46 protein-coding genes and 1 tRNA gene (2 of these 47 only partly in view) are annotated in these 57,369 nt (G+C 65.5%); 18 read left to right on the forward strand and 29 right to left on the reverse strand.

The features are described from left to right. Both GA645_RS06245 and GA645_RS06250 read right to left on the reverse strand, forming a co-directional pair. Positions 1–359: the 5' portion of a DUF1109 domain-containing protein gene (locus GA645_RS06245; protein WP_152220948.1), read on the reverse strand. The gene continues 283 nt to the left of window position 1, outside the view; the window shows 359 of its 642 coding nt (coding positions 1–359); the start codon lies at positions 357–359; its stop codon lies beyond the left edge, outside the window. Then, a complete protein-coding gene (locus GA645_RS06250) occupies positions 346–933 on the reverse strand; it encodes a sigma-70 family RNA polymerase sigma factor (RefSeq protein WP_152220950.1) in 588 nt (195 codons plus the stop codon). Before GA645_RS06250 ends, GA645_RS06245 begins: the two co-directional genes overlap by 14 nt. A gap of 232 nt (positions 934–1,165) precedes the next feature. On the opposite strand from GA645_RS06250, the gene GA645_RS06255 reads away from it, so the two are divergent. From GA645_RS06255 to GA645_RS06270, 4 genes are read left to right on the forward strand one after another with little or no spacing between them, the layout of a single operon-like run. Then, positions 1,166–1,450: a DUF2282 domain-containing protein gene (locus GA645_RS06255; protein WP_152220951.1), complete on the forward strand. Its 285-nt coding sequence runs from the start codon at positions 1,166–1,168 to the stop codon at positions 1,448–1,450. A 34-nt stretch (positions 1,451–1,484) separates the two neighbouring features. Continuing rightward, on the forward strand, positions 1,485–2,300 hold the full coding sequence (locus tag GA645_RS06260; protein ID WP_152227945.1) for a DUF692 domain-containing protein: 816 nt from the start codon (positions 1,485–1,487) through the stop codon (positions 2,298–2,300). Then, positions 2,297–3,052 (forward strand): DNA-binding domain-containing protein, encoded by a 756-nt coding sequence (locus tag GA645_RS06265; RefSeq protein WP_152220953.1) that lies wholly within the window; start codon positions 2,297–2,299, stop codon positions 3,050–3,052. Before GA645_RS06260 ends, GA645_RS06265 begins: the two co-directional genes overlap by 4 nt. An 11-nt stretch (positions 3,053–3,063) precedes the next feature. Continuing rightward, on the forward strand, positions 3,064–3,525 hold the full coding sequence (locus GA645_RS06270) for a DoxX family protein (protein WP_152220955.1): 462 nt from the start codon (positions 3,064–3,066) through the stop codon (positions 3,523–3,525). An 8-nt stretch (positions 3,526–3,533) separates the two neighbouring features. Here the strand turns inward: GA645_RS06270 and GA645_RS06275 are convergent, their stop codons facing one another. Beyond that, positions 3,534–4,178, reverse strand: coding sequence for a DUF5074 domain-containing protein (locus tag GA645_RS06275; protein ID WP_152220957.1), 645 nt, complete (start codon positions 4,176–4,178; stop codon positions 3,534–3,536). Between the two features lie 36 nt (positions 4,179–4,214). After that, on the reverse strand, positions 4,215–5,435 hold the full coding sequence (locus GA645_RS06280) for a helix-turn-helix domain-containing protein (RefSeq protein ID WP_152220959.1): 1,221 nt from the start codon (positions 5,433–5,435) through the stop codon (positions 4,215–4,217). Positions 5,436–5,540: 105 nt separating this feature from the next. On the opposite strand from GA645_RS06280, the gene GA645_RS06285 reads away from it, so the two are divergent. Next, positions 5,541–6,296, forward strand: a complete 756-nt coding sequence (locus GA645_RS06285; protein ID WP_152220960.1) for a DUF899 domain-containing protein — start codon at positions 5,541–5,543, stop codon at positions 6,294–6,296. 256 nt (positions 6,297–6,552) lie between these two features. On the opposite strand, the gene GA645_RS06290 is transcribed toward GA645_RS06285, so the two are convergent. The 4 genes from GA645_RS06290 to GA645_RS06305 form a co-directional block, all read right to left on the reverse strand. After that, positions 6,553–6,960, reverse strand: a complete 408-nt coding sequence (locus GA645_RS06290; RefSeq protein WP_152220962.1) for a hypothetical protein — start codon at positions 6,958–6,960, stop codon at positions 6,553–6,555. 57 nt (positions 6,961–7,017) lie between these two features. Then, positions 7,018–7,545 (reverse strand): hypothetical protein, encoded by a 528-nt coding sequence (locus GA645_RS06295; RefSeq protein WP_152220964.1) that lies wholly within the window; start codon positions 7,543–7,545, stop codon positions 7,018–7,020. A 55-nt stretch (positions 7,546–7,600) separates the two neighbouring features. Further along, positions 7,601–7,990 carry a hypothetical protein gene (locus tag GA645_RS06300; protein ID WP_152220966.1) on the reverse strand — a complete coding sequence of 130 codons (390 nt, stop codon included), beginning with the start codon at positions 7,988–7,990 and terminating at the stop codon, positions 7,601–7,603. Between the two features lie 159 nt (positions 7,991–8,149). Then, positions 8,150–8,620 (reverse strand): nuclear transport factor 2 family protein, encoded by a 471-nt coding sequence (locus GA645_RS06305; RefSeq protein ID WP_152220967.1) that lies wholly within the window; start codon positions 8,618–8,620, stop codon positions 8,150–8,152. 218 nt (positions 8,621–8,838) lie between these two features. Between GA645_RS06305 and GA645_RS06310 the strand changes: the two genes are divergently transcribed. Together GA645_RS06310 and GA645_RS06315 are read left to right on the forward strand one after the other, a co-directional pair. Then, the gene (locus GA645_RS06310; RefSeq protein ID WP_152220969.1) at positions 8,839–9,600 is read left to right on the forward strand and encodes a class II aldolase and adducin N-terminal domain-containing protein; all 762 of its coding nucleotides are present in this window, start codon (positions 8,839–8,841) and stop codon (positions 9,598–9,600) included. A 67-nt stretch (positions 9,601–9,667) separates the two neighbouring features. Beyond that, positions 9,668–10,615: a choline ABC transporter substrate-binding protein gene (locus tag GA645_RS06315; protein WP_152220971.1), complete on the forward strand. Its 948-nt coding sequence runs from the start codon at positions 9,668–9,670 to the stop codon at positions 10,613–10,615. On the opposite strand, the gene GA645_RS06320 is transcribed toward GA645_RS06315, so the two are convergent. The 4 genes from GA645_RS06320 to GA645_RS06335 all read right to left on the reverse strand — a co-directional run bounded on the left by GA645_RS06320 (position 10,612) and on the right by GA645_RS06335 (position 15,779). After that, positions 10,612–11,661, reverse strand: coding sequence for a GlxA family transcriptional regulator (locus GA645_RS06320; protein WP_256676082.1), 1,050 nt, complete (start codon positions 11,659–11,661; stop codon positions 10,612–10,614). The genes GA645_RS06315 and GA645_RS06320 overlap by 4 nt on opposite strands. A gap of 112 nt (positions 11,662–11,773) precedes the next feature. Then, positions 11,774–13,435: a choline dehydrogenase gene (locus GA645_RS06325; RefSeq protein ID WP_152220975.1), complete on the reverse strand. Its 1,662-nt coding sequence runs from the start codon at positions 13,433–13,435 to the stop codon at positions 11,774–11,776. A gap of 30 nt (positions 13,436–13,465) precedes the next feature. Then, entirely contained in the window at positions 13,466–14,626 is a 1,161-nt protein-coding gene (locus GA645_RS06330; RefSeq protein ID WP_152220977.1) for an aromatic ring-hydroxylating dioxygenase subunit alpha, read from the reverse strand. 235 nt (positions 14,627–14,861) lie between these two features. Beyond that, positions 14,862–15,779, reverse strand: a complete 918-nt coding sequence (locus GA645_RS06335; RefSeq protein WP_152220979.1) for a LysR family transcriptional regulator — start codon at positions 15,777–15,779, stop codon at positions 14,862–14,864. Between the two features lie 111 nt (positions 15,780–15,890). On the opposite strand from GA645_RS06335, the gene GA645_RS06340 reads away from it, so the two are divergent. Further along, a complete protein-coding gene (locus tag GA645_RS06340; RefSeq protein ID WP_152220981.1) occupies positions 15,891–16,490 on the forward strand; it encodes an FMN-dependent NADH-azoreductase in 600 nt (199 codons plus the stop codon). An 88-nt stretch (positions 16,491–16,578) separates the two neighbouring features. Here the strand turns inward: GA645_RS06340 and GA645_RS06345 are convergent. Further along, positions 16,579–16,652 (reverse strand) — tRNA-Gly (locus GA645_RS06345). A 151-nt stretch (positions 16,653–16,803) separates the two neighbouring features. Then, positions 16,804–17,697 carry an alpha/beta fold hydrolase gene (locus GA645_RS06350; RefSeq protein WP_152220983.1) on the reverse strand — a complete coding sequence of 298 codons (894 nt, stop codon included), beginning with the start codon at positions 17,695–17,697 and terminating at the stop codon, positions 16,804–16,806. A gap of 502 nt (positions 17,698–18,199) precedes the next feature. Between GA645_RS06350 and GA645_RS06355 the strand changes: the two genes are divergently transcribed. Beyond that, positions 18,200–19,033, forward strand: a complete 834-nt coding sequence (locus GA645_RS06355) for an ABC transporter substrate-binding protein (protein WP_152220985.1) — start codon at positions 18,200–18,202, stop codon at positions 19,031–19,033. Positions 19,034–19,035: 2 nt separating this feature from the next. Further along, complete coding sequence (locus tag GA645_RS06360; RefSeq protein WP_152227947.1) at positions 19,036–21,909, forward strand: HD domain-containing phosphohydrolase; 2,874 nt, start codon at positions 19,036–19,038, stop codon at positions 21,907–21,909. Positions 21,910–22,131: 222 nt separating this feature from the next. Here the strand turns inward: GA645_RS06360 and GA645_RS06365 are convergent, their stop codons facing one another. From GA645_RS06365 to GA645_RS06395, 7 genes are all read right to left on the reverse strand, one after another. Then, entirely contained in the window at positions 22,132–22,881 is a 750-nt protein-coding gene (locus GA645_RS06365) for a murein L,D-transpeptidase catalytic domain family protein (RefSeq protein WP_152220987.1), read from the reverse strand. Positions 22,882–22,978: 97 nt separating this feature from the next. Next, on the reverse strand, positions 22,979–24,001 hold the full coding sequence (locus GA645_RS06370; RefSeq protein ID WP_152220989.1) for a L,D-transpeptidase: 1,023 nt from the start codon (positions 23,999–24,001) through the stop codon (positions 22,979–22,981). Between the two features lie 137 nt (positions 24,002–24,138). Next, a complete protein-coding gene (locus tag GA645_RS06375; protein WP_152220991.1) occupies positions 24,139–25,191 on the reverse strand; it encodes a L,D-transpeptidase in 1,053 nt (350 codons plus the stop codon). Positions 25,192–25,556: 365 nt separating this feature from the next. Continuing rightward, positions 25,557–26,252, reverse strand: coding sequence for a pseudouridine synthase (locus GA645_RS06380; RefSeq protein WP_152220993.1), 696 nt, complete (start codon positions 26,250–26,252; stop codon positions 25,557–25,559). Then, entirely contained in the window at positions 26,252–26,470 is a 219-nt protein-coding gene (locus tag GA645_RS06385) for a cysteine-rich CWC family protein (protein WP_152220995.1), read from the reverse strand. The genes GA645_RS06380 and GA645_RS06385 overlap by 1 nt, the downstream gene beginning before the upstream one ends. Positions 26,471–26,569: 99 nt before the next feature. After that, positions 26,570–27,415, reverse strand: coding sequence for a DUF4824 family protein (locus GA645_RS06390; RefSeq protein ID WP_152220997.1), 846 nt, complete (start codon positions 27,413–27,415; stop codon positions 26,570–26,572). Then, a complete protein-coding gene (locus GA645_RS06395) occupies positions 27,412–28,488 on the reverse strand; it encodes a DUF2157 domain-containing protein (RefSeq protein ID WP_152220999.1) in 1,077 nt (358 codons plus the stop codon). Before GA645_RS06395 ends, GA645_RS06390 begins: the two co-directional genes overlap by 4 nt. 240 nt (positions 28,489–28,728) lie before the next feature. Between GA645_RS06395 and GA645_RS06400 the strand changes: the two genes are divergently transcribed. Next, on the forward strand, positions 28,729–28,986 hold the full coding sequence (locus GA645_RS06400; protein WP_152221001.1) for a DUF1145 domain-containing protein: 258 nt from the start codon (positions 28,729–28,731) through the stop codon (positions 28,984–28,986). A gap of 122 nt (positions 28,987–29,108) precedes the next feature. Next, a complete protein-coding gene (locus GA645_RS06405) occupies positions 29,109–29,300 on the forward strand; it encodes a hypothetical protein (protein WP_152221003.1) in 192 nt (63 codons plus the stop codon). Positions 29,301–29,511: 211 nt separating this feature from the next. Here the strand turns inward: GA645_RS06405 and GA645_RS06410 are convergent, their stop codons facing one another. Then, on the reverse strand, positions 29,512–30,423 hold the full coding sequence (locus GA645_RS06410; RefSeq protein WP_152221004.1) for a LysR family transcriptional regulator: 912 nt from the start codon (positions 30,421–30,423) through the stop codon (positions 29,512–29,514). Between the two features lie 97 nt (positions 30,424–30,520). On the opposite strand from GA645_RS06410, the gene GA645_RS06415 reads away from it, so the two are divergent. The 3 genes from GA645_RS06415 (at position 30,521) to lapD (ending at position 35,294) form a co-directional block, all read left to right on the forward strand. After that, on the forward strand, positions 30,521–32,494 hold the full coding sequence (locus GA645_RS06415) for an alkyl/aryl-sulfatase (RefSeq protein ID WP_152221006.1): 1,974 nt from the start codon (positions 30,521–30,523) through the stop codon (positions 32,492–32,494). 190 nt (positions 32,495–32,684) lie between these two features. Then, the gene (lapG, locus tag GA645_RS06420) at positions 32,685–33,335 is read left to right on the forward strand and encodes a cysteine protease LapG (protein WP_372239800.1); all 651 of its coding nucleotides are present in this window, start codon (positions 32,685–32,687) and stop codon (positions 33,333–33,335) included. Positions 33,336–33,350: 15 nt separating this feature from the next. Then, entirely contained in the window at positions 33,351–35,294 is a 1,944-nt protein-coding gene (lapD, locus tag GA645_RS06425) for a cyclic di-GMP receptor LapD (protein ID WP_152221010.1), read from the forward strand. A gap of 646 nt (positions 35,295–35,940) precedes the next feature. Here lapD and GA645_RS06435 read toward each other — a convergent pair. Next, the gene (locus tag GA645_RS06435) at positions 35,941–36,273 is read right to left on the reverse strand and encodes a tryptophan synthase subunit beta (RefSeq protein ID WP_152221012.1); all 333 of its coding nucleotides are present in this window, start codon (positions 36,271–36,273) and stop codon (positions 35,941–35,943) included. A 114-nt stretch (positions 36,274–36,387) separates the two neighbouring features. Then, positions 36,388–47,322: a retention module-containing protein gene (locus GA645_RS06440; RefSeq protein ID WP_178119496.1), complete on the reverse strand. Its 10,935-nt coding sequence runs from the start codon at positions 47,320–47,322 to the stop codon at positions 36,388–36,390. Positions 47,323–47,650: 328 nt separating this feature from the next. Between GA645_RS06440 and GA645_RS06445 the strand changes: the two genes are divergently transcribed. From GA645_RS06445 to GA645_RS06455, 3 genes are read left to right on the forward strand one after another with little or no spacing between them, the layout of a single operon-like run. Continuing rightward, complete coding sequence (locus GA645_RS06445; RefSeq protein WP_152221016.1) at positions 47,651–49,003, forward strand: TolC family outer membrane protein; 1,353 nt, start codon at positions 47,651–47,653, stop codon at positions 49,001–49,003. A 49-nt stretch (positions 49,004–49,052) separates the two neighbouring features. Continuing rightward, on the forward strand, positions 49,053–51,209 hold the full coding sequence (locus tag GA645_RS06450; protein WP_152221018.1) for a type I secretion system permease/ATPase: 2,157 nt from the start codon (positions 49,053–49,055) through the stop codon (positions 51,207–51,209). Beyond that, on the forward strand, positions 51,199–52,569 hold the full coding sequence (locus GA645_RS06455) for an HlyD family type I secretion periplasmic adaptor subunit (RefSeq protein WP_152221020.1): 1,371 nt from the start codon (positions 51,199–51,201) through the stop codon (positions 52,567–52,569). Before GA645_RS06450 ends, GA645_RS06455 begins: the two co-directional genes overlap by 11 nt. Before the next feature lie 523 nt (positions 52,570–53,092). Here the strand turns inward: GA645_RS06455 and GA645_RS06460 are convergent. The 5 genes from GA645_RS06460 to GA645_RS06480 form a co-directional block, all read right to left on the reverse strand. Next, positions 53,093–53,734: an NAD(P)-dependent oxidoreductase gene (locus GA645_RS06460; RefSeq protein WP_152221023.1), complete on the reverse strand. Its 642-nt coding sequence runs from the start codon at positions 53,732–53,734 to the stop codon at positions 53,093–53,095. Between the two features lie 116 nt (positions 53,735–53,850). Next, positions 53,851–54,483: a potassium channel family protein gene (locus tag GA645_RS06465; RefSeq protein WP_178119497.1), complete on the reverse strand. Its 633-nt coding sequence runs from the start codon at positions 54,481–54,483 to the stop codon at positions 53,851–53,853. A 72-nt stretch (positions 54,484–54,555) separates the two neighbouring features. Then, positions 54,556–55,440 (reverse strand): 3-hydroxyisobutyrate dehydrogenase, encoded by an 885-nt coding sequence (mmsB, locus tag GA645_RS06470; protein ID WP_152221025.1) that lies wholly within the window; start codon positions 55,438–55,440, stop codon positions 54,556–54,558. Positions 55,441–55,577: 137 nt separating this feature from the next. Continuing rightward, positions 55,578–56,681, reverse strand: a complete 1,104-nt coding sequence (locus GA645_RS06475; RefSeq protein WP_152221026.1) for an enoyl-CoA hydratase/isomerase family protein — start codon at positions 56,679–56,681, stop codon at positions 55,578–55,580. Positions 56,682–56,691: 10 nt separating this feature from the next. Beyond that, positions 56,692–57,369 carry the 3' portion of an enoyl-CoA hydratase gene (locus GA645_RS06480; protein WP_152221028.1) on the reverse strand. It continues 141 nt past the right edge of the window, so the window shows 678 of its 819 coding nt (coding positions 142–819); its start codon lies beyond the right edge, outside the window; the stop codon is at positions 56,692–56,694.

A 57,369-nucleotide genomic window follows, 5' to 3' on the forward strand; every position in this document is an offset into this window, starting at 1 on the left:
TCGGCACGAGCTTCCTGCGGGGCGCCGGCGAGGGTGACGGCCGCGCCCAGCCAGACCAGCAGCAGCGGCAGGATGAGCAGCGTCCAGGCGGCGCCACCGCGCACGCCCGGCCGGGCCAGGCGTGCGTTGAGCCAGAGGGCGAGCAGGGCCAGGCTGCCAGGTAGCGCGACCTTGGCCCAGAAGATCGGGGTGACCGCCACCTCGGCGAGGTCGGCGCGCACGCCGTACAGCGTCGTCGTCAGCAGCAGCGCGCCGAGGGCTCCGCCGAGCAGCGCCACGCCCAGGCGGCGCGCCAGGGCGTGGCGCTCGACGGGGCCTTCGCCGCTGGCGAGCAGGTCGATCAGTTCATGGGTGTTCATCGTTACCCTTACCTCGAATCATGCTGGCCAGCGCCTTCAGGCCTCGGTGGATGCCAACCTTGACCGCCGAACTGGACAGCCCGGTGAGGTGCGCGGTTTCTTCCACCGACAGCCCCTCCAGCTTCACGTGGACGATCGGCAGGCGCTGGCGTTCGGGCAGGTGCTGGAGCAGCTTGCCCAGGTCGCGGCTGGCCTGCGCGGGTTCCTCATCACCCTCGGCGAACAGGTCGCCGTCTTCGTCCAGCGGGTCATGCAGCGCATCGCGACGGGCGAATGCGCGGAAGTGGTCGGCCAGCTTGTAGCGGGCGATCGCCTGTACCCAGGCGGTCAGCGGCTGGTCGGCGTGGTAGGTGTGACGGGCGTTGTGCACCGCCAGCAGGACCTCCTGCAGCAGGTCCTCGATTTCACTGGGCCGGCGTTCCAGCCGGCGCCGCAGGAAGCCACGCACATGGAGCGCCAACGCCGCGAGGAATTCGCGATAGGCCGCCGCGTCACCCGCCATGCCGCGCAGCAGCAGGGCCTGCAACTGCGCTTCGCGTGCGCTCAACTCGTCCTCTCGGGTAGTTCGTTGCATCGGCCGCCTGGGTTACATCCGTGAGGAAATTTTCTATGGCAGATCGCCCCGTGGTCAGTCACGGAGCGCCGCGTGGGCGTGAAAAGCGACAGCACTTCATTACGTTAGCGGGGGCGATGGAAAAATCTCAAAAAAATTTTCGGGTGCCTGTAACCGCCTGCCCGCAGCACACGAATTACTCCACGAGCCCGGCAGATCGCCGCGGCCTTCCAACCCTTGTGGAGACGACACCATGAAAAGCCTCACTCTCGCCACCGCCGCCCTTGCTCTCGCCTCCCTGGCCGGCGTAGCCCTGGCGGATGACACGAAAGCTCCGGCCGGCGGCGCGGCCATGGAGAAGTGCTACGGCGTGGCCATGGCCGGCAAGAACGACTGCAAGGCCGGCGCCGGCACCACCTGTGCGGGCAGCGCCAAGATGGACTACGACGGCCTGCACTGGAAGAACGTCCCGGCCGGTACCTGCACCACGATCAAGACCCCTCACGGCATGGGTTCGCTGACCCCGATGAAGTCCTGACAAGGAGGCGCCGATCATGACTCTGTGCAACCGAATGGGCGCCGGGCTGGGGCTGAAGGCCGAGCATTATGGCGAGGCCTGGGCGTGCGACGCCGACGGCCTGTGGTTCGAGGTCCATCCGGAGAACTACATGGTCGGCGGTCCTCGCCGCGCCTGGCTGGAGCGGATGGCCGAGCGCCACCCGCTCTCGCTGCATGGCGTGTCGCTGTCGCTGGCGGCGGACGCCCCGCCGGATGCGGACCACCTGCAACGCCTGCGTGCGCTGGTGGACCTCGTCGATCCGGCGCTGGTCTCCGAGCACCTGGCCTGGTCCGCCTGGCGCGGCCAGTACCACCCGGACTTGCTGCCGTTCCCGCGCACGGACGAAGCGCTGAAACGCATCGCCGACAATATCCAGCGCACCCAGGATGCGCTCGGCCGGCGTATCGCCGTCGAGAACCCGAGCCACTACCTGCGCCTGGAAGGCCATGACTGGGACGAGATCGACTTCCTCGCCGAGCTGGTGCGACGCACCGGCTGCGCGCTGCTGATGGACGTCAACAACGTCCACGTCAGCGGCCACAACCTTGGCTACAGCGCCGACGCCTACCTCGAGCGGGTGCCCGCCGAGGCCATCGCCGAGATTCACCTCGCCGGTTACAGCCACGATGCCGGCGGCGAACTGCTCATCGACTCCCATGACGCCGCCATTGCCGAACCGGTCTGGGCGCTCTACCAGCGCCTGGTCCAGCGCATCGGGCCACGGCCGACGCTGATCGAGCGGGACGACCATATCCCGGCGTTCGGCGAACTGCTGGCCGAGCGCGAGATCGCCCAGGCCACGCTGAATCTCGCAGGAGGTTGCCCATGAAACGCTCCCTCGGCCAGTTCCAGGACGCCTTCATCGACGCCCTCTACCAGCGCCCGGCCCCCGAGCTGGACGCGCTGACGTCACAGGCGGCCTTCGCCGTCTACCGCAATACCGTGCTCAAGGGCTGCGTCGATGCCCTCTGCGACAACTACCCCAGCGTCGAGCGCCTGGTGGGTACGCCGTGGATGCGCGCCGCCGCAGCCGAATACGCCTGGCGTTCGCCACCGACCGATGCGCGGATGGTGCGTTACGGCGCGGCGTTCCCGGCCTTTCTCGCGGACCTGGAAAGCGTCCGCGAGCTGCCGTACCTGGCTGACGTGGCGCGGCTGGATCGCGACTGGCTGGAGGTGTTCTGCGCCGCCGCCGAGCCGAGCCTGGAGCTGACCTCGCTGATGGGCATGACCGCCAGCGACCTCGGCGCACTGAACCTGCGACCCTGCCGTGCGGTGCGCTGGCGCTGGTTCGAGACGCAACCGGTGTACAGCCTCTGGCATTGCAGCCGCGAAGGCCTGGACTGGCCGGAGGAGCTGCCGTGGATCGGCGAAGGCGCGCTGCTGGTCGCCGGCCCCGAGGGTGTCGTCGGATTGCCGCTGGAGAAGGGCGGTTGCGCTTTTCTCGATGCCTGCGCCGCCGGCCACAGCCTGGACCACGCCTCGGCTCTGGCGCTGCAGGAACAGCCCGACCTCGATTTCACCGACCTGCTCGGCCGCCTGTTGCGGGCCCGCGTCTTCCGTCCCCTGTGCCTCGCTTGAAGGAGCCCGCCATGGATATTGCCCATCCCACTTCCCTGTCACCGCGCCGGCTCTGGAACCAGCTGGCCGACGGCCTGCAGCGCTGCCTTAGCGAATCCTTCCTGTGCCTGGTGGCGCGGCTGGGGATCGCCGCGGTGTTCTTCATGTCCGGGCGGACCAAGGTCGAGGGCCTCCTGACCATCACCCCGAGCACCTACGACCTGTTCCAGACCGAGTACGCGCTGCCGTTGATCTCGCCCTACCTCGCGGCGCACCTGGCGACCTACGCCGAACACCTGTTCCCGATCCTGCTGGTGCTCGGCCTGTTCACCCGTCTCTCGGCGCTGGCGCTGCTGGGCATGACCACGGTGATCGAGGTCTTCGTCTACCCGGACGCCTGGCCCACGCACCTGTCATGGGCCGGCCTCCTGCTGTTGCTGATCGCTCGCGGGGCGGGGGGCTGGTCGCTGGACCGACTGCTGCGCCTGCATTGATCCTGCTGTCAGGCTGTGCGCCGGGTGGGCCTGCGCACGGCACGCAGCTTGCCGCTGCCGCCACCGCCGCAGAAAAAGCGCTCGCCACCGTCGGATTCCAGCCCGGAGACGCCAATGCCGGCGGGCATCTCCACGCTCTCCAGCACTTCGCCGGTGCCGGGGTCGATGCGCCGGATGTCGCTGTGCTCGTTCTCCCAGGTGCCATGCCAGAGCTCGCCGTCGACCCAGGACACCCCGGTGACGAAGCTGTTGGACTCCAGCGTGCGCAGCACCTTCCCGCTGTCCGGGTCGATCTGGTGGATCTTCCGCTCGCGGTACTGCCCGACCCAGAGCGTGCCTTCGGCCCAGGCCAGCCCCGAGTCCGCGCCGTTGCCGGGGGCCGGGATGCTGGCCAGCACTTCGCCGGTCGCCAGATCGATCTTCTGGATGCGCGCGTCGGCGATCTGGTAAAGGTGCCGGCCATCGAAGGCCGTGCCGGCGTCTCCGGGGACGTTCAGGGTGCGCACGGTTTCGCCGCTGTCCGGGTCGAGGGCGAGCAGCCGCTCACCGACGGCAAGCCACACGCGCTCGCCGTCGAAGGTGACGCCGTGTACCGCGTCGACCCCGGGGAAGGGGCCGAATTCGCCGAGGATTTCGGCATTGGTGCGTTTCATGGGGCAGTCCTCGTCTGAAGTGATCGAGACTCCAGCCTAGTTTCCCGACCAGGGTGTGGGGAGTAACAAGGTCGTCGCGAAACCCGGCACCGTGGGCGCGGTCCAGCGCCGTGCGCGGCCCTGGCCGAAGGACTGCACCTTGCCGTTCTCGGCCAGCGTATCGAGTGCGCGCTGCACGGTGCGCTGGCTGGCACCCAGCGCCAGGGCCAGCGCCGAACTCGACCAGGCCTCGCCATCGGCCAGGCACGCCAGCACCCCTGCGTGGCGCTCATCCAGCGGCCGGGCCAGCACCCGTACTTCCCGCGTGGCCAGCGGCGCCAGGGTGAAGCCACGGGGCGTGGCCTTGACCTCGGCCAGCGCGACGAGCGCCTTGCGCAACCGGCCGATCTCCACCCGCAGGCGGGCGCGGTGGGTTTCGTCCGGCGAGTGGGTGCGGAAGGCGCGGGCGATCAGCGTATTGCGCGGCACATCGGCGGGCCAGCTTTCGGCGAGCACCTGGGCCAGGCAGAACAGTACCGGCCGGCGCGCCAGCGAAATCGCCGCCTCGCCCCGGCATACCGCGTAGCGGCAGGCATCCACCAGCAGTGCATCGGAGCCGCGCAAGCGCTCGACCTCATCGAGCCGTAGCGGTCGCGCGTCGCTGCCGTCGATCAGTCGGGCGGCGGGGGCGTCGAGCATCGCCGTGGCCCGCTCGACCTCCGCCAGCAGCGCGGGAATACCGGCCCGCTGTGCATGGAGCAGGGCATGGGACAGGGCGTCACGAGCTGTCGCACTCTGCACGCGGCGCAGCGCGATGCCGGCGGTGATCAGCGCGTGGGTCGTGCCCAGGGCGGGGGGCAGGGTAGCGGGATCGAGTTCCGCCAGTTGCCGCTCGGCATCGTCGACACGGCCGATCAGCAGCAGGCGGCGGATTTCCAGGTAACTGGCGTGGGCGGCGTTCACCCGGTCGCCGTGGGTCTCCAGCGTCATTCGTGCGGCGGCCAGCGCGCGGGGCTGCCAGCCAAGATCACGGCTGGCGAGCGCCACTTCCGCTTCGGCGACGATGCAGCGGGCGCGCGACATCGCCTCCCGTGGCCCGAAGGCGCGGGCCGCCCGGCGCAGCAAAAGGCGGGCGCGGGAGAGGTCGCCGAGCTGCGCCATGGCGATGCCGCGCAAGGCCAGCGCCGACGGATCGTCGCGCAGGGCGATGCGGTTCAGCGCCGCCAGCGGATCACCCGCCGCCAGCGCCCGCGCGGCAGCCGTTACCAGTGAGTCCATCGCAATCCCGCCACATTTGTCACTCCCGCCATGCCTGGCCCCGAGCCTAGCCTATCCCTCGCCCACTGACCGATTTGTCGCCACCGGCGACCGGAGGATTTCCCCATGGCCACGCACCCCCTCGCCACCCGTGAACAATGGCTGGCGGCACGCCTGGAACTGCTCGACGCGGAAAAGGCCCTGACCCGCCAAAGCGACGAACTCGCCCGCCGGCGCCAGGCGCTGCCCTGGGTCAAGGTCGACAAGGCCTACCGCTTCGACACGGCGGACGGCCCTTCCACCCTGGCCGACCTGTTCCAGGGGCGTTCGCAACTGCTGGTCTACCACTTCATGTTCGGCCCCGACTACAGCGCCGGCTGCCCCTCCTGCTCGGCCATCGTCGACGGCTTCGACGGCAGCGTCGTGCACCTGGCCCATCATGACGTGACCCTTTGCGCGGTTTCCCGCGCACCGCTGGAGAAGCTGCAGGTCTACCAGCGACGCATGGGCTGGCGCTTCCCCTGGGTCTCCTCGAAGGGCAGCGACTTCAACTTCGACTTCAACGTCGCCTTCACCCAGGAACAGCAGCGCGCCGGCACCATCGACTACAACTACGGCCGCCGCGAGCCGGCCCTCGACGTCTCACGCATCCCTGAAACCATGACCCGCTTCGCCGCCCGCTGCGGCACCGACGCTCCGACCTTCGCCCGCGAGCGGCCGGGCCTGAGCACCTTCATCCGCGAGGACGGTGTCATCTACCACTGCTACTCCACCTATGCGCGCGGGCTGGATGCGCTGTGGAGCATGTACACCTGGCTGGACCGGGCGCCGCTTGGGCGCAACGAGCACGGCCTCTGGTGGCGGCGGCATGATGAATATTGAATGTGGTGGGGGATAAAAGCACAAAACCCCGAGAGCGCGGTGCTTTCGGGGACTTTGGGGGCTGGAGTGTGTGGAGGAAATTCATTGCCTGCGGCACACGCTTCAGGTCGAGCCCACAAGTATGGTTAAGAGCTTGAGAGCTTTGGGGTAATGGGACAGTGTCTGATGTCGGTCAGAAGGTGCAAGGAAAATAAGTCCGTCCCCTTTCTCCTCGGTAGATTTTCTCCCTTTGTCTATCCAGGCATCCTGTTGATCTTTAGGGATTGTGTTTCTTAGGGGATATTTTTATCCACATAATGTCCCCTGTTATCGGTTCGGCTCCTAGCTCCTCGCGCAGGTCATCACGTAATAGAGTCAGTATTTTGTTTAGGTCCGAGTCCTCTTTGTTGATAGCTAGGTCGGTAACAATTTTTTGAACTTCGTTAATCTGTTCTTTTGTGCCGAATAGTTGTATGTCTGAAATGGCGTTTTCTATTTCTAAAGAAATTTCGTGGATTGCTGGGTGGTTGCTCATCCTTGAGAATACTCTGAAAGTATTTATTAAGTAGCCTGCTCTTTGCTCTCTTCTTTTGTTTTTTTGATCTCTGGTTGATGTCAGATGATGAGTAGATAAAGCTACTAGTAGAGCTACTATTGCGGAGATTGATACAGCTAGTGTGGTCATTAGGTAAGCCTTTTGTAAAAGGGGGATAGATATATTTTTCCTGCCCTTATTTGGGCCTTAATCCCGATCGCGATAGTGAAGGCCGACCGAGGACTTACAGTTTCGCTTCGCGATACTCCCCTCGCGCAAGGGCCAACATGCGGCCTCTTTCATATCGCGGGTCTCACCAACGACCGTGACGCGGACTTGTCTGGGCTGTTCCGGCTGGACATCCACAGCGTCCGTTCCCATTGGCACCACGTTATCCGCCCCGCGAGCGACGTAATTGCTGTCGTTGTAGTCGGTCTGCTTCGGCTGGATTTGCTGACGGTTGCTTGTGTTGACGTTTTCCCAGAACAGTTGCTCGGAGGTTTTTTCCGGCGCCCTGGCGGGTTCGTCGAAATCGTAGACGGGCGTATAGCGTTCGGCGGGAGCGGTTTGAGCTAGGGGAGGCTCGGGAGAGAAGGAAAGTTTATGGCCGGCCATGTACAACGCCAGGGCCGTGATACCTGCTCCGAGGGCAATCGCGACCAGCCAGATGCCGAGTTCATGGCCGCGTTTCCTGCTTTTCAGGTAGTGCGGGGCGTCGTCCCAGTCCGCATTCATAATTGCTCTCCCGTCCGTTGGGAATACTGTCTACTCGAGGCTGTTCTGCCTGATCTCAGGGGCGATTGCGCTGCGGATCAGCCAAAGCCGCTCGGCGCTTTCGCTTTGCGTACAGACTGACCGCGCAGCAGACGACGAAGATTATCCCGGCGGCTGCGCCAAGGTGCGGAGCTATCACCACGATCAGAGGTACGCTGACCAGGCCGATCTTGGCGCCAATGGCCGCGAGGCCAGTCGGCGCTGCCGCATTGGCGGCGGCGACCCCCGCGAAGGCCAGGACTCGAGAGGTTTTGCCAACCTCGTCCGCCGCTTCGTTCAGTTCGGTGGGATCGAGACGCAAGGGTTTGCCATTGCGGCGGAACGCCCAGCGAAACAGTCGGCGCAACAGACCGAAGGCGAAATAGAGAAAGAGTGCGGCGAAGCCGAGGCTGATGACGGTACCCATCGAAATTCCTTTTCCCTGGAGGAAGGCATGGCGAGAGTGTCATCAATACGCCATCAGTCTGTCCAGAGGACCGAAGCAGCCATGTGCAGGGCGTAATGCGACGGCGCCCGACTTCATCCACCTCTACCGCAGCAGATGAGTTCGAGCGCAGTGAGCTTTTCAGCGTACCGAAGCGCTAACCACAGCAGCTGGCCCTTCCGAGAGGAAGCACTTGTAGACCCTGGCCTTCACCCGCCAGCCCGCCGCGGTTTTTTCCAGCCGGTCTTCGTATTGCCCCCACATCGAATAGAGCGCGCCCGCGCAGTCATTGATGCCGCGATGGACGGCGTAGTAATGGACTTTGGTGCTGGCGGAGTTGCCGTCGATGTCGATGTCGATGGTGAAGTTGCCTACGTTGTGGTGCGTCGCGCCGCAGTTGGAGCCTTCCCCCAGGTTGAGGTGCATGGACGCGACCAGGCTCTTGAGATTCGGGCTGATCACGCCTGGGCCCAGGGCCTGGGTGTAGTCCCCGGTGGCTTCCTCCATGAAGACATCGCCCAGTTCATCGAAGCGCTTGCTGTCGACGAGGTCGCAATAGCGGACATAGAGGCCTTCGATTTCGAAACGGTCGATCCAATAGGTTTCAGGCATGACTCGGGCTCCGATCACAGTGAGGTGAATTCAGGATCGATGGCTGGCGGATGGGTATGGCGCCCAACTGATCCGGACTCGCTGCCACTCTAGGGGCGTGCAATTGGCGGCGCCTCGTCCATTTGCGGCAGACCAGGTCGCATCGCATCAAGTCGCCGGCGACGCCGTCCTTAGACTCGGAGACGACCCAGACGTACCCGTATCTCCGAGGAGCTGTCATGCCCACCGAATCCGTTGCCGCTTTCGACGCTCACGCACAGGACCATGCACAAGCCCGCGCCGAGCTTGCCTGCGCCTTTCGCTGGACCGCCCGACTGGGGATGCACGAGGCGATCGCCAACCACTTCAGCCTGGCCCTGTCCGAGGATGGCCGGCGCTTTCTGATCAACCCCTACGGCCGGCACTTCTCGCGGGTCCGCGCCAGCGACCTGCTGTTGCTCGACGCCGACGACCCTTCCGCGCTGGACCGCCCGGACGCGCCCGACATCACCGCCTGGGCCCTGCACGGCGCCTTGCACCGTCGCCACCGCCATGCGCGCTGCATCCTCCATGTGCATTCGAAGTACGCCACCGCGCTGGCCTGCCTGGCCGATTCGCGCCTGCCGCCCATCGAGCAGAACTCCATGCGCTTCTTCGAGCGCGTGGCCATCGACGAGGGCTTCGACGGCATGGGCCTGGGCGACGAGGCCGAGCGGGTCAGCCGGCAGATTGGCGACAAGCCGATCCTGCTGATGGGCAATCACGGCGTGCTGGTGGCTGCGCCCAGCGTGGCCCAGGCCTTCGACGACCTCTACTACTTCGAGCGCGCCTGCGAGGTCTACCTCACCGCGCTGGCCACCGGCCGCCCGCTGCGCGTCGCCAGCGACGAGGTGGCGCGCAAGACCTGTCGCCAGTGGCTGGACTACCCGGACTTCGCCGTCCGCCATTTCAACGCGCTGCAGGAGATCCTCGACCAGGAAGAACCCGACTACCGCACCTGAAGGGCCGCCAGAAGCCCGCCCCACTGCACGTGAAACTCCCCCTCGAACCCGCTCCGGAGTCGTTCGCATGTCGAAGAAACGCGCTGTGCCTGTGCTCGCCGTATCGCTGCTGTTCGCTTCCATCGCCACCGCCCAGGCGGCCGAACCCTCGGCCTGCCAGACGGTGAACTTCGCCGAGGTCGGCTGGGCCGACATCGCCGCCACCACCGGCCTTGCTACTACTCTGTTGCAGGGCCTGGGCTACCAGACCAAAACGCAGATGCTGTCGATCCCGATGGCCTACCAGGCCATGGAGATGAAGGGCATCGATGTCTATCTCGGCGCCTGGATGCCGTCGATGGCGGTGATTTCCAAGCCGTTCCTGGACAAGGGCAGCGTCGAGCGGGTGCGCACCAACCTGGTCGGCGCCAAGTACACCCTGGCCGTGCCGGACTTCGCCTACGAGGCCGGGCTCAAGGACTTCAAGGACATCGCCCGGTTCAAGGACCAGTTGCAGGGGCGCATCTACGGCATCGAGGCCGGCAACGACGGCAACCAGATCATCCAGGGGCTGATCGACAAGGACAGCTACGGGCTCAAGGGCTTCCGCCTGGTGGAGTCGAGCGAGGCGGGGATGCTGGTGGAGGTGCGGCGGGCGGTGCGCGCGCACAAGCCGATCGTGTTCCTCGGCTGGGAGCCACACCCGATGAATACCCAGCTGCAGATGCGCTACCTGAGCGGCGGCGATGCCGCCTTCGGGCCGGACTATGGCGCCGCCGTGGTCGACACCCACACGCGCCGGGGTTACCGCCAGGAGTGTCCGAACGTCGGGGCGCTGCTGACCCAGCTGGAGTTCCAGCTGGGCATGGAGAACCAGATCATGGGCGCCATCCTCAACGACAAGCAGAAGCCGGCGCTGGCCTCGCGCGATTGGCTCAAGCGCAATCCGCAGGTGCTGGACGCCTGGCTGGCCGGGGTGACCACGGTCGACGGTCAGCCGGGCGCGCCGGCGGTGCGTCGCTACCTGGGGCTCTAGAGCGGCAGCTGCGACGGGTCATGCGCCAGTGGCTGGCGCATGACCGGCGCGCTCAGGCTCTGCGAGCGATCGTTGCTCGGCGGGCAGCCGAACCTGGCGCGATAGGCGCGGGAAAAGTGCTCCAGCGAGCCGAAGCCCGAGCTGGCGGCGACCTGGGCAACGCTCATGCGGGTTTGCTGCAGCAGGTTGTGGGCGCGCGCCAGACGCAGACTGAGGTAGTACTTCAGCGGAGTCAGGCCGGTGTGCTGCATGAATTGCCGTTCCAGTTGCCGGCGTGACAGCGAGACCCGCTCGGCAATGGCCTCGCAACTCAGCGGTTCCTCCAGATGCTGCTCCATCAGCTCGATGGCGCGGCTCATCTTGCCGGCCTGGGCGTGTAGGCTGCGGCGATAGCCTTCGGCCTGCTGCACTTGCGGCTCGCGCACCTGCTCGATGAGCATGTGCATCGCCACCTCGCGCGCGAGGTTCCCGCCCACCAGGCTGTCCAGCCAGGCGAGCAGCATGTCCAGCACCGCCGTTGCGCCCGCGCAGGTCAGGCGCGTGCGACCCAGGTAGTAGAGCTGCGCGCAGGCCTGTACCTTCGGGTAGCTCTCCTGAAAGCCTTGCAGGTTGTCCCAGTGCACCGCGGCGGGGTGACCGTCGAGCACGCCGGCAGCGGCGAGCAGTTCGGTGCCGGTCTCGATGCCCACCAGCACCGCGCCGAAGGCGGCCTGGCGCTTGATCCAGGCCTTGAGCGCGGGACTGCGCGCGTGGCGGTGCACATCGAAGCTGGCGATCACCACGCAGGCATCGAACTCCTCAGGCTCGCTGACGCTCGCCTGGGGGCTGGCGAGCAGGCCGTTGCTGGCCGGCACAGGCTGGCCGTCTACCGACAGCAGGGTCCACTGGAACAGGCTGCGCTGGGCCAGCCAGTTGGCGATGGACAGTGGCTCGATCAGCGCCGCCAGGCCGAAGTTGGAGAACGATGGCAGCAGCAGGATGCCGATGCGCAGGGGCGGCCGGGTAGGGTCCTGCCAATCCAGGCTGAGGGGTTCGGTTCGTTTCATGGTGACACCTGGCACGGAAATGGGCGCCGGCTGCATCGGCCGGCGCCTCGCTCGAATGGATAGGCCCGCTGCGCCTATGCAAGCGGAGCGGGCCGGGTTTGGCAAGTGCGCTTCAGCGCTGGCATTCGCGCCAGCGCGGGTGAATCCACACCGGCGCATCGCTGGCCGGCAGGGCGTTGTGACCACGGATCAGGTCGCTGGCCTTCTCGGCGATCATCACGGTGGGCGCGTTGGTATTGCCGCTGACGATCTCCGGCATGATCGACGCATCGACCACGCGCAAACCACGCAGACCATGCACGCGCAACTGCGCATCGACCACCGCCGCGGGGTCGCCGGCCGGGCCCATCTTGCAGGTGCCGCTGGCGTGATAGCCGGTCTCGGTGACGCGCCGGGCCCAGGCGTCGAGCTGGGCGTCAGTGGTCTGGTCGGCGCCGGGCACCAGTTCGTCGCCGGCATAGGCGCGCATGGCCGGCTGGGCGAGGATCTCGCGCACCAGGCGGGCGCCGGCGCGCATGTCGGCGCGGTCGCGTTCGGTGGTCAGGTAGTTGAAGAGGATGCGCGGTGCCTGGTGCGGGTCGGCGCTGGTCAGGCTGACGCTGCCCAGGCTGGTCGGGCGCATCAGGTCGATGTGCACCTGGAAGGCGTGCTCCGGCACCAGGTCGACGCTGCCCGGCTGCACCGCCAGTGGCATGAAGGTCAGTTGCAGGTCGGGGAACTCGACTCCGGCACGCGAGCGGATGAACGCCCCGGCCTCGAAATGATTGCTCGCCGCAAGGCCATCGTGGCTGGCGAACCAGCGGGCGCCGATCATCCATTTGCCTGGCGCGCGCGTCCAGGGGTAGATGGACACCGGCTGCTTGCAGCGGTACTGCACGACGGTGTCCGGGTGGTCGTTGAGGCGCTGGCCGACGCCGGGCAAGTCATGCACCACGGGGATGCCCAGGCGCTCCAGGTCCTGCGCCGGACCGACGCCGGAGAGCATCAGCAGTTGCGGTGAGTTGATGGCGCCGGCGCTGAGCAGCACTTCATGGCGCGCGCGCACCTGATGCCGCTCGCCGTCCATTTCGAACTCGACGCCATAGGCCTGGTTGCCATCGAAGAGAATGCGCCGGCTCAGCGCCGAAGTCGCCACGCTGACGTTGCTGCCCTTCAGGGCCTCGGCCAGGTAGCCGCGCGCGGTGCTCCAGCGCTTGCCGTCGCGGGTGGTGCGGTCGACCGGGCCGAAGCCTTCCTGGCGATAGCCGTTGAGGTCGCGGCTGAAGTCGTAGCCGGCCTGCTGGCCGGCCTCGATGAAGGCCCGGCACAACGGCGGCGAAGTATCGCCGGGGGTGACGTGGAGCAACCCGTCGCCGCCCCGGTAGGCGTCGGCGCCGTCCCGGTGGTTCTGCGCGCGCATGAAGTACGGCAGCACCTCGCGATAGCTCCAGCCCTCGCAGCCGCGCTCGGCCCAGCCATCGTAGTCGCGGGCATGGCCACGGATGTAGACCATGCCGTTGATCGAGGACGAGCCGCCGAGGGCGCGCCCGCGCGGGGTGCCGATGCGGCGGTTGTCCAGGCCCGGCTCCGGCTCGCTGGTGTAGCTCCAGTTGAAGCGCGTGCCGCCCACCACGATGCCCACGGCGGAGGGCATGTCGATGGTCCAGCTGCTGTCCACCGGGCCGGATTCCAGCACCAGGATGCGCAATGCCGGGTTCTCGCCCAGGCGCTTGGCCAGCACGCAGCCGGCCGAGCCTGCGCCGATGATCACGTAGTCGTATTCATGCGCGAGCATAAGGTTCTCCCGTGACAGGTAAGCGCGAGGTCAGCGACCGCTGATGCCGTCGAACACCAGCTTGTGGAAGTGGTGCACCAGGTGCTCGCTCTCGTTGCTGCGCTCCGCGTCGATCATGTAGCGGCCCTGGTCGTAGCCGAGGGAGCGCAGGCCCTTCTGCACGCTGATGTTGAGCTCGATGTCTTCCGGGCCGAGCTCATCGTTCATCCACTTCATGCAGGCGTGGGAGACCTCCGGGACTTCTTCGTGTGGGCTGTAGTAACCGAAGCGCAGCAGCGAGCGCTCGGCATCCAGCGGAATCATGATGAAGGTGCCGAGGAACTCGGAGTACGGGAAGGTGTAGAAGGTGTTGTTCGGCCACAGGCCGATGTTGAAGAAGCGCTCGTCGGGATTGCGCGGCCCGGTGAGTCTCACCCCGTAGGCATCCTCGGCCTGCAGGTTGGCCGGGGCTATGTAGGTCCACCAGTTGTCGCGCTTGGTCAGGCGGTAGCCCTTGAAGTCGATCAGCTTGGCCAGGTCGATGTGGCAGGGGCCGGAGAGCTTGAAGTGATAGCCCTCGATGGAGTTGTCCATGATCACTTTCCAGTTGGCCGGAACGATCACGTCCTGCTCCTCGATCAGGCGCATCTTGCCCAGGTCAGGGAAGACCGCGCGCATTTCCGCGTCGGCCTCGGGGAAGAGTTCGGCCAGCGCGGGGGCTTCGGCGTCGAAGTTGAAGTAGACGAAGCCGCCGAGCTCCTCGACGCGGATTTTTGGGATGTTGAACTCCTGCTTGTCGAAGGCGATCAGCCGCTCGCTGCGTGGCGCACTGCGCAGGCTGCCGTCCATTTCGTAGCACCAGGAGTGGTAGGCGCAGCGCAGGACGCGGGTGTTGTTGCCACGGCGGACATCGAGCAGGCGATTGCCACGATGCTGGCAGACGTTGTGGAAGGCGTTGATCTTGCCGTCATTGCCGCAGGCCACCACCACGCTCTGGTCGAAAATGTCGCAAACCACGAACTGCCCCGGTTCGGCGAATTCGTTGCGGTGCCCGGCCAGATGCCAGGCGCTCATGAAGATACGGTCGCGTTCGGCGGCGAAGATCTGCTCGTCGAAGAAGTAGCGCGAGGGCAGGGTGAAGGCCTCTTCCGGGCGCTGCTCGGCCCAATCTGCAATGGAAGTGCCGCGTTTGATCTGCTCGACGGATTGCATGGCTGGTCTCCTCCAGACTCTGCCCCCTGGGTTCGATCAGGGGCTTGCTCGGGGCCTAATCTAGGGGAGCGCGGGAGGCGACTCTTGATGAAAAGCGACAACTTCGCGGGCTGGATTGATCAACCGCTGCTCTTGCTTGAACCGCGCATTCGGCCGCGAGGGAGCGCGTGCGATCGCCTCCGTCCCCAGGGCCAGCATGTGCAACAGCGAAACACGGCTCGCCAACCTGTCCCGATCAGGCGCGGGTATCGACCTCGGCCAAGCGGACGGGAAGCTTCTGCAGAAATGCATCCACCGTTACCCGGACTTTCACCGGAAGGTGCTGCGTGTAGGGCCACACGGCGTGTATGGCGTAGGTCACGCCGGGCATCTCGGGCAGCAGCTCCCGCAGCGAGCCGTCGCGCAGCGCGTCACGCACCAGCCAGTAGGGTAGCCAGACCACGCCCAGATCCTTGAGGGCTGCATCCAGCAAGGCTTGCAGGTCGTCGGAGAGCAGGCGGGTCTCAGGCTGAAGCTCCACCGCTTGCCCCTCGATCAGGACTCGCCACCGGTGCACCTGGCCAAAGCGCGCATAGGCCAGGGCCTTGTGCTGCGACAGCGCCTCGACGGTCCGGGGCTCCCCGAAGCGCTGCAGGTAGGCGGGCGAGGCGCAGAACGCCATGCTGTGCTCACCCAGCGGGCGCGCCACCAGGGCGCTGCTGTTGGGGAGCGTGCCGACACGAATCGCCAGGTCGAAACCTTCCTCCACCAGATCGACGGCCCGGTCGCTGAACGACAACTCCAGATTCAGCTCGGGGTTCTCCTGGGCCAGCTCCATCAGGATCGGCGCCAGGCACAAGTGGCCGAACAGCGAAGGCATCGACACCCGCAGACGCCCCTTCATCTGCCACTTGCCGCTCTCCAGCAGCGTCTCTCCCGCGCGGATTTCTTCCACGGCGCGCAGGCAGTATTCGTAGAACAGCGTGCCCTCATCCGTCAGGCTCTGGCTGCGGGTCGTGCGCTGGAACAACACGACGCCCAGCCGCTCCTCGAGGCGAGCGATGCTCTTGCCCACCGCGGAGCGCGTGATGTGAAGCTTCTCGGCGGCCTGGGCGAAATTCTTCGCCTCCACCGCAGCCACGAAGACATCAATGCCTTTCAGGTTATTGCGCATGTCAGTGGATACAGAAAGTCTACTTGGTGCGTAGATTTTATCCGTTATGGCTCGAAATGGTGAATGTTAGGATTCTTTCCATTCCTCAATTCAGCAACGGAGAGACCTCAAATGGCCCGGATTCTCGCGCTCAAATCCAGCATCAACGGCAGCCAGTCGCAGACCAATACCCTGATCGACGACTTCCTGGCGGAGCGCAAGGCCAACGGCCATCAGGACGAAGTGATCGTGCGCGACCTCGCGAACCTCGACCTGCCGGTGCTCGACAGCGAACTGTTCCACGCACTGCGGGGCGCCGTGCAATCCAGCGAACAGATCCGGCAGGCGGTGGCCCTGTCCGACGCACTCATCGCCGAGCTCAAGGGCAGCAACCTGCTGCTGATCGGCGCGCCCATGTACAACCTCAACGTGCCGACCCAACTGAAAAACTGGTTCGACCTGGTGGCGCGGGCACAGGTGACCTTCCGCTACACCGAGACTTACCCAATGGGCCTGGTCGAAGGCGTGAAAGCCATTGCCTTCAGCTCGCGCGGCGGCGTGCACGTCGGTCAGGAGACCGATGCTGTCACGCCCTACCTGCGGGCAGTGCTGGGCCTGATGGGGATCACCGACGTGAAGTTCGTCTACGCCGAAGGGCTCGATATCCGGCCCCACGGCGTTGTTGCGGGGCTGGCGAATGCGCGCAAGCAGATGGACGCGCTTCACGCTTGAGGGGCATTGCCCGCGCTGCGGCAGGAGCACCTTGGAAAAACAAAAGCCCCCGGCAACGAACGCTGCCGGGGGCATTTGCATGGGAATCTGGAGCGGGCGAAGGGAATCGAACCCTCGTCATGAGCTTGGGAAGCTCAGGTAATGCCATTATACGACGCCCGCTTGGGGGTGCCTTTTTACCAGAAGGCGGGGGCTTAGTGAAGCCTTGGGCGGCGAGCTGCGCCGAGGATGCTGCTTTTGTGCGGTGCTGCGTGCAAAAAATAACCGGAGGCGGTGGGTGGTGTCCGGCCCCCGGTGTTGTGCGCTGGCTGCATCAGCTCACCATGGCGGCAATCGGTACGCCCTGGCTGTTGGGCTGGTACGCGGGAGCCAGCATGACCTTGCGCTGGGGTTGGAGGAAGGCGAGCAGGTGCTCCTGGGTTTCCTGCCAGGCCTGCTTGTGCTCCACGTCGATGAAGTGACCGGCGTTGCGGATGGTGCGGAATTCGCAGTCGCGGATCAGTTGCTGGAACAGGCGCGCTTCGGCCGGGGTGGTGTAGATGTCCAGTTCGCCATTGAGGAACAGCAGCGGGATGTCGATGGAGGAGAAGTTCTCCATGTAGCTTTCCGCGCTGAGCTGGAGCACCTGGCAGATATGGAAGTGCATCTGCTGATATTCGTGCTCGTCGAGGCTGCTGACGTGTCGGTAGTTGAAGCGCTTGAACAGATGCGGCAGGTAGCGGCCGATGGTTTCGTTCACCAGGTTGCCGACGTTGGGACGGTCGCAGGCCGCGAGGTAGTCCAGGCCGCGGTGCAGGTAGTCGAGCATCGACGCGTTGAGCAGCGGCGAGAACGAGTTGATGACCGCCTTCTGGATGCGCGCCGGGCGCTGGGCCAGGGCCAGCAGCGTGGCGACGCCGCCCCAGGAGAAGGACATCACGATGTCCGCCTGGTAGTGCTCGATCAGCTCCAGCAGCAGCGCTGCCTCGTACTCCTTGGTGATCGGCTCGCGGCAGTCGTTGTGCGGCTTGGACTGGCCGGAGTACGGCTGGTCGTAGCAAACCACGTTGAAGTGGGGCTGCAGGTATTTCACCGTTTGCGTGAAGGAGGCAGTGGTTGCCAGCGAGCCGTTGACCAGGATGATGGTCTGACGCGCTTCCCTGTTGGCGTGGAACTCCGTGTGTACCCGATGTTGCTGAATCTCGACGACGGCGGTTTCCGGCCTCATGTCGTTTTCCTCCAGACGCAGGTCATAGGAACGCACCCACGATCGGATGCGAAGAAAAGTACCCAGGCAGAGGAAAGCGCCTTGACGTGACAGCTTCGTGTCACACGGCGAAACTTAATATTTTCTTAATTTTCAATCAGTTACGACGCCAAGAAGTATCGTTCCGGCACTGTTTCCAGCGCGGAATGAGGCTCTTGACCAGGCAGGGAAGGGGCGGCTTGGGGAACGGCTGCCGCGATGAAGCATTCTTGGACGTTGTGCGTGACTCACCGGTCACGCTTGGGCCAGAGTTAAGCAGGCGGGGTCGTCCGACGCAACCGTCCGTGAACGATTGTTCGCGCTTGCCGGTCGGGAATCCGACGAAGTGACATTTATCTTTGTGACTCGACGGCGATTTGGAGAAGGCCGATTACACTCTTTGTGTCAGTCATTTCTTCCCGCCCGCAGATGAGCGTCGTTGACGTGCTCCTCTCAAGGCCGATACCGCGGACGGAGCGGGTCAATGGCACTGCACCCCTTGCTGCGCACTCTGCAGGTCTTGCCGGCTGCCTGGCTGTTTGCGGTAGCCATGGGCGCCGACCGTTATGGCTGCGAGGCGCCGATCCGCGTCGCCTATACCCGCAACCTGGTGTTCTTCCACGATGACGGTGGCGGCATCGACACCGACCTGATTGCCGAACTGGCGCGGCGCAGCGGCTGCAAGTTCGTGGCCTCGGTACGGCCGCGTGACGAGATCTGGCGGATGCTGGAAAGCGGCGACCTGGAGATGGGCACCAGCGGAGTTGCCACGCCGCAGCGGCGCACCTTCACTTACCTGCTGCCGTACGTCTATCTGCGCAACAAGCTGATCGTGCCGAACGAGTTGGGCGACATGCAGTCGCTGGAGGACTTCCACAATATGCCCGGCGCGCGCATCGGCGTGATCGCCGGTTACCGCCATGGCCCTTATATCGATGCCGTGCTGCGCATTCTGCGGGGCGAGGGGCGGGTGGTGGAGTTCCATGACGATGCGACTCGCTTCACCGCATTGCTCAATGGCGACGTGGAAGGGGTGATCGGCCACGAGCTGAACCTGGAGGGCGCGGTCACCGATCGCCGTGAGCGCGAGCGGTTCCGGGTGGTCGATGTGATGCGCGGCCCGGCCACGCCGCACCACCTGATGCTCTCGCGCAAGCGATTCACCCCGGCGCAGAGCGCCGAATGGCTGCGCCTGATCGAGTCGCTGTGGCTGGACGGCAGCCTGGCCGGGATCATGCAACGCAACACGTCGCCGGCCATGGCGACGGAACTTCTCGATAGCGGATATCGCTACGGCTCAACGGACAGAGGCTGGTGATGATGAAGGTACTCAAACGGGGCATCCCGCTGCAGCTGCTGGTGGCTGGCGCCATCATTGTCAGCATGCTGGTGCTGGCGGGTGCGTTGCTGATACAGGGCTACCGAGGCGTGGAAGGGGCGCTGGTGGCGGCGGCGGGCGAGTCGGCCAGCCAACTGGGCGCGACCATCAACGAGCGCATCCGCCGCCTGATCGATCCGGCGGAGAGCGCGCTGCGGCTGATGACCCACGACCCCATCTCGCAGATCGACAACCTGCCGGCGCGCCTGGAGCGCTTGCCGATGCTGGTGGAGAACCTGCGCGCCAACCGTACCCTGAGCGCGGTGTACATCGGTTACCCGAATGGCGAGTTCATGCTGATCCGCGCGCTGCGCGTGCCCGAGGTGCGGCGAATCCTGCAGGCGCCGGACGACTCGAAATACCTGGTGCAGAGCCTGACCCTGGACAGCCAGGGGGCGCTGAAGGGCGAATGGCGCTTCTACGACAAGGACCTGCAACTGCTGGGCGCGCAGGAGCGCCCGGACTACAAGTACGACCCCCGACAGCGGCCCTGGTATCGGGAATCGCTCGACACCAGCAAGACCGTGCTGACCCAGCCCTATGTGTTCTTCACCACCCGTGAGATCGGCCTGACCCTGGCGCACCGCAGTGTTGACGGTGCGGCGGTGATCGGCATGGACGCTTCGGTCAACGACCTTGGCGGCGAAATGGGCGACCTGCGCCAGACGGCCCACACCGAGCTGGCGGTGGTCGATGGCAAGGGCACGGTGATCGCCTACCCGGACCTGACCAAGCTGCTGATCCATCAGGGCAACGAGCTGCGCCTGGCGACGCTGGAGGAACTGGGCGTGCCCAGCCTGACCCAGCTGAACGCCGCGTCGATGCCGGCTGGCCAGCCTCGGGCCTTTGAGGCCGGGGGCGCGACCTGGTACGGCATCTGGGTTCCGCTGTCGAACTTCACCAACAGCGAGGTGCGCGTGCTGATCGCTATTCCAGCCATCGAGCTGCTGGCCGGCGCCCGCCAGCTGCTGATCGACCAGGCCCTGTGGAGTGCGGTGTTGCTGCTGGTGCTGCTGCTGATCGGCTGGTATCTGGGCCGTCGCATCGCCCGTCCGCTGACGGCGCTGGCCGACCAGGTGGAGTCTTTGGCGGCCTTCGACTTCGCCCGGCCCATTGGTGTGCAATCGAAGATTGCCGAGGTGCGCGACCTGAGCCGGGTGATGGGCAGCATGTCGCGCACTATCCACAATTTCCAGGCGATCACCCTGACCTTGAGCCGGGAGACGCGCCTGGACAGCATGCTCGAAGGCGTGCTCTCGCGACTGGTGGAAGCCACCGCCGTCATGGGCGGCGCGGTGTACCTGCTGGAGGACGAGGACAGCCGCCTGCGCCTGGCCTGCACGGTGCACGGCCAGCAGTATCCGCAGTCGATGGTCATCGAGGGTTTCACCGAGGCCCAGCTGGCCGAGCGGGTAGGACAGGCGCTGGCCAATCGCGGGCAGTACCTGGAAGTGTCGCTGCGCAATCGCAGCGACGAGCTGCTGGGCATTCTCGTCCTGCAGCTGGCGGAGGAGGGCGCCGACAGCCAGCAGCCGCTCCAGCCGTTCAAGCGCTTCGTCGAGGAGCTTTCCGGCGCTGCCGCCGTAGCCATCGAGACCCGCCAGTTGATCGAGGCCCAGCAGCGCCTGCTGGATGCCATCATCAAGCTGCTGGCCGACGCGATCGACGCCAAGAGCCCCTACACCGGCGGCCACTGCGAGCGGGTGCCGCAGCTGGCGGACCTGCTGCTGCAGAAGGTCATCGATTCCCGTGACGGCGAGTACGCCAGCTTCACCATGAGCGATGCGGAGCGCTACGAGTTCCAGATCGCCGCCTGGCTGCACGACTGCGGCAAGATCACCAGCCCCGAGTACGTGGTGGACAAGGCGACCAAGCTGGAGACGCTGTACAACCGCCTGCACGAGGTTCGCATGCGCTTCGAGGTGATCTGGCGCGATATCGAGCTGGACTACTGGCGCGGCATGGCCGCGGGCAACGACATCGGCTTGCTGGCGGCGCGGCGGGATGCACTGCATGAAGCATTGCGCGAGGACTATGCCTTCGTCGCCCAGGCCAACGTCGGCGGCGAGTTCATGAAGGATGAGGATATCGAGCGCCTCAAACGCATCGGCGAGCGCCGCTGGTTGCGCAATTTCGATGATCGCCTGGGCATTTCCCACGATGAGCTGGAGCGCAAGCGGGGATGCCCGGAACCGACCTTGCCGGCGGAGGAGTTCCTGCTCGCCGACAAGCCCGAGCACCGCGTGCCCTGGGGTGAGCGCAAGCCGCCGGTGGACAAGGACGACCCGCGCAATATCTGGGGCTTCGACATGCGCCTGCCGCCTTTTGCGAGCAACTACGGCGAGCTATACAACCTGGGCATTCGGCGCGGCACGCTCAACGAGGAAGAGCGCTTCAAGATCAATGAACACATCGTCCAGACGCTGATGATGCTCACCACCCTGCCGCTGCCGCGCCACCTGCGTCGGGTGCCGACCATCGCCGCCAACCACCACGAGAAGGTGGATGGCACCGGCTATCCGCGCAAGCTGTCGCGGGAGCAGATGAGCATTCCGGAGCGGGTCATGGCAATCGCCGATATCTTCGAGGCGCTGACCGCCGCCGACCGCCCGTACAAGGCGCCGAAGACGCTGTCGGAGTCACTGAAGATCCTGGCCTTCATGGCCCGCGACCAGCACATCGATGCGGACCTGTTCCGGGTGTTCCTGATCCAGGGGGTGTACCTGGAGTACGGCGAACGCTTCCTGCGGCCGGAGCAGATCGACGCGGTGGATGTGCAGGCGATGCTGGAGGTTCTGGAGACAGTCAAGGCATAGGGCGTACAGCCGTTCGCGGTTGTGCGCCGCTACACCGTGCGCAGTGTCGATGCCATGGCCTGGTCCGACGCTCCGTGCGGTCGGACTGCTCTCGCAGGAGCGGACCTTGTCCGCGAATCGATGGGGCTGTGCCTGTCTTCCCGGCGATCTCCGATACCACTTGTAGGAGCGCCCCACGGGCGCGATCGCGGGCATGGCCCGCTCCTACCGGGGGAAACCCTGTCAGCGTTTGGCGAGGTTCTGCGCGTAGCGGATGATCTGCGGGTTCTTCGCCACGGTGCAGCTCTGCCCGGCGAGGAACTGCGAGCTCTTCAGCCACTGCTGCTGCGGGTAGTAGGCGAATACGTAGCTGCCGTTCTTCACCGTATCGATCAGCTTCTGCGCCACCTGCGGGCGTACCGCCGGGCAGCCCTGGCTACGGCCCAGGCGGCCGAGTCCGGAGACGACTTTCGGATCGGCGTAGGCGGCCGCGTGCATGACGATGGCGCGCTCTTCGCTGTTGTCGTTGAAGCCCGGCTCCAGGCCCTGCAGGCGCAGCGAGCGGCCGTGCTTGCCGCTGTAGGTCTGACCGGTCTGGTAGAGACCGATGGAAGACTGGTAGCTGTTGGGGCGGTTGGAGAACGAGGTGGCGAGATCGTCGCCGCTGTTCTTGCCATGGGCGACCCACTCCTCGAACAGCAGCTTGCGCTGCTTGAGGTCGAAGACCCACAGGCGCTTGTCACGCGAGGGCTTGGAGTAGTCGATGACGGTCAGCAGCTGGTTGCCCCCGCCCAGCTGGGTGCTGGCGCACTGCAGGGCATTGAGCGCCAGGCGCAGCGTTTCGGTATTGGCGGCGGGCGCGAGACGGTGCAGCTCATCGGCCGTGGGCAGGCGATCGGCGGCGGACGCACTCTGCCAGCTCCCGAGCGCGAGAAGCGCGGTGCTGGCGACAGTGATCCGGAAGAACCCCCGCAACTTCGAAAAAGTCAGCATGAATACAACATTCCCGTTGAATCGATATGGTTTTTTCTGGGAAACGCCGCATTGTGCGCGATTTTTGACCAGGTGTTTGGTTGTTTTATGATCAAGTTTAGTCCGTCTGTCGGTTATCCGCATCGATAACGCGGAATCCGGGGGCGCTGCGGGTCTCCCGGGTTGACGACAGGTCAGTAATCACAAGGGTGCTGCCGACCTGGAGGCTGGCGAGCAGGTTGTGCAGGAATTGCCGGTCCACCGAGAACTTTCCAAGTTGTTCGGCGGGTGTCAGGCCCTCCTTGGGGTCGCTGACCTGGATGGCGCTCCAGCGCAGCTTCGGCTGGTTGCTGTCGATCTGGTTCGCCGTGGGCTTTTCCAGCAGGGAGAACGCGGCGACGCCCGATTTCTCTTCCGGACGGGAGATGCCCACCTTGGCGGTGCCGATCTCGATGCCGCCGCGGTAGACGTAGATCCGGCGGTCGGCGCGGCTGACGAGAACGGTCGGCGGCTCCTGGCTTTCTGCCGTGTCGCTCCAGTGCGGGAGGTCTTCGCCGTCCTCGTTCGGACCCTGCGGGCGGCCATCGCTGACCATGGGTGCGAGCAGGCCGGGATGGTTGACGTCCACCGGGGCGCTCTTCGCATCGGAAATGATCACGGTGGTGGTCGCCGTGCTGGTGACGTCGTAGAGCTTCCGGGCGAAGTCCAGCGAGAGATGGACGCAGCCGTGGGAGGACGGATAGCCAGGCAGGCCGCCGGCATGCAGGGCGACGCCATCCCAGGTCAGGCGTTCCATGTACGGCATGGCGGCATCGTTGTAGAGGGTGGAGTGGTGGTCCACCTGCTTCTGCAGGATGGTGAACACGCCGGTGGGCGTCTCCTTGCCCTTGCGGCCGGAGCTGACCGTGGCGACGCCGATGGCGATGCCGTTGCGGTACACGTAGACGCGCTGCTCGGTGAGGCTGACCACCAGGGTCACCGGGCCGTTGGGGGATATCTGCGGGTACCACAGGTACTGCCCGGGCTTGAGTGCGGCGACCGCGGCGGGCAGGTCGGTCAGGGGCGTGTGGGTCTGTGGCACGGCCTGGGCAAGATTGACCCCAAGGCCCGCCAGCAACAGCGGCAACAGTAGCGTCTTCATCGATACTCCGGGAATGTGGGGCGAGCGCGCAGCATACGGGCGGGCGCTCGCAACCTGAACGACTGGAGGGTGAATGCGGGGTAGGGCGTTTGCCCAGTGGCTGGCGTTGCGGCCTCCCTGCCTGTCATGCCGGAGGATCAGTTGACCGGCTGGTTCTTGACCGGCTTCTGTTCCGCCTTGCGGTCGTTGGTGGTGATCACCGTGAAGTCGGGGTTGCTGCGCATGGTGCGGGTGGACGGCAGGTCGGTGATGACCAGGGTGCTGCCGATATCCATGCTCGCCAGCAGGTTGCGCAGGAAGTCGCGGTCCATGCTGAACCTGCCCAGTTGCTCGGCAGGCGTCAGGCCCTTCTGTGGGTCGCTGACCTGCACGGTGGTCCAGCGCAGGCTGGGGTTCAGGCTGTCGATGTCGGTCTGGCTCGGCTTGCTGATCAGCGAGAAGGCGGCGACGCCGGTCTTTTCCTCGGGATGCTCGAACGCCACTGGCGCGGTACCGATCTGCTGGCCCCCTCGGTAGACGTAGGCGCGACGGTCGGCACGGCTGATCAGCACGGAGAGCGGGCCTTTGTCCGCACCCGGATCGCTCCAGAATGGCGTCACCATGCCGCTGTCGTCATGCGGTCCGGCGGGGCGCCCGTCGCTGACGATAGGGGCGAGCAGGCCGGGGTGATAAACCTCCACGGGGGAGCTCTTGGCGTCGGAGATGATCACCGTGGTGGAGCTGAAACCGGTGACCTCGTAGAGCTTCTTGGCAAACGCCATGGGCAGGCGGATGCAGCCGTGGGAGGCTGGATAGCCGGGTAGGTTGCCGGCGTGCAGGGCGATGCCGTCCCAGGTCAGGCGCTGCATGTAGGGCATGGGCGCGCTGTTGTAGAGGTCGGAGTAGTACTCGACCTTCTTCTGCAGGATGGTGAACACACCGGTGGGGGTCTCCTTGCCCTTCTTGCCGGTGCTGACCGTGGCGACGCCGATGGCGATGCCGTTGCGGTAAACGTAGGCGCGCTGTTCGGTGAGGCTGACCACCAGCGTCACCGGTCCGGCCGGGGAGATTTCCGGATACCAGAGGTACTGGCCGGGCTTGAGCGTCTTCAACGCTGCCTGCAAGTCAGACAACGGCGAGGGTTTGCTCGGGGTTGCGACGGCGAAGCTGGCGCTCAGGGCAAGCAGCAGGGCGACCGACAGTTTCTTCATCACCTTTCCTTGGGACGCGGGATTGGCTGGAGCTTAGCCAAGCTGCCTCGGCGGCTGCAATCCACCGGGCTGAATGGTCTGCGGAGGGAATTGGCGGAGTGTGGGGCAGGTCTCGTGGCGGGGTGAGTTTGCAGGAGCGCGCCATGCGCGCCATGCGCGCGATTCGCGGGCGTGGCCCGCTCCTGCAGGTTCATATCGGCATTACACCTACGTAGGGCGTACAGCCGTTCGCGGTTGTACGCCGATACGCGGTTATTTGTCGTCAGCGGCAGGGCTCGGTTCGGAGTGCCCGGGGATCAGGGTCAAACGGCGTATAACGTCGAACGTTATACGCCCTACATTCCTGTGACATCAGGTGCGGGGGCTCAGCCCAGCGCCGCGATCTCCTGCGCAGTCAGCGCGCGGTACTGTCCCGGTTGCAGGGCGGGGTCAAGCGTCAGGCTGCCCATGCTCTCGCGGTGCAGGCGCGTCACCTTGTTCTGGAAGTGGCCGAACATGCGCTTGACCTGGTGGTAGCGGCCTTCGTGCAGGGTCAGGCGCGCCGCGCGCGGGGCGAGGATTTCCAGTTGCGCGGGCAGGGTGGTGAGGTCTTCGAAAGCGAAGTACAGCCCCTGTTCGAAGGTCTGCGCGTAGTGCGCTTCGATCGGGTCTTCGGTCTCGACGTAGTAGACCTTCGGCAGCTTGCGCCCCGGCAGGGTCATGCGCCGTGACCACTGCCCATCGTTGGTGATCAGCAACAGGCCGGTGGTGTTGTAGTCCAGGCGGCCGCCGATGTGCAGCTCGTCCTTGTCCGGCTCGTCCAGCAGGTCGAGCACCGTTCGGTGCTCGGCATCGCGGGTGGCGCTGACGCAGCCGGCGGGCTTGTGCAGCATGAAGTAGCGGGCGGGCTTGCCGGCCTGCAGCAACTCTTCGTCCAATTCCACCCGGCTGAACTCGCGCACCTCGAAGCGGCCGTCGCGCACCACCTGGCCATCGACGCGCAGGCGGCCTTCGGCGAGCAGTTGGCGTGCCTGCTGGCGATTGAAACGGGGCAGGTTGGCGATGAAACGGTCCAGGCGCATCAGGCGTTCCCGTCGCTGTCCGCAAGTCCTGCGGCGCAGCGCGGGCACAGGCAGGCACGGTCGACCAGCTCGGGCGGGATGCGCTCCAGGGCGTTGCGGTCGATGCGCGTGCTGAAGCACCAGCAGGCCTGGCCCTCCAGGGCAGGGTCAGCCTGGGTGCAGCGGTTGGACTGGCCGCAAAGCGGACAGCGGCTGGGATCGGGAGTGACGTCGTTCATGGCCGGGCGGTGCGGGGTAAAACAGTGCGATGCGGGCGCACAGGGTGCAGCGCCCGTGCGCCTCGCGCAAGCGGATTCGGATCGGCGTGGCGGACCCGGTCAGGGGCCGGGCGGCGCGACCTCGATGCGTTCGATCCAGGGTTCCAGTTTCTGGCCGAAGGCGACCTCGGCAACGAAGCGCTGCATCCGTTCGCGGCCCTCGTAGGCTTGCCAGCTGTCCTCTTCCAGCACCTGCCGCCAGCCGTGCGGCACGTTGATGCTGTCCACGCCCATGGCGCTGGCGGTGCCGCCAAGGGTCCAGATGTGCTTGTGCAGCAGTGAGATGGGCCGCACCCGGCCGTGGACGATCAGGTAGCGCTGGCGGTCCGGGTAGCGCTGGCGCAGGGCCTGCTGGTCGAGGCCGACGTCCTTGAGCAGCAGGCGGGTGGCGAATTTCTCCTCGCTTTTCAGAGCGGTCTGGTGGTCCTTGAGTTCATAGGCCAGTTTCTGGTTGCCCGGCGCCGCCGCGGCGGCCTGCTGTAACTCGTCCAGGCGCTTGCGTGCCAGTTGCAGTTCGCGCTGGTACAGCGGGCCGTCCAGTTCCAGGACCAGCAGGGCGGCGCGCGATTGCTGGCGGTCGAACTGGCGGGCACTGGTGTCGTCCACCTGTTCGGGCATGCGGAAGCCGAGCTCGGCCATCTGCCTTGCATTGATACGGGGTTCCCAGGCACGGCTGCGCGGCCCGGCGCCTTCGTCGTCACTGGGGAAGCGCCAGTTCAGGCGCAGGCTCAGGCCGCTGTTCTCCTTGTGCCAGGAACTGTTGGCGGCCAGCTCGCGCTGGCTCAGGCGCGGTTGGCTGTCCGGCGTGCCCGAGCGGTTCCAGGCCACGCCGCCCAGGGCCACGGCGTTGACCAGCAGGATCAGCGCGACACCGCCGAACAGGGCATGGGTGCGGGTCCAGTTCATGGCTGACTCCCTCCCAGCAGGCCGTGGACGTTACGCAGGCGGCGCAGGATGAACAGGATCAGCACCGCGCACAGGCCGAGCACGAGGAAGAACAGGTACTTGGGCATCACCTCCCACCACCAGTCGAAGAACTTGGTGTAGAGGAACACCACGAAGAAGGTCAGCCCGGTGTTCACCACCTCCGGCCATTCGCGGTGTGCGCCAAGCCAGATGACCAGCGCCGAGGCGACGAAGCCGAGCACCTGGTAGAGGTTTTCCACCGTGCTGAAGCCCAGGGGCAGGTAGCTGCCGCCGCCCCAGTTGGCCAGCACCAGCATCGGCAGGAACAGCCCGAGCAGGCCGAATTCCCGGTAGATCGCGGCGAAGCCGTCGAAGCGACCCTGGTTGATGAAGGAGGGGATGAGGAAGATCAACGCGGCGGCGGGGAAGAAGTTCTCCGGGCGTTCGCCCACGTCCAGCCAGTACACGCCGCTCCAGGTGCCGACCCGCGCGGCGACGTAGCCCATCACGCAGATCAGCGCGGCGGCCAGCAGCAGGCGGGCGTTGCAGGTGTAGGCCAGCAGCAGCGCGTAGGCGGCCCAGGGCAGCAGCGCCTTGTCCGAGGGCGTGATGTTGAAGATCTGCCCGATCATCACCACGTTCAGCACCAGGCAGGCGAACGCCAGCATGGCCGCGAGCTTGGTGAAGTAGCCGGAGGCATCGCGGCGCTGCAGCCAGAGGGTCAGCAGCAGGCTGCCCAGTGCGGCGGCGATGAGTATCGCGACCTGCGCGGTTTCCGCGAACAGCCCCCAGAACTGGTAGAACAGGAAGAACAGGCTGGCGGCCAGGGCCAGTGCGCCGAGGAAGGAGGCGACGCGCATGCCCAGGGAGAGCCGGTGGTCCTGGCTGTCACGGTCGATGTCGAAGCGCGCGCGGTAGTCGGCGAGCAGGCGTTGCTGGTGGTCGTGCAGACGTTCGCGCTGTGCGCCATCGAGGGTGAGGGCTCCCTCGAGGTTCAGGCGCCGCAGTTCCCGGTCGAAGGCCAGGATGTCATCGACGCGGCGCTGCGCCTGCTGGTGGCTGAGTTCGGACATGGCCGATCCTTGCGACGGGTGATGCTTGGACTCTAGCTCTTGCCGGGGTGGGCTTCCATGAGAGGCGGCGGATAACGCATGGCGTTATCCGCCTTCGCGGGCGTGGCCCGCTCCTACAATGGATGTCCCCACCGTAGGAGCGGGCCATGCCCGCGATCTTCGTCGCCAGTCGAAAGACAGGAGCGCTCAGGACGGGGCGGGCGGCAGACTGCAGCGACCTTTTTCCAGGGAAAGATCGCCATGTCCGAATTGCTGAGTTTCGCCAAGGGTGCGCTGGCCATGTTCTGGCTCGCCGCCGTCCTCAACCTCGTCTACCCCTTCGGCGAATTGCATCGCCCGCTGCTCTGGGTATCCGGCGTGATGCTGCTGGTGCATGTCGGTGAGGTCGCGCTGCTGGCGCGTCGTCGCTCGCTGGGCGAGCAGCTGCAGGTCCTGCTGTTCGGTGTATTGCACCTGCAGAGCCGCCGCCAGCGTCGCCTGGAAACTGTAAACGGCTGATTTACCAAAGCTTTACCTAACGGCATAGCACCGACGTCTGACAGCAATGTCTGACCCTGTGAGACCGGAAGAATTATCGCCCCGCATTCCGGCGGGGCTACCGGCTCGTTTCAGGAGGCGCCATGCGTCGCATCTTCGCTGCTGTACTGCTCATCCTTCCGTTGACCGGTTGCGTGGTCTACGAACACGACCACGATCACGGCTGGCATGACCGCGACTGGAATGACCGCGACTGGAATGACCGCCCGCACCACGATTACCGCCGGGACTACCACGACCGCGATCATGATCGCTACGAGGGCTGGAGTCGCTGAGCCGTGACCGTTAGAACTTGTTTACGATCAGCTGCGCGTCGGCATAACTGCGTTAAAAACAGGCTCGGACTGCTCATTTACAGCTCGTAAACTCCGCGCCCTCGCCTGTTTTGATTCGCTGCCGCTCACCCTTCGGGCCAGCCTGCGGCTGTTACTCCCGCTGGTCGTTGCGCCTTGTTCTGCTCTAGCTCGCGAGATCGTAACGAGGTTCTTAGGGCGCGGCGCGAAACGCCGCGTCCTCCTCCAGCAACAACTCGACGAACTGGCTGGCCGCGGGCGACAGGCTGCGGCTGGCATGGCGCACCAGGGCGTAGGCGGAACCGCGCGCCGAGGCGTCGCTACCGTTGGGCCAGGGCAGCACGGCCAGGCGTCCGGCTTCAACATCTTCCGCCACCACGTCCCAGGTGGCCAGGCAGAGTACATCGCTGCCTTTCACCAACTCCTTGAGCAACAGTACGTCGTCGCATTGCACGCTCAGCGGCTGCTCGCGGCCGAGGTTGCGCACCAGTCCTTCCTGGGCGTCACGCGGCAGGCGCGGGCCGGCCAGCGGGTAGTCGAGCAGGCGTTCGACCGAAGGCTGGGTGCCGATCAGCGGGTGCCCCGGCCGACAGAACAGCACGCCACGATGCACCCGCAGCGGCTGGATATCGAGGCGACTGTCGCCTTCCAGTTCGCGGGAGTCGGCGATGAAGAGCTCCAGCTCATCGTCCAGCAGGCGCCGGTGCAACTCGCTCCAATTCTCGATGGAGAGCAGGATCGACACCTTCGGGTGCGCGCTGCTGTAGCGCGCGAGCACCTGCGGCATCAGGCGCGCGGCGGGGAAGGGGCCGGCGCCCAGGCGCAGCTCGCCGGTTTCCAGGTCCGCCAGTTGCAGCACGGCATTCTTCAGCGCGTGGTCGCCGGCCAGCAGACGGCGGGCGTGTTCCAGCACCAGCCGACCGTGGGCGGTGAGGGTGACGCCTCGCGGATTGCGGTCCACCAACTGGCAGTTCAGCTGGGCTTCCAATGCCTGGATGCTGCGCGACAGGGCCGGTTGGCTAAGATTCACCGCGTCGGCGGCGCGGGCGAAATGACCGTGCTCGGCGAGGGCGACGAAGTGGCGTAGCTGGCGAAGATCGCTCATGCGCTTCCTGCATCGATTATGAAATTGGAATGCATTGGAATTATTAGCGCGACGGCCGGCATAGTGCGAGCACAACAACAAAATCCGGAGTCCACCGATGTCCCGACTTTCCGCCGCCGTTCTGCTGGCCAGCCTCTGCCCCGGCCTGCTCGCTGCCGCTGAGCAACCCAAGCCACCCACCGAGTTCACCCTTGCTGCCCAGCAGAAGGTGCGTGAGTCGCTGCCGTTTTCCGACCGCGCCGATTTCGACCGGGTGGAGAAGGGACTGATCAAGCGTCCGGACAACCTGGTGATCAAGAACGAGGATGGCAGCGTCGCCTGGCAACTGGGCAGCTACGACTTCCTCACCAGCGGCAAGGACAGCGGCAGCATCAACCCGAGCCTGCAGCGCCAGGCGCTGTTGAACCTGAAGTACGGCCTGTACAAGGTCACCGACGGCATCTACCAGGTACGCGGTTTCGACCTCGCCAACATCACCTTCGTCGAGGGCAAGAGCGGCTGGATCGTCATCGACACCCTGACCACCCCGGCCACCGCCAAGGCGGCCTATGAACTGGTCAGCCAGGAACTGGGGCATAAACCAATCCGCGCGGTCATCTACAGCCATGCCCACGTCGATCATTTCGGTGGCGTGAAGGGGCTGGTGACCCAGGAACAGGTGGACAAGGGCGAGGTGCAGATCATCGCGCCCAAGGGCTTCATGGAAGCGGCGGTCAAGGAGAACGTGCTGGCCGGTAACGCCATGATTCGCCGCGCGACCTACCAGTACGGCACCCTGTTGCCAAAGGGCGAGCAGGGCCAGGTCGACATGGCCATCGGCAAGGGCGTGGCGCGTGGGCCGCTGAGCATCCTGGCGCCGACGAAGCTGATCGAGGGCGACCTGCAGGAGCTGGAGATCGACGGCGTGCCGCTTACCTTCCAGAACACTCCCGGCACCGAGTCACCGGCCGAGATGAACGTCTGGCTGCCGCAGCAGAAGGCGCTGCTGATGGCCGAGAACGTCACCGGCACGTTGCACAACCTCTATACCCTGCGCGGCGCCGAGACCCGCGACGCGCTGGGCTGGAGCAAGTACATCAACGAGGCGCTGCACCGTTTCGGCGACAAGGCCGAGGTGATGTTCGCCGTGCACAACTGGCCACGCTGGGGGCATGACGACATCGTCCGCACCCTGGAAAAACAGCGTGACATGTACGGCTACCTGAACGACCAGACGCTGTACCTGGCCAACCAGGGCGTGACCATCAACCAGATCCACGAGCGCTTCCAGGTGCCGGCGGAGCTGGCCAACGAGTGGTACAACCGTGGCTACCACGGCAGCGTCAGCCACAACGTGCGGGCTGTGGTGAACAAGTACCTGGGGTATTACGACGGCAATCCGGCGACCCTCAATCCGCTGGCGCCGGAGGATTCGGCGAAGAAGTACGTGGAGTTCATGGGTGGCGCTGACCACCTGCTGCAATTGGCGAAGCAGTCCTACGACAAGGGCGAGTACCGCTGGGTGGTCGAGGTGGTCAACAAGCTGGTCTTCGCCGACCCCACCAACCAGACCGCGCGCGCCCTGCAGGCCGACGCTCTGGAGCAGCTCGGCTACCAGGCGGAGAACGCCGGCTGGCGCAATAGCTACCTGGTGGCCGCGCAGGAGCTGCGCAATGGCGTGCCGCGTGACCTGCCGTCGCTGCGGGTGACCAGCTCCGACGCCCTGGCGGCGATGGATACCGGCCTGCTGTTCGACTACCTCGGCGTGCGCCTGAACGCGAAGAAGGCCGAAGGCGAGGACCTGAGCATCAACCTGGTGCTGCCGGACAAGAGCGAGCAGTACCTGCTGGAGCTGAAGAATTCGCACCTGAACAACATCAAGGGCGTGCAGAGCGAGAGCGCCGGGCAGACCGTCACCATCGACCGCGCCGACCTCAACCGCCTGCTGCTCAAGGAAGTCTCGCCAGTGCGTCTGGTGCTCGAGGGTAAGCTCAAGAGTTCCGGCAATCCGCTGTTGCTGGCGAAGCTGTTCGGCATGCTCGACGACTTCGACTTCTGGTTCGACATCGTTACGCCGCCGCAGAAGAGCTGATCCCGCTCACTTCCCGCCGCACCGACAATGGCATAGTGCTTGATTGCATTGTGCCATTGTTTTTTTCGCGACCAGCCAGCACCATGCCGCTCCGGCGCACGCCTAGCGAGGCGTGCGCCATCGCAGTCGAGTAGTCGCGATCGTGTCCAGCCGTTTCGTCCGTGCGTTGCGCCGTTATCGGCCCGGAGCTCTGCTCCTGGCGCTGGCGGTATCGCTCGCCGTGCTGGCCGGTGGGCAGCCGGACGCCTGGGACTTCAGCCTGATCGAGCAGCACGCCGAAACGCTCTACGGCCCGCTCGGTGAGGGGCGTGCGCGCATCGATGCCTGGCAGGGCATGCTCAAGGATGCCGCCGGTCAGCCCGAGCGCGAGCAGTTGCAGGCGGTCAACCGCTTCTTCAATGCGCAGCTGCGTTTCACCGATGACCTCAGCCTGTGGGGTGAAGTGGATTACTGGGCGACGCCCGTCGAGGCGCTGTTCAAGGGCGGTGGCGATTGCGAGGACTTCGCCATCGCCAAGTACATCAGCCTGCGGCATCTCGGCGTGCCGGCGCAGAAGCTGCGCATTACCTACGTCAAGGCGCTGCGCCTGAACCAGGCGCACATGGTGCTGACGTACTACCCCCGTCCCGATGCGGTGCCGCTGGTGCTGGACAACCTGATCGGCAGCATCCTGCCGGCCAGCCAGCGCACCGACCTGCAGCCGGTGTATGCCTTCAACGGCGAGGGCCTGTGGCTGGCCAACGCCAGTGGTGGCAAGCAGGTCGGCGACAGCAAGCGGCTGTCTCGCTGGCAGGACGTGCTGAAGAAAATGAAAGCCGAAGGCTTTCCCCTGAACGAATGAGAGCGTGGAGACACGATGTCCCTGTTCAAGCAATTGCTCATCGCCATCTGCCTGTTCCTGGTGGTCGCCTTCAGCGGCAGCTTCATGGTCAGCCTGGAAAGCTCCCGCGAGCAGTACGTCAACCAGCTGCGCTCCCATGCGCAGGACGCCGCCACGGCGCTGGGACTGTCACTGACGCCGAACATCGACGACCCGGCGATGGTCGAGCTGATGGTCAGCTCGATCTTCGACAGTGGTTACTTCGAGAGCATCCGCGTGATCGACCAGGCCAGCGGCAAGGTGATCGTCGAGCGCACCGGCGTGCCGGACGCGGTGGCAGCCAAGGTGCCGCAGTGGTTCGTCTCGCTGATCGACCTGCATTCGGCCGGCGGTGACGCCATCGTCAGCCGTGGCTGGACCCAGGCGGCGCGGGTCGAGGTGCTGAGCCACCCGATGTTCGCTATCGCCAAGCTCTGGCAGAGCGCGCTGGGCAGCCTGCTCTGGCTGGCGTTGTGCGGCCTGGCCAGCGGCGTGCTCGGCGCTATCCTGCTGCGCCGCCAGTTGAGGCCGTTGGACTACATGGTGGAACAGTCCCACGCCATCGCCCGCCGCGAGTTCCTCAGCCTGCCGGAGCTGCCGCGTACGCCCGAGCTGCGCCGCGTGGTTCAGGCGATGAACCAGATGGTGGAGAAGCTCAAGGGGCTGTTCCAGGAGCAGGCCGAACGCAGCGAACGGCTGCGCGACGAGGCCTACCTGGACAGCCTGACCGGCCTGGGCAACCGGCGCTTCTTCGATATGCAATTGCAGGCCCGGTTGAGTGCCGAGGACCAGGTGGGCAGCGGCCTGCTGGTGGTCCTGCGGGTGCGCGACCTGGCCGGCTTGAACCAGCGCCTGGGCGGCCAACGTGTCGACCAGCTGCTCAAGGCAGTGGCCGATCAGCTGCGCCTGGCCGGGCAGGGCCTGGGCGCCGGCCTGACCCTGGCGCGCAGCCGTGGCGGCGAGTTCGTCATGCTGGCGCCGGGGCTGATGCCCGAGGAAGCGCCGGCCCTGGCAACGCGCCTGGAGACCATGCTGGCGACCCTGGCCAGCACCGGGGCCAGCGACGTCAGTCCGGTGGCGAGCCTGGGGCTGGTGCCCTTCGTTTCCGGCGAGTCGGCGCAGACATTGCTGGTGCTGGCCGATGAGGCGCTGGCATTGGCCGAGCGCGAAGGCGAGCGCTGCTGGGCATTCCTGCAGAGCGGGGCGAACCCGGTCGCCGAGGAGCGTCATGCCTGGCACCAGCTGCTGGACGAGGCACTGGTGTGCAAGCGCTTCCAGCTGTATTTCCAGCCGGTGGTGGCCTGCACCGAGCCTACCCGGATACTGCATTATAAGGTGCTCTCGCGCCTGCCGGACGGGCAGGGCGGTCACCTCGCCGCAGGGCGCTTCCTGCCCTGGCTGGACCGCTTCGGCTGGACCGCGCGGCTCGACCTGCTGATGCTGGAAAGCGTGCTCGCCGACATGGCCCGGCACGACCGGCCGCTGGCGCTGAACCTGTCAGCGGCGCTGCTGCGTGATGAGTGGGCCACCGGGCGGGTATTCGACCTGCTGCGCCAGCATCCGAAGTTCGCCGGGCGCCTGACCCTGGAGCTGGAGGAAGACCAGCTGCCGGCCCAGGCGGTACTCGAAGCCCTGACCCGTCGCCTGCGCGAGCTGGGCTACAGCCTGAGCCTGCAGCATTTCGGCGGGCGCTTCAGCATGATCGGCAACCTGGCCCGCCTGGGCCTGGCCTACCTGAAGGTGGACGGCAGCCACATCCGTGCCATCGATCAGGAGAACGACAAGCGCCTGTTCATCGAGGCCATGCAGCGCGCCGCGCACAGCATCGACCTGCCGCTGATCGCCGAGCGGGTGGAGACTGCCGGGGAGTTCCGCGTGTTGCGCGAGATGGGGATTCAGGGGGCGCAGGGGCAGTTGTTCGGTGGGCCGGCGCCGTGGTGAGGGTGGGTTATTGCGCTTGGCTCATTGTAGGAGCGAGCTTGCTCGCGAATCGGGGCTGATCGCGGACGGAGTCCGCTCCTACAAACATGTATCCGTAGGAGCGGACTCCGTCCGTGATGGTCTGGCGCTGCGTAGGGCGCATAACGCGCAGCGTTATCCGCCGTGATGGGTATCGCTTCGCTCCACACCATCCTACGAAGAGCAATCCAGCATGAAGCAGCCAAACTCCCAGGCGCGCGCAGAGTCCCGTCAGGAGGCCGAGTGGAGGTATTGCGCAGAGGAGCGAGCGGCATGGATGCCGCGAGAGGCGTAGAGGGCCAGGGATGGTCCTTCTACGCCGACCCTCGGAGCGATACCGGAACGAGGGGACCCCGGCGAAGCCGGGGTCGGATGTCGGGACGAGACCTTTTGGTTCCTTTTGTGAGGGCGGCTATCCGACGTTTGACAAAAGGGACTCGCCCGAGGGGGCGAAACAAAATCGCTCAGCACACGCTGAAGCGGCGCAGAAACACCCAAAGCCAAAACGGCGGATAACGCCTTAGGCGTTATCCGCCCTACGTAGAGCTGAGTTGGTCGTGGGCGTGGCCCGCTCCTACGGGTAATTCCGTCGCATCAGTGAACGCCGAGCCAGGATCGAAAGCGGGGCTCAGATCAGCCCCGTTTCCTCTTCGTCATTGATCAGCCGGGTCAGACCGCCCAGAGCCTCACGGGCCTGGGTGCGGTTGAGCAGCTTGGAGCGCGCCGCTGGCGGCAGGTCGGTGATGCGGATGACGCCCTTGGCGATCAGTACCGAGATCAGGTCGTCCAGCACCCGGATCATGTCCAGGTCGCTCTGCTTGAGGTGCAGCAGGCTGCTCTCGGCGGCCTGCCAGGCCAGGATGTCCGGATGGTCGGCCGGCAGCGTCCCGGTCATTCCGTCGAACTCGGCGTCTTCGACGCGCGCCAGTTTCCCCTCGGCGTTGCGCTGGATGTACAGCATCGGCCCGTCCCCATTGTCGGAAGTGATAGGGCGCCAGCGGCGCCAGCCCGAAGGATGGCGCCGCTGGCGCGATGGCAGAGCCTGACTCGTTCGTTGCCGGTCGGCAACGGGGAATCAGTGATGCTCAGTCTTGACCACGGGATCGGAGCCCGCCACCAGTTGCTTGACGATATCGGTGGGGTTCGAGCCGTAGGTGGAGAGGTCGACGCCGCTCAGCTTGATGGTGACGTCCGCGCCGCTATTGACCTGGCCGGTGGTGCTCACCTGCAGGGTCGAGGTCGCGGTGTCCACCTTCAGGTAGCTGAGGATGTCGTTGTGCGCGGCATCCGGCAGCAGGTCGCTGATATCGATACGGTCGCCTTCGCCGGCCTTGAAGTCGGTGATGATGTCGTTACCGATATCGCCCGCCTTCCAGATGAAGGTGTCTGCACCCGCACCGCCGGTGAGGATGTCGTTGCCCTTGCCGCCGGTGAGCTGGTCGTCGCCGGTGCCGCCGAACAGGATGTCATTGCCACCCTCGCCGAACAGGAAGTCGTTGCCGCCCTGGCCGTAGAGGATGTCGTTGCCCTCGCCACCGTAGAGGTTGTCGCTGCCGCCACGGGTGTCGCCGTCGACGTTGAACAGCGCATGGTTCTCCTTGATGAAGCTGTACATCTCTTCGGAGGTCGCCACGTGGCCGTTCTTCAGCTCCAGGAACGCTGACAGCGCGCTGACACCGGAGCCCGCCGGCAGCTCGGCCGGCTTGACCGGGTTGCCGTTGACGCCCCAGGGCAGGTTGTCGGTGTTGATGCTGTCACCGAAGACGATGTCGTCACCCGAGCCGGCGTGGATGGTGTCGTTGCCCGAAGGCGCCAGGTCCGAGCTGCTGGAGCCGCCGTGCAGGGCGGCGGTAAGGTCGCTGGCCTGCTTGACGATATCCACCTGGCCGACCGGGGCTGTGACCAGGTCGATGCGCGTGATGTTATCGATGGTGACGGTGGCGTTGTCGCCGTTGCCTTTGCTCGTGTAATCGTTGAGCTCAAAGTCCAGGCGATAGGTGCCTTCGCCCACCGTATTGGTGGTGAAGTTGCTGCCGCTGGTATTGAAGGCGATCGCGTGTTGCTCGACCTGATCCCAGCCACCATCGGCGCGCTGCTTCTCCAGCGTCCAGGTGAACTGGTCGCCTTTGCTCATGCTCTTGCTGAAGTCGAAGCTGAAGGTCGAGGTCTTGCCCGCCGCGACCGTCAGATTCGAGCTGATGGCGGTACTGGCGCCGCTCTTGACGTGGGTGTCCATCAACTGCAGCTTGCCGCCGCTGATGCTGACGGAGCCGTTCCCGTCGGTGGTCGATTTCCACCCCGAGGGCAGGCTGGTGCTGCCCTCGAAGTCGAACAGAGTGGCGCCCTTGTAATAGGTCACCGAACCCGCACCGGTGACATTGGTGTTGTCGAAGTACTTGAGCGTGGCTTCGTTGACATTGGTGCCGATGCCGATCGCGCGGACCTGGCTGAGCTCCGACAGGCTGGCGAAGGCCTGCGTGGTGTTCTGCATCAGGTTGCCGTTGCCGGAGGACTCGGTCGGGTCGCCGTCGGTGAGGAACAGGGTGAGGTTCTCGCTGCCGTTCTTGTGGTCATTGAACCAGATCACCGCCTGGCCGAACGCTGCCTGGTAGTTGGTGCCGCCGCCGGCCTGCAGGCCCTGGTACTGCGAGTTGCCGATGGCGTCGGTCAGCAGATTGATGTTGGCAGCGGTCAGGTCATTCACGCTGACCTTGAGGCTCGCGGTGCTGTCGAAGCCGATCAGGGCGATGTTGATCACACCATCGTGGCCCTTGAGCTGGTTGGCCAGGTTGATCAGGGCATCCTTGACCAGCTTCATCCGGGAGTCGGTGTAGGCCGCGCCGGACACTCCGGCAAGGTTGTAGCCCATGCTGCCGGAGGTATCGACGATCAGGGCAATGTTGTAGTTGGTGCCCGGCTGGGTGACGGTCAGGGTGCCGCCCACATCGCCGAGGATCACGTCATCGCCCGGGCCACCGACCAGGTTGTTGTCGCCGTTGGGGGTGCTGCCGGGGATCTGCACCTGGCCGACATGGATGTCGAAACCGTGGGTGGCCGAGGTGTCCACGCCGCCGTTGGTGGTGCCGCCGCTGTCCTGCACGGCGAAGTCGAAGTGCGCGTTGCTGCCCAGGGCGTCCGGTACGAAGGTCAGCTTGCCGCTGGCGATGGCGCTGGGGTCGATGGCCTGGCCGGTCACCACCTTGCTACCGTTCAGCCAGAGGGCGCCGGAGTCCGGCAGGGACTTGATGATGACGGCCTGCAGGCTATGCGACTGGCCGTTGGCGGAGTCCGCGGTATCGCTGAAGGCGAAGTCCTTGAGCCCGAAGGTGTAGGTCTTGCCGATGTAGATACTGGCCGTGGCATCCGCCGACAGCGGCGCGTCGTTCACCGGGGTTACGTTCAGGGTGATGGTGTTCGGCGTCGGGTCGAAGGCGCCGGCACCGTCTTTCACCGAGAAGGTGAAGTCGGCGTAATGGCTGCCGGCGGCGTTGGCCGCCGGGGTGAACACCAGGCCGCCCAGCTGGCTGGCGGCGATCACCTGGCCGGCGATGACCGCCACGCCATTGAGGGTCAGGCTGCCGGCGGTCGGCAGGCCATCGATGCGCACGGCGCTCAGGCTGTCGCCCTGGTCCACATCGGTGAAGCCGAAGTCGGCGGCGCTGAACGAGCGGCTGCCATCCTCATTGAGGGTGATGGTGTTGTCGGCGCCGCTGGGGGCGTCGTTGACTGCATGTACGTGGATGTCCAGCGGCAGGGTCGTGGTCGCCTGGTCGTGGTTGCTCGCTTCGGTAGCGGTGGCGCTTACCTGCAGGGTGATGGTGCCATTGGCATTGGCCGGCGGGGTGAAGGTCAGGGTGGAAAGGTTCCAGCCAGTGACGTCCACGCTGCCATGGTTGGCGTCGGCGGTGAAACTGTGGATGCCATCGCTCAGGGTGGCGCCATTGGGAATGCCGCCGATGCTGATCGACAGGCTTTCCGAACCGTCGGTATCGACCAGCGCCGCGTTGATCTTCGACAGCGGGATGCTGGTGTCTTCGTTGCCTTCATTGGCCCCGAAGACGGTGTAGTGGCCCTGGCCATTGCTGCCGACCAGGTCGCTCAGGCGTTCGCCCGCGCCGGTCAGCTCGCCGGTGTTGTGGTAGACCAGTGCGTTGCCGGTGCCGAGGGTCTGCGGCGCGCTGCCGTTGTCGGAGAAGGTGAGGTTGAAATTACCCGGCCCGCTCTGGTTGTGCTGGTAGAGGGCGAGGGTGTAGTAGCCGCTCTCGGTGGGCGTGAAGGTGCCGCTGAACTTGCCGCTGGTGCCGCCCCAGGTGGCTTCGGCGACGTTGGTGCCGCCGACGACCAGGCGGACGCTGTCATCGCCCGTGCCGGCGAAGGTGTAGGTGTGGCCGGCTTCGAGGAAGATCAGGCCGCTGACCTTGTTGGCGGTGCCGGCGCTGACGCTGGCGTTGTTCACGCTGTTGGTGGAGCTGCTGCTGTTGGGCGTGCCGGCGCCATCGATGACCGACTGCAGGGTGGACGGAGCGGCGCCGCTGCCATTGGTGCCCAGCGCCAGACCGGTCCAGCTCTCCAGGGTCAGGCCGGTAGCCGGCGGGTGGCCGCTGCTGCTGTCGAGGCTGAGGCTCGGCTTGTCCGCCACGGCAATGATTGTCACATCTACCTTCGAGGTGGAGGTGCCGCCGTGGCCATCGCTGATGGTGTAGGTGATGGTGTCGGTGCCGCTGAAGTTGGCCTTCGGCGTGTAGGTGACGGTGCCGTCGCTATTGATCGCCACGGTGCCGTTGCTGGCATTGGCACCGGTGACGGTCAGCGGGTCGCCGTCGACGTCGGTGTCGTTGTGCAGCACATCGATGGTGACCGCGTTGTCCTCGTAGACGGTGGCGCTGTCAGGATTGGCGACCGGTGCATCGTTTACCGGCGTAACGGTGATGTTCAGCGTCGAACTGCTGCCGGTGTTGGTGGTGTAGGTGATCTCCGGGACCGAGCCGTTCCAGTCCTTCACCGGAGTGAAGGTGTAGGTGCCGTCGGAATTGATCACCAGCGAGCCGACGCCGTTGATGTTGGCACTCTGGCCGGCAGTGAAGCTGCCTTGTACGCCATTGATGCTGAAGCCGGCGACGCTGAGGACGTTATCCACGTCGTGGTCGTTGCTCAGCACGTTACCGGTGGCCGGGGTGTCCTCGGCAACGGTCTTGGTGTCCGGGGTCAGCACCGACGGATCGTCTACCGGGGTGACGTTGGCGAAGCTCAGGTCGGCGGTGGCGGTCAACTGGCCGTCGCTGACGGTGTAGGTCGCGGTGGGCACGGGACCGTTGTAGTCCTGGGCCGGGGTGAAGGTGAAGCTGCCGTCGCCGTTGATCACCAGCGAACCAACGCCGTTGATGGTGGCGGTCTGGCCAGCGGCGTAGCTGTTGCCGCCGAAGCTGAAGCCGGTGACGGTCAGGGCGTCGCCGTCGACATCGTGGTCGTTGTTCAGCACGTTGCCGGTGGCCGGAGTGTCTTCGGTCACGGCGACGGGGCCATCATTCACGGCGATCGGTGCATCGTTCACCGGAGTGACATCGGCGAAGTTCAGCTGGGCGGTGTCGGTGAGCTGGCCGTCGCTGACGGTGTAGGTCGCGCTCGGTACCGGGCCGTTGTAGTCCTGGGCCGGGGTGAAGGTGAAGCTGCCGTCGCCGTTGATCACCAGCGAACCAACGCCGTTGATGGTCGCTGTCTGGCCAGCGGCGTAGTTGTTGCCGCCGAAGCTGAAGCCGGTGACGGTCAGGGCGTCGCCGTCGACATCGTGGTCGTTGGTCAGCACGTTGCCGGTGGCCGGGGTGTCCTCGGTCACGGCGATCGGGCCGTCGTTCGCGGCGACCGGAGCGTCATTCACCGGGGTGACATCGGCGAAGTTCAGCTGGGCGGTGTCAGTGAGCTGGCCGTCGCTGACGGTATAGGTCGCGCTGGGCACCGGGCCGTTGTAGTTGTGCGCCGGGGTGAAGGTGAAGCTGCCATCACCGTTGATCACCAGCGAGCCAACGCCATTGATGGTAGCGGTCTGGCCGGCGGCATAGTCGCTGCCACCGAAGCTGAAGCCGGTAACGGTCAGCGCATCGCCTTCCGGATCGCTGTCGTTGTTCAGCACGTTGCCGGTGGTCGGAGTGTCTTCGGTCACGGCGACGGGGCCGTCATTCACGGCGATCGGTGCATCGTTCACCGGAGTGACATCGGCGAAGTTCAGCTGGGCGGTGTCAGTGAGCTGGCCGTCGCTGACGGTATAGGTCGCGCTGGGCACCGGGCCGTTGTAGTTGTGCGCCGGGGTGAAGGTGAAGCTGCCATCACCGTTGATCACCAGCGAGCCAACGCCATTGATGGTAGCGGTCTGGCCGGCGGCATAGTCGCTGCCACCGAAGCTGAAGCCGGTGACGGCCAGGGCATCGCCTTCCGGATCGCTGTCGTTGTTCAGTACGTTGCCGGTGGCCGGGGTGTCTTCGGTCACGGCGACGGGGCCATCATTCACGGCGATCGGTGCATCGTTCACCGGAGTGACGTCGGCGAAGCTCAGGTCGGCGGTGGCGGTCAGTTGGCCGTCGCTGACAGTGTAGGTCGCGGTGGGCACGGGACCGTTGTAGTCCTGCGCCGGGGTGAAGGTGAAGCTGCCGTCGCCGTTGATCACCAGCGAACCAACGCCGTTGATGGTCGCGGTCTGGCCAGCGGCGTAGTTGTTCCCGCCGAAGCTGAAGCCGGTGACGGTCAGGGCGTCGCCGTCGACATCGCTGTCGTTGTTCAGCACGTTGCCGGTGGCCGGGGTGTCTTCGGTCACGGCAACCGGGCCGTCATTCACAGCAACCGGAGCGTCATTCACCGGAGTGACGGTGATGTTCAGCGTGGAGCTGCTGCCGGTGTTGGTGGTGTAGGTGATCTCCGGGACCGAGCCGTTCCAGTCCTTCACCGGAGTGAAGGTGTAGGTGCCGTCGGAATTGATCACCAGCGAGCCGACGCCGTTGATGTTGGCACTCTGGCCGGCAGTGAAGCTGCCTTGTACGCCATTGATGCTGAAGCTAGCGACGCTGAGGACGTTGTCCACATCGTGGTCGTTGCTCAGCACGTTGCCGATGGCCGGAGTGTCTTCGGCGACGGTCTTGGTATCCGGGGTCAGTACCGACGCATCGTCCACCGGGGTGACGTTGGCGAAGCTCAGGTCGGCGGTGGCGGTCAACTGGCCGTCGCTGACGGTGTAGGTCGCGGTGGGCACGGGACCGTTGTAGTCCTGGGCCGGGGTGAAGTTGAAGCTGCCGTCGCCGTTGATCACCAGCGAACCAACGCCGTTGATGGTGGCGGTCTGGCCAGCGGCGTAGCTGTTGCCGCCGAAGCTGAAGCCGGTAACGGTCAGGGCGTCGCCGTCGACATCGTGGTCGTTGGTCAGCACGTTGCCAGTGGCCGGGGTGTCCTCGGTCACGGCGACGGGGCCGTCATTCGCGGCGATCGGCGCGTCATTCACCGAGGCGACATCGGCGAAGCTCAGCTGGGCGTTAGCGGTCAGCTGGCCGTCGCTGACGGTGTAGGTCGCGCTGGGCACCGGGCCGTTGTAGTTGTGCGCCGGGGTGAAGGTGAAGCTGCCGTCGCCGTTGATCACCAGCGAGCCAACGCCATTGATGGTAGCGGTCTGGCCGGCGGCATAGTCATGACCGCCAAAGCTGAAGCCGGTAACGGTCAGCGCATCGCCGTCGACATCGCTGTCATTGCCTAGCACGTTGCCGGTGGCGGGGGTGTCTTCGGTGACCGAAACCGGACCGTCATTCTGGGCAACCGGTGCATCGTTTACCGGCGTGACGGTGATGTTCAGCGTGGAGCTGCTGCCGGTGTTAGTGGTGTAGGTGATCTCCGGGACCGAGCCGTTCCAGTCTTTCACTGGAGTGAAGGTGTAGGTGCCGTCGGCGTTGATCACCAGCGAACCGGCGCCGTTGATGGTGGCGGTTTGGCCGGCAGTGAAGCTGCCCTGTACGCCATTGATGCTGAAGCTAGCGACGCTGAGGACGTTGTCCACATCGTGGTCGTTGCTCAGCACGTTGCCGGTGGCCGGGGTGTCTTCGGCGACGGTCTTGGTGTCCGGGGTCAGCACCGACGGATCGTCTACCGGGGTGACGTCGGCGAAGCTCAGGTCGGCGGTGGCGGTCAGTTGGCCGTCGCTGACAGTGTAGGTCGCGGTGGGCACGGGACCGTTGTAGTCCTGCGCCGGGGTGAAGGTGAAGCTGCCGTCGCCGTTGATCACCAGCGAACCAACGCCGTTGATGGTCGCGGTCTGGCCAGCGGCGTAGTTGTTCCCGCCGAAGCTGAAGCCGGTGACGGTCAGGGCGTCGCCGTCGACATCGCTGTCGTTGTTCAGCACGTTGCCGGTGGCCGGGGTGTCTTCGGTCACGGCAACCGGGCCGTCATTCACAGCAACCGGAGCGTCATTCACCGGAGTGACGGTGATGTTCAGCGTGGAGCTGCTGCCGGTGTTGGTGGTGTAGGTGATCTCCGGGACCGAGCCGTTCCAGTCCTTCACCGGAGTGAAGGTGTAGGTGCCGTCGGAATTGATCACCAGCGAGCCGACGCCGTTGATGTTGGCACTCTGGCCGGCAGTGAAGCTGCCTTGTACGCCATTGATGCTGAAGCTAGCGACGCTGAGGACGTTGTCCACATCGTGGTCGTTGCTCAGCACGTTGCCGATGGCCGGAGTGTCTTCGGCGACGGTCTTGGTATCCGGGGTCAGTACCGACGCATCGTCCACCGGGGTGACGTTGGCGAAGCTCAGGTCGGCGGTGGCGGTCAACTGGCCGTCGCTGACGGTGTAGGTCGCGGTGGGCACGGGACCGTTGTAGTCCTGGGCCGGGGTGAAGGTGAAGCTGCCGTCGCCGTTGATCACCAGCGAACCAACGCCATTGATGGTGGCGGTCTGGCCAGCGGCGTAGTTGTTCCCGCCGAAGCTGAAGCCGGTGACGGTCAGGGCGTCGCCGTCGACATCGCTGTCGTTGTTCAGCACGTTGCCGGTGGCCGGGGTGTCTTCGGTCACGGCAACCGGGCCGTCATTCACAGCAACCGGAGCGTCATTCACCGGAGTGACGGTGATGTTCAGCGTGGAGCTGCTGCCGGTGTTGGTGGTGTAGGTGATCTCCGGGACCGAGCCGTTCCAGTCCTTCACCGGAGTGAAGGTGTAGGTGCCGTCGGAATTGATCACCAGCGAGCCGACGCCGTTGATGTTGGCACTCTGGCCGGCAGTGAAGCTGCCTTGTACGCCATTGATGCTGAAGCTAGCGACGCTGAGGACGTTGTCCACATCGTGGTCGTTGCTCAGCACGTTGCCGATGGCCGGAGTGTCTTCGGCGACGGTCTTGGTATCCGGGGTCAGTACCGACGCATCGTCCACCGGGGTGACGTTGGCGAAGCTCAGGTCGGCGGTGGCGGTCAACTGGCCGTCGCTGACGGTGTAGGTCGCGGTGGGCACGGGACCGTTGTAGTCCTGGGCCGGGGTGAAGGTGAAGCTGCCGTCGCCGTTGATCACCAGCGAACCAACGCCATTGATGGTGGCGGTCTGGCCAGCGGCGTAGCTGTTCCCGCCGAAGCTGAAGCCGGTGACGGTCAGGGCGTCGCCGTCGACATCGCTGTCGTTGTTCAGCACGTTGCCGGTGGCCGGGGTGTCTTCGGTCACGGCAACCGGGCCGTCATTCACAGCAACCGGAGCGTCATTCACCGGAGTGACGGTGATGTTCAGCGTGGAGCTGCTGCCGGTGTTGGTGGTGTAGGTGATCTCCGGGACCGAGCCGTTCCAGTCCTTCACCGGAGTGAAGGTGTAGGTGCCGTCGGAATTGATCACCAGCGAGCCGACGCCGTTGATGTTGGCACTCTGGCCGGCAGTGAAGCTGCCTTGTACGCCATTGATGCTGAAGCTAGCGACGCTGAGGACGTTGTCCACATCGTGGTCGTTGCTCAGCACGTTGCCGATGGCCGGAGTGTCTTCGGCGACGGTCTTGGTATCCGGGGTCAGTACCGACGCATCGTCCACCGGGGTGACGTTGGCGAAGCTCAGGTCGGCGGTGGCGGTCAACTGGCCGTCGCTGACGGTGTAGGTCGCGGTGGGCACGGGACCGTTGTAGTCCTGGGCCGGGGTGAAGGTGAAGCTGCCGTCGCCGTTGATCACCAGCGAACCAACGCCATTGATGGTGGCGGTCTGGCCAGCGGCGTAGCTGTTGCCGCCGAAGCTGAAGCCGGTAACGGTCAGGGCGTCGCCGTCGACATCGTGGTCGTTGGTCAGCACGTTGCCAGTGGCCGGGGTGTCCTCGGTCACGGCGATCGGGCCGTCATTCGCGGCGATCGGCGCGTCATTCACCGGGGTGACATTGAGGGTGACGACCGACTCCACCGAGCCGCCATGGCCATCGCTCACCACCACAGTGAAGCTGTCAGCGCCGTTGTAGTCCTTGGCCGGGGTATAGGTGTACTCGCCGGTTGCCGGGTTCAGCACCAGGGTGCCGTGAGTCGGTTCGGAGCCCGGCTTCAGGGTGTAGCTGAGGGTGTCGTGGTCGACGTCGGTGGCGACGATCTGGCCGCTGACCGGGGTGTCTTCGGGAGTGGCCCTGGACTGGTCGGCGGTTTCCGGTGCGTCGTTCACCGGGGTGACGTTGAGCTTGACGACCGACTCCACCGATCCGCCATGGCCGTCGCTTACGACCACGATGAAGCTGTCGGTGCCGTTGTAGTCCTTGGCCGGGGTGTAGGTGTATTCGCCTGTCGCCGGGTTCAGTACCAGGCTGCCGTGAGTCGGCTCGGAGCCCGGCTTCAGGGTGTAGCTGAGGGTGTCGTGGTCGACGTCGGTGGCGACGATCCGGCCGCTGACCGGAGTGTCTTCGGCGGTGGTGCGCGATTGGTCGGCAGTGACCGGCGCATCGTTCACCGGGCTGACATTGCCGAAGCTCAGCTGGGCGGAATCGGTCAGCCGGCCGTCACTGACGGTGTAGGTCGCGCTCGGCACCGGGCCGTTGTAGTTCTGCGCCGGAGTGAAGGTGAAGCTGCCATTGGCGTTGATCACCAGCGAGCCAACGCCGTTGATGGTCGCGGTCTGGCCGGCGGCGTAGCTGTTGCCGCCGAAAGTGAAGCCGGTGACGGCCAGGGCATCGCCATCGACATCGTGGTCGTTGCTCAGCACGTTGCCGGTGGCAGGGGTGTCTTCGGTCACGGCAACCGGGCCGTCGTTGGCGGCAACCGGGGCGTCGTTCACCGGGTTCACGCCAACGTTGACGGTGATGGTGTCGCGGCCGCCCTGGCCGTCATTGACGATTACGGTGAAGCGGTCACTGCCGTTGAAGTTCTGGCCGGGGGTGTAGGTGTAGGAACCGTTGGGATTGACCACCACGGTGCCATTGCGCGGGGCGTCGGCGAGGTCGAAGCGCAGCGGATTGCCGTCCGGGTCGTTGGCGCGCAGCTGGCCGCTGACCGGCGTGTCTTCGTCAGTGCGGATGCTGGCGTCCTGTCCACGCGGGTCATGGTTCGGCGCGCGCTGGCCTTGGCCGTTGTTGCCCTGCTCCTGCTGTTGCCGGGCGAACGCCTGGCCGTCGTTCGCGGTGGGGAAGCCGATGTTCGGGGCGACCCGGCCGGCCGTCTCGCCAAGCATCACGAAGCTGTGGCCGCCGCCAACGGCACCGGAGCCGCCAGTAGAGGCTGCCGGACCGGCAGCGGTGGGCGCCAGGGCCTGGGTCGGGTCGAGGCCGGCGGCGATGGCTTGCTGCAGGTCCTCGGTGCTCGGTACGGAGAGTTGCGCCTGCGCGGGCGCCGCGTGCGGCAGGTCAGCGCCGCTCCACTGGCTGTCGCGGCCCAGGTCGACCAGGTGGCCGTTGCCGGTATCCAGGGTCACGGCACCGGCGGCGCCGGTGACCAACTGCTCACCCTGGTAGATGCGGTCACCTTCGACCAGGACGCGCTGGGCGCCTTCGGGGGATACCGCAACCACTTGGCCGATGATGCTTTTGACGACGGCGACGACGCTGCTCATGCACTTCTCCTGATGGCGTGCCGGCTGGGCTGCCGTATCCAATCCGGCGCCAGGGCATTCCCTTGTCATTCAGAGCGAGATTTTTGGCGTCAATAACTTGGCTTATATCGGATCGAAATTGCGCATATGCCAATGTATTGACCATTCGCGTGCCATCCTAAACAATTGGCAAATCGATGTCACTTTGATATCGAAGCGCCTCTCAAAATTATTTTCGTGAAACTGGTCACGTTTTCCGACTGGTCCTCGCAGCGTATTCGCCGGTCTTTTGACGCTCTTTGCGGCAATCGAATCGCTGCCGCAATCCCATTGATAAGGATGTTTCTTCATGCGTCTGCGATTCGCTTCCGTAGTGCCCTTTGCCCTGTCATTCGTGCTTCCCGCCCATGCCGATACGCTCAACCAGGCGATGCAGAAGGCCATCGACTACCACCCGGAAATCCAGGCTGGCGTGAACAGCCGACTGGCCGCCGACAAGCAACTGCGTGCCGCCGAAGGTGGCTACCTGCCGTCGGTTGACCTGCTGGGTGGTTACGGTCGCGAAGGCACCGATTCGCCCACCACCCGCGCCGAAGGCAACGACAACTGGAAGACCATGAGCCGTGGCGAGTCCAGCCTGCGTCTGCAGCAGATGGTGTTCGACGGCTTCGCCACGTCCAGCGAAGTGGGCCGCCAGCAGGCCACCGTGAACTCCCGCGCCTATTCGCTGCTCGGCACCTCCGAGCGCACCGCGCTGCAAGTGGCCCAGGTCTACACCGACGTGCTGCGTCGCCAGGAAATGGTCCGTCTGGCCGAAGCGAACCTGAAGCGCCACCAGCAGGTGTATGACCAGATCAGCCTGCGCAGCGCGCGTGGCGTTGGCCGTCTGGCCGACCAGGACCAGGCCGAGGCGCGCCTGGCCCAGGCGCAGAACAACCTGTTCACCGAGAAGACCAACCTGGCCGACGCCCGCACCAACTACTTCAGCGTGGTGGGCAGCGAGCCGGTGGACCTGGCCGAACCGTCCGGCCTGAACGGCCAGCTGCCGGCCGACCTGCAGGCGGCGCGTCGCCAGCTGCTGGAAAACAGCCCGATCCTGCGTTCGGCGGAGTCGGACGTGGCGGCGGCCGAGAAGCAGTACGACGCGGCGAAGTCGACCTTCTACCCGCGCTTCGATGCGGAACTGTCCACCGGTGCCGACAACAACATCGACGGCGATCCGGGCCACAACAACGAATGGCAGGCCATGCTGCGCATGCGCTACAACCTGTTCGCCGGCGGCAGCAACAAGGCCGAGCTGGAAGCCAAGTCCTACCAGGCCACCCAGGCACTGGATATCCGCAACAACGCCCTGCGCCAGTTGAACGAAGAACTCGGACTGTCCTGGAACGCCCTGGCCAACGCCCGCGAGCAGCTGCCGATCGCCCGCCAGTACGTGAGCTACAGCACCCGCGTGCGCGAGGCCTACCAGCAGCAGTTCACCATCGGCGAGCGCACCCTGCTCGATCTGCTGGACAGCGAGAACGAACTGTTCAACGCTTCGCGCCGCGCGGTCGATCTGCAGTACACCGAGCTGTTCACCCAGTACCGTATCAAGGCCACCCTGGGCGAGCTGCTCAAGAGCCAGGGCGTGGTGGCGCCGATGGCGACCGTGGTGAGCAACGACGTCAAGCCGCAGGTCCAGCTGCCCGGCCTGAACTGAGCCGGTTCACTGTCCCAACCCAGCCAGTCCCAACCAAGAGTGTCCCCGCGTGGATCAAGAAGTCAGTCGAGTTTCCTCACGTCACGATCCACGCGGTCTGCTCGATGACCCGCTGCTGGACAGCCTGCTGACGCTCTGTCAGCTGCACCAGAAGCCGGCCAGCCGGGCGATGCTCACCAGTGGCCTGCCGCTGCCCGAGCAGCGCCTGTCCGCCGAGCTGCTGCCCCGTGCTGCGGCCCGCGCGGGTTTGCAGGGCCGGCTCCTGCAACGACGCCTGGAGCAGATCCCGGCGCTTGCGCTGCCGGCCATGCTGCTGCTGCGCGAAGGTCGCTGCGCGGTGCTGCTGGGTTGGGAAAGCGATGGCCAGGCGCGCCTGCTGCTGAGCGAAAGCGACGGCGGCGAGGTGCGTGTGTCCCGCGAGCTGCTGCTCGAGGATTACAGCGGCCAGGCGTTCTTCGCCCAGCCGCAGCACAAGTTCGACCTGCAGCACGGCGAGCTCATTCCGCGTGTGAACAGCTGGTTCCGCGACACGCTCAAGCGCTCGCGCTGGCTGTACGTCGATGCGGTGGCCGCGAGCCTGGTGATCAACCTGATCGCCCTGGCCGCGCCGCTGTTCGTGATGAACGTCTACGACCGCGTTGTGCCCAACCAGGCCGCTGCCACCCTCTGGGTGCTGGCCATCGGTATCAGTGGCGCCTACCTGTTCGACCTGCTGCTCAAGACCATGCGCGGCCTGTGCCTGGACCTGGCCGGCAAGAAGACCGACCTGATCATCTCGGCGACGCTGTTCGAGCGCATCGTCGGCATGAGCATGAAATACCGCCCGGCGCGGGTCGGCTCGTTCGCGCAGAACATCCATGAATTCCAGACGCTGCGCGACTTCCTCAACTCGCTGACGCTGACCACCCTGATCGACCTGCCGTTCACCCTGCTGATCCTGCTGGTGATCGGCATCATCGGCGGGCCGCTGGTGTTCGTCCCGCTGGTGGCCTTCCCGCTGGCCGCGGGCCTGGGCTGGATACTGCAGAAGCCGCTGGTGGAAACCATGAACCGCACCATGGCGTTGTCAGCCGAGCGTCAGTCGAGCCTGATCGAGACCCTCGCCAGCCTCGATGCGGTGAAGGTGAACAACGCCGAAAGCGAACGCCAGTACCTCTGGGAGCAGACCATCGGCACCTTGAGTCGCCTGGAACTGCGGGTGAAGCTGCTGTCGTCCCTGGCGATGAACAGCACCGTGCTGATCCAGGCGCTGGCCGGGGTGGTGATGATCATTGGCGGGGTCTACCTGATCATCGCCGGCGACCTCTCCATGGGCGGCCTGATCGCCTGCTACATGCTCAACGGCCGCGCCCTCGGTCCGCTGACCCAGCTCTCCGGGCTGATCCAGCGCTACCAGCAGGCGCGCCTGTCCATGCACACCACCAACCAGATGATGGAACTGCCGCAGGAACGCAGCGCCGACGAGCGTCCGCTGACCCGTTCGCAACTGCTCGGCGGCATCGAGATGCGCGATCTGGACTTCGTCTACCCGAACCAGCAGGTGGCGGCGCTGCACGGCATCAACCTGCAGTTCCGCCCGGGCGAGAAGGTTGGCATCGTCGGCCGCAGCGGCTCGGGCAAGAGCTCCCTGGCCAAACTGATCGTCGGCCTCTACCAGCCGGACAAGGGCAATCTCCTGGTGGACGGCGCCGATGTGCGCCAGCTCGACATCAGCGAGCTGCGCCACAACATCGGCTACGTGCCGCAGGACATCAGCCTCTTCAGCGGCACCCTGCGCGACAACCTGGTGTCGGGTGCGCGCTACGTGGACGACGAGCGTGTGCTGGAAGTGGCTGAGCTGACCGGGGTGAACGAGTTCGTCCGCCTGCACCCGCAGGGCTACGAGTTGCAGGTCGGCGAGCGCGGCCTGAACCTCTCCGGCGGCCAGCGGCAGAACGTCGCCCTGGCCCGCGCGTTGTTGCTCGACCCGCCGATCCTGCTGCTCGACGAACCCACCAGCGCCATGGACAACGCCGGCGAGGAGCGACTGAAACAGCGCCTGCACGCGCTGATCGGCGACAAGACGCTGCTGCTGGTTACCCACCGCGCCTCCATGCTCAGCCTGGTGGATCGCCTGGTGATCATCGACAAGGGACGCATCATCGCCGACGGTCCGAAGGATGTGGTGATGGACGCATTGAAGAAGGGGCAGATCAGTGTCGCTTGATCCCAAAGGCAGTATTCGCCACGCCATCGGTGGCTATTTCAAGGGCGGCGACAACCTCTCCGGCCAGCCGCTACCCGAAGTCAGCAAGGCGCTGGTGGAAGACGCGCCGCGCGTCGTGCGCCTGACCATCTGGGTGCTGATCGGTTTCGTCCTGTTCCTCGGCCTGTGGGCGCACTTCGCGCAGATCGACGAAGTGACCCGCGGCGAAGGCAAGGCCATCCCCTCGTCCAAGGTGCAGAAGATCCAGAACCTGGAGGGCGGCATCGTCTCGCAGATCTTTGTCCGCGAGGGCGAGGTGGTGCAGGCCGGCCAATCGCTGATGCGCCTGGACCCGACCCGCTTCCAGTCCAACGTCGGCGAGACCGAGGCCGACCGCCTGGCGATGTTCCTGCGCGTGGAGCGGCTGTCCGCCGAGGTGGAAGATCGCGCGCTGAACATTCCCGATGACGTGCGCGCCAAGGTGCCGGGCCAGGCCAGCAGTGAAGAAGCGCTGTTCCACAGCCGCCAGCAGCAGCTCAAGGACGAAGTCGCCGGTCTTGAGCAGCAACTGGTGCAGAAGCAGCAGGAGCTGCGCGAGTTCGTCTCCAAGCAGTCGCAATACCGCAACAGCCTGGAACTGCTGCGCCAGGAAATCTCCATGTCCTCGCCGCTGGTGGCGCAGGGCGCCATGTCCCAGGTGGAGCTGCTTCGCCTGAAGCGCTCGGAAGTGGAAAACCGTGGCCAGCTCGATGCCACCACCCTGGCGATTCCCCGTGCCGAGGCGGCGGTGAAGGAAGTCGAGCGCAAGGTCGCCGAGACCCGTTCGCGCTTCCGCAGCGAGGCGCTGAAGGAGCTCAACGAGGCGCGCACCGAGCTGAGCAAGGCCGAGGCTACCGGCAAGGCCCTGGAAGACCGGGTCAGCCGTACCCTGGTCACCTCGCCGGTGCGCGGCATCGTCAAGCAACTGCTGGTCAACACCATCGGCGGCGTGATCCAGCCGGGCAGCGACCTCATCGAGATCGTTCCGCTGGACGACACCCTGCTGGTGGAAGCACGCATCCGTCCCCAGGACATCGCCTTCCTGCGGCCGGGGCAGCACGCGATGGTCAAGTTCACCGCCTACGACTACACCATCTACGGCGGACTGGAGGCGGACCTGGAGCAGATCGGCGCGGACACCGTCACCGACGATGACGGCAACAGTTTCTACCTGATCAAGCTGCGCACCCGAAAAAGCCACCTGGGCACCGATGAAAAGCCGCTGCTGATCATCCCCGGGATGATTGCCACCGTCGACATCATGACCGGCAAGAAGAGCATCCTGAGTTATCTGCTCAAGCCCATCCTGCGGGCCAAGGCGGAGGCGTTGCGGGAGCGGTGATCGATGAGGACCATTCGGTGGGATGGCCGCGTTGCCTTTGTAGGAGCGGACTCCGTCCGCGATGCTTTTGATTTTGGTGTTTCGCGCCGCTTCGGCGTGTGCTGGGACTTCTTGTTTCGCCCCCTCGGGCGACCTTCTTTGGCAAACGCCCCAAAGAAGGCAAAGGTCTTGCCCCTGTCATCCGGTTTTTCGCTTGGGGCGAAAAATTCCCTCGTCGAATCGAGGTTTCAGGGGCACGCTGCGAAGGGCCATCCCTGGCCCATCGCAGCTCTCGCGACATCCATGTCGCTCAACCCCTGAAACTTCGATTCAACGAGGCCTCCTGAAAGGGGCGGTCCGGAGTGCGCGGATGTTTCTCTGGAAATCTTTTTCAAGCCAGAGCCAGAGCGGTGGGCGCTCTTCCGTAGGAGCGGACCCTGTCCGCGAAATCCACCGCGACGAAATACGTTCCCACCGGAAATACACCTCAGCATGACGCCAGAGCCTGTAGGAGCAAGGTTGCTCGCAAACCCTCCGGACCCCGTCAATACGCCACGGTAAACCGCTGCTGATGATGGTTGGCCTGCTCGGCCTCGTCGATCATCGCCACCGCCAGGTCCGGCAGGGAGATGCGGCTTTCGCCCTTGGCGTCGAACAGTACCTGGTCGCCACCGATGCGGAAGCTGCCGGTGCGGGTTTCGCCGTCGAGCAGCATCGCCGGGCTGAGGAAGGCCCAGTCCAGTTCCTTCTCGCCGCGCAACTGGTCCAGCGCATCGGCTGCGCCCAGAGCGCCTTGCTTCCACTGTTCGGGGAATTCCGGGCTGTCCACCAGGCGCTGGCCGGGGGCGATCTCCAGGCTGCCGGCGCCGCCGAGTACCAGCAGGCGCTTCACACCCGAGGCCTTCACGCCATCGACGATCGAGCGGCTGCCTTTGGCATGGGCGCCACGGATATCCGGATTGCCCCAGCCGGAGTTGAAGGCGCTGATCACGGCGTCCTGGCCGGCGACGGCCCGGGCGACCTGGGCCGGATCGTAGACGTCGGCCTGGACCACCTTCAGGTTCGCACGCGCCGGCAGCTTCGCGGGGTCGCGCACCAGTGCGGTCACCTGGTGACCACGGCGCAGGGCTTCTTCGAGGAAGTAATGGCCAACGTGGCCGGTGGCGCCGATCAGGGCAATGTTCATGGGATCACCTCGTGTGGGGGAGGCCGCGCGTCGGCGGCAGGTGACTCATCTTCGGCGCGTGGCGGCCGGTGATAAAGCCCGGCAGGCGGCATGCACTCGTAAGCCTGGCTTAATAATCACCCCTTGATGTCGTCGTTCATCAGGCTCAGACCCCGGGCGACCGCCAGCGCGATGAACAGCGCGCCCATGATCGCTTCGCTACCGGCCAGCAGGCGTGCAAGCGGATGGATCGGCACGATGTCGCCGTAACCGATGGTGGTCAGGGTGATCATGCTGAAGTAGACGAAGCTGGCCATGTCCAGCGGACCATTGCCAGTCTGGAAACTGTGAGGGTGGAGGTGCTCGATCAGGTTGTAGGTGAGTGCGAAGGACAGCACGAAGTTCAGGTACAGCGCGCAGAGCCCGTAGAGCAGCTCGCGGGTTACCGGCCGCTGCTGGGTGACCCGGTGGAAGATACTGACGACCAGCAGCAGGATGAAGGCGATCTGTGGAATGCCGCGCTTGAGAAGGGGGTGGATTTGCCAGCTGTCGGGTACGAAGGACATGCACAGGCTGAGAATGCCCATGGCGCAGATCAGCTCGAACCACTTGCTGTGGCTGCGCACGGTGTTGATCCCGGCCAGGACCATCAGTAGCAGGCTGCCAAGCTCCATCAGCATGGGTGGGGAGGGGAGCGAGAGGACCAGCAGTGCCAACAGGACACTGTTGAGCAGCAGGCGGAAACGGTAGTGCGACAGGAATTGCTTCAAGGTGGTTGCCGGACGTGCAACTGAGGGCCGGCCAGTCTGGTCCAGCCCCTTGTCGGACTGCCATGCCTCGGACTAGGAATCAAAGAGCTTCTGTATGACAGAAAAGTCCTGTTCTCCATGCCCCTGCTTCACCAGCAGCCGATACAGCGCCAGGGCCAGGCTACCCATGGGCGTACTGTTGCCGCTGACCTGCGCGGTTTCCTGGGCCAGGCCCAGGTCCTTGGTCATCAGCGCAGCCATGAAGCCGCCGGTGTAGCCGCGAGACGCGGGGGCGTTCTCCATCACGCCGGGCCAGGGGTTGTACACCTCCAGCGCCCAGTTGCCGCCGGAGCTGCGGCGCATGATTTCCGACAGCACCACCGGGTCGAGGCCGTTGGCGGCGCCCAGCGCCAGGGATTCGGCAGTGCCGATCATCAGCACGGCGAGCAGTTGGTTATTGCACACCTTGGCCACCTGGCCGGCGCCGTCGCTGCCGGCGTGGAAGATGTTGCGGCCCATGGCGGAGAACACCGGGCGGGCGCGTTCGAGCACCTCGGCATCGCCACCGACCATGAAGGTCAGGGTGCCGGCGATGGCGCCGCCGGTGCCGCCGGAGACCGGCGCGTCGAGCATCGGGATGCCGCGTTCGGCGGCGGCCTGGTGGACCTTGCGCGCGGAGGCGGGGGCGATGGTGGAGCACTCCAGCACCAGGGTGCCGGGCGTGATGTGCGTCAGCAGGCCGTCGACGCCCAGGTAAAGCCCTTCGACGTGCTGGCTGGCCGGCAGCATAGTGATCACCAGGTCGGCGCCGTCGACCGCGTCATGGGCGCTGCGCGCCGCGCTGGCGCCCTGTGCGACCAGGCCGTCGATGGCGCTCTGCACCAGGTCGAACACGCGCAGCAGGTAGCCGGCCTTGATCAGGTTGGCGGCCATGGGGGCGCCCATGTGGCCGAGGCCGATGAAGGCGATGGTTTGCATGCTGGTTTCCTCCTGTTCAACGACAGGCACTCCAGCGCAAGGTATCTCCGTAGGATGGGTAGAGCCTGCGAAACCCATCAGGCCAGGGCGATGGGTTTCACTTCGTTCTACCCATCCTACGGTGGAGGGCGCGGCGGCTACAGATCCGCCAACGGATGCTCGCCCTCCCAGGTCGCGTCGAAGTGCGCATTCACCACAGCATCAGGTATGGCAGCGATATCCGGCCAGTGCCAGTGCGGGGCGTTGTCCTTGTCGATCAGCCGGGCGCGCACACCCTCCGGGAATTCCGGGTGGCGGCAGCAGTTCAGGCTCATCGCGTACTCCATGCGGAATACTTCGGCAGTCGACAGATGGCGCGCGCGACGAATCTGCTCCCAGACCAGGCGGGCGGTCAGCGGGCTGCCGGAGACCAGGGTCCTGGCCCCCTTGGCAATCACCATGTCGCTGTCCTCGGTGAGCGGCGCCAGCGCGTGCCAGGCCTCCACTACGTTGGCGCAGTCCAGCAGGGCGTCGATGCGCTCGCGGCGCGGCAGCAGCTGGGGTTGCGGCAGTTCCCCGCTCGCCTCGTGCTCCAGTGCGCGGAGCAGGCTGTGCAGCTGGACGTCGGCCTGTTCGCGCCAGTTCAGTTGTACCAGGCCTTCGATCAGGTCCTCCTGCTGGGTGTCGAGCAGGAAGCGGTCGGCCAGGTCCAGGTCCAGCGCGTCGCGGGCATTCATCTGGGTGGCGGTCAGGCCGAGGAACAGGCCGAAGCGGCCCGGCAGGCGAGCGAGGAACCAGCTGGCGCCGACGTCCGGGTACAGGCCGATGCTGATCTCCGGCATGGCCAGACGGGTGGACGGGGTGACGATACGTACGCTGGCGCCCTGCATCAGGCCCATGCCGCCGCCCATCACGTAGCCATGGGACCAGCAGATCAGCGGCTTGCCATAGCTGTGGATGAGGTAGTCCAGACGATACTCGTCGGCGAAGAAGCGGCGGGCGAGGGCGGGGACTTCGCCGGGCTGTTCGCGGCAGGCGTCGACCAGCTTGCGCACGTCGCCGCCGGCACAGAAGGCTTTGCCGCCATTGCCGCGCAGCACCACGCAGGCGATCTGCGGGTCGTTCTTCCACACGCCCAGCTGATGATTGAGCGCTTCGATCATCGGCAGGCTCAGGGCGTTCAGGCTCTTCTCGGCGTCGAGCGTGGCGACGCCGATGCGGAAACCGTGCAGGCCGGGGCGCTCTTCGAACATCACGTTCATGGTCTGTCCCTTATTGGTTGCGCCAATGCGGTTCGCGTTTTTCCAGGAAGGCGTTGACGCCTTCGCGGGTGTCGTCGGCATCGAACAGGTCGACGAAGCGCTCGCGCTCTTCCGGCAGCCAGGTGGACGGGCCGCGTTCGCGGGCGCCCTGGATCAGCGGCTTGATGGTGCGTACCGCCACCGGGCTCTGGCGGGCGACCTTGGCCGCCAGCAGCAGGGCGGTGCCACGGGCTTCGCCGGTGTCCACCACCTGCTCGACCAGGCCGATGCGCAGCGCGGTGTCGGCGTCGACACGCTCGCCGCAAAGGATCATGCGCTTGGCCCAGCCTTCGCCCACCAGCCACGGCAGCGCCTGGGTGCCGCCGGCGCAGGGCAGCAGGCCCACGGCGGCTTCCGGCAGGGCCATCTGCGCCTGGCGCTCGGCGATGCGGATGTCACAGGCCAGGGCGCACTCCAGGCCGCCGCCCATGGCGTAGCCGTTGATCGCGGCGATGGACACGCCACGGAAGTCGCGCAGGGCCTCGAAGGCCTCGCCGAAGCGGCGGGCCATCTCACGGGCTCGGGCCTTGTCGCCGTCGGCGAACATGTTCAGGTCGGCGCCGGCGGAGAAGAATTTCGGGCCCTGGCCGGTCACCACCAGGGCGTAGATGTCGTCGTCGCGGTTGAGGTGCTCGATCAGCTGGCGCAG

It is taken from the genome of Pseudomonas sp. SCB32 (genome assembly GCF_009189165.1).
Lineage (GTDB): Bacteria > Pseudomonadota > Gammaproteobacteria > Pseudomonadales > Pseudomonadaceae > Pseudomonas.

Bases quoted from the DNA above. Each gene is read 5' to 3' on its own strand.
- GA645_RS06250 (WP_152220950.1), bottom strand. From the start codon at position 933: ATGCAACGAACTACCCGAGAGGACGAGTTGAGCGCACGCGAAGCGCAG.
- GA645_RS06255 (WP_152220951.1), top strand. From the start codon at position 1,166: ATGAAAAGCCTCACTCTCGCCACCGCCGCCCTTGCTCTCGCCTCCCTG.
- GA645_RS06260 (WP_152227945.1), top strand. From the start codon at position 1,485: ATGGGCGCCGGGCTGGGGCTGAAGGCCGAGCATTATGGCGAGGCCTGG.
- GA645_RS06265 (WP_152220953.1), top strand. From the start codon at position 2,297: ATGAAACGCTCCCTCGGCCAGTTCCAGGACGCCTTCATCGACGCCCTC.
- GA645_RS06270 (WP_152220955.1), top strand. From the start codon at position 3,064: ATGGATATTGCCCATCCCACTTCCCTGTCACCGCGCCGGCTCTGGAAC.
- GA645_RS06275 (WP_152220957.1), bottom strand. From the start codon at position 4,178: ATGAAACGCACCAATGCCGAAATCCTCGGCGAATTCGGCCCCTTCCCC.
- GA645_RS06280 (WP_152220959.1), bottom strand. From the start codon at position 5,435: ATGGACTCACTGGTAACGGCTGCCGCGCGGGCGCTGGCGGCGGGTGAT.
- GA645_RS06285 (WP_152220960.1), top strand. From the start codon at position 5,541: ATGGCCACGCACCCCCTCGCCACCCGTGAACAATGGCTGGCGGCACGC.
- GA645_RS06290 (WP_152220962.1), bottom strand. From the start codon at position 6,960: ATGACCACACTAGCTGTATCAATCTCCGCAATAGTAGCTCTACTAGTA.
- GA645_RS06295 (WP_152220964.1), bottom strand. From the start codon at position 7,545: ATGAATGCGGACTGGGACGACGCCCCGCACTACCTGAAAAGCAGGAAA.
- GA645_RS06300 (WP_152220966.1), bottom strand. From the start codon at position 7,990: ATGGGTACCGTCATCAGCCTCGGCTTCGCCGCACTCTTTCTCTATTTC.
- GA645_RS06305 (WP_152220967.1), bottom strand. From the start codon at position 8,620: ATGCCTGAAACCTATTGGATCGACCGTTTCGAAATCGAAGGCCTCTAT.
- GA645_RS06310 (WP_152220969.1), top strand. From the start codon at position 8,839: ATGCCCACCGAATCCGTTGCCGCTTTCGACGCTCACGCACAGGACCAT.
- GA645_RS06315 (WP_152220971.1), top strand. From the start codon at position 9,668: ATGTCGAAGAAACGCGCTGTGCCTGTGCTCGCCGTATCGCTGCTGTTC.
- GA645_RS06320 (WP_256676082.1), bottom strand. From the start codon at position 11,661: ATGAAACGAACCGAACCCCTCAGCCTGGATTGGCAGGACCCTACCCGG.
- GA645_RS06325 (WP_152220975.1), bottom strand. From the start codon at position 13,435: ATGCTCGCGCATGAATACGACTACGTGATCATCGGCGCAGGCTCGGCC.
- GA645_RS06330 (WP_152220977.1), bottom strand. From the start codon at position 14,626: ATGCAATCCGTCGAGCAGATCAAACGCGGCACTTCCATTGCAGATTGG.
- GA645_RS06335 (WP_152220979.1), bottom strand. From the start codon at position 15,779: ATGCGCAATAACCTGAAAGGCATTGATGTCTTCGTGGCTGCGGTGGAG.
- GA645_RS06340 (WP_152220981.1), top strand. From the start codon at position 15,891: ATGGCCCGGATTCTCGCGCTCAAATCCAGCATCAACGGCAGCCAGTCG.
- GA645_RS06350 (WP_152220983.1), bottom strand. From the start codon at position 17,697: ATGAGGCCGGAAACCGCCGTCGTCGAGATTCAGCAACATCGGGTACAC.
- GA645_RS06355 (WP_152220985.1), top strand. From the start codon at position 18,200: ATGGCACTGCACCCCTTGCTGCGCACTCTGCAGGTCTTGCCGGCTGCC.
- GA645_RS06360 (WP_152227947.1), top strand. From the start codon at position 19,036: ATGAAGGTACTCAAACGGGGCATCCCGCTGCAGCTGCTGGTGGCTGGC.
- GA645_RS06365 (WP_152220987.1), bottom strand. From the start codon at position 22,881: ATGCTGACTTTTTCGAAGTTGCGGGGGTTCTTCCGGATCACTGTCGCC.
- GA645_RS06370 (WP_152220989.1), bottom strand. From the start codon at position 24,001: ATGAAGACGCTACTGTTGCCGCTGTTGCTGGCGGGCCTTGGGGTCAAT.
- GA645_RS06375 (WP_152220991.1), bottom strand. From the start codon at position 25,191: ATGAAGAAACTGTCGGTCGCCCTGCTGCTTGCCCTGAGCGCCAGCTTC.
- GA645_RS06380 (WP_152220993.1), bottom strand. From the start codon at position 26,252: ATGCGCCTGGACCGTTTCATCGCCAACCTGCCCCGTTTCAATCGCCAG.
- GA645_RS06385 (WP_152220995.1), bottom strand. From the start codon at position 26,470: ATGAACGACGTCACTCCCGATCCCAGCCGCTGTCCGCTTTGCGGCCAG.
- GA645_RS06390 (WP_152220997.1), bottom strand. From the start codon at position 27,415: ATGAACTGGACCCGCACCCATGCCCTGTTCGGCGGTGTCGCGCTGATC.
- GA645_RS06395 (WP_152220999.1), bottom strand. From the start codon at position 28,488: ATGTCCGAACTCAGCCACCAGCAGGCGCAGCGCCGCGTCGATGACATC.
- GA645_RS06400 (WP_152221001.1), top strand. From the start codon at position 28,729: ATGTCCGAATTGCTGAGTTTCGCCAAGGGTGCGCTGGCCATGTTCTGG.
- GA645_RS06405 (WP_152221003.1), top strand. From the start codon at position 29,109: ATGCGTCGCATCTTCGCTGCTGTACTGCTCATCCTTCCGTTGACCGGT.
- GA645_RS06410 (WP_152221004.1), bottom strand. From the start codon at position 30,423: ATGAGCGATCTTCGCCAGCTACGCCACTTCGTCGCCCTCGCCGAGCAC.
- GA645_RS06415 (WP_152221006.1), top strand. From the start codon at position 30,521: ATGTCCCGACTTTCCGCCGCCGTTCTGCTGGCCAGCCTCTGCCCCGGC.
- lapD (WP_152221010.1), top strand. From the start codon at position 33,351: ATGTCCCTGTTCAAGCAATTGCTCATCGCCATCTGCCTGTTCCTGGTG.
- GA645_RS06435 (WP_152221012.1), bottom strand. From the start codon at position 36,273: ATGCTGTACATCCAGCGCAACGCCGAGGGGAAACTGGCGCGCGTCGAA.
- GA645_RS06440 (WP_178119496.1), bottom strand. From the start codon at position 47,322: ATGAGCAGCGTCGTCGCCGTCGTCAAAAGCATCATCGGCCAAGTGGTT.
- GA645_RS06445 (WP_152221016.1), top strand. From the start codon at position 47,651: ATGCGTCTGCGATTCGCTTCCGTAGTGCCCTTTGCCCTGTCATTCGTG.
- GA645_RS06460 (WP_152221023.1), bottom strand. From the start codon at position 53,734: ATGAACATTGCCCTGATCGGCGCCACCGGCCACGTTGGCCATTACTTC.
- mmsB (WP_152221025.1), bottom strand. From the start codon at position 55,440: ATGCAAACCATCGCCTTCATCGGCCTCGGCCACATGGGCGCCCCCATG.
- GA645_RS06475 (WP_152221026.1), bottom strand. From the start codon at position 56,681: ATGAACGTGATGTTCGAAGAGCGCCCCGGCCTGCACGGTTTCCGCATC.